The sequence below is a fragment of the Haloarchaeobius litoreus genome, from assembly GCF_024495425.1.
Classification (GTDB): domain Archaea; phylum Halobacteriota; class Halobacteria; order Halobacteriales; family Natrialbaceae; genus Haloarchaeobius; species Haloarchaeobius litoreus.
Window position 1 is genome coordinate 110,553 of the sequence record NZ_JANHJR010000001.1, and the last position, 53,849, is coordinate 164,401.

63 protein-coding genes, 1 tRNA gene and 1 pseudogene (2 of these 65 cut by a window edge) are annotated in these 53,849 nt (G+C 68.6%); 40 read left to right on the forward strand and 25 right to left on the reverse strand.

Translation table 11 applies throughout. From position 1 onward, the window contains the following. Both NOW55_RS00600 and NOW55_RS00605 read right to left on the reverse strand, forming a co-directional pair. Positions 1 to 1,869 carry the 5' portion of a S8 family serine peptidase gene (locus NOW55_RS00600; protein ID WP_303648625.1) on the reverse strand. 12 nt of this gene lie to the left of the window's left edge, so the window shows 1,869 of its 1,881 coding nt (coding positions 1-1,869); it begins with the start codon at positions 1,867 to 1,869; its stop codon lies off the left edge, out of view. 300 nt (positions 1,870 to 2,169) lie between these two features. Then, on the reverse strand, positions 2,170 to 3,744 hold the full coding sequence (locus NOW55_RS00605) for a S8 family peptidase (protein ID WP_256398110.1): 1,575 nt from the start codon (positions 3,742 to 3,744) through the stop codon (positions 2,170 to 2,172). 193 nt (positions 3,745 to 3,937) lie between these two features. Here NOW55_RS00605 and NOW55_RS00610 point away from each other — a divergent pair, with 193 nt between their 5' ends. The 4 genes from NOW55_RS00610 to hmgB all read left to right on the forward strand — a co-directional run bounded on the left by NOW55_RS00610 (position 3,938) and on the right by hmgB (position 10,020). After that, a complete protein-coding gene (locus NOW55_RS00610) occupies positions 3,938 to 4,777 on the forward strand; it encodes a TatD family hydrolase (protein ID WP_256398111.1) in 840 nt (279 codons plus the stop codon). Between the two features lie 135 nt (positions 4,778 to 4,912). Continuing rightward, a complete protein-coding gene (locus NOW55_RS00615; protein WP_256398112.1) occupies positions 4,913 to 5,500 on the forward strand; it encodes a DUF2150 family protein in 588 nt (195 codons plus the stop codon). Positions 5,501 to 5,567: 67 nt separating this feature from the next. Next, positions 5,568 to 8,612, forward strand: coding sequence for a hypothetical protein (locus NOW55_RS00620; RefSeq protein WP_256398113.1), 3,045 nt, complete (start codon positions 5,568 to 5,570; stop codon positions 8,610 to 8,612). A gap of 70 nt (positions 8,613 to 8,682) precedes the next feature. After that, positions 8,683 to 10,020 (forward strand): hydroxymethylglutaryl-CoA synthase, encoded by a 1,338-nt coding sequence (gene hmgB, locus NOW55_RS00625; RefSeq protein ID WP_256398114.1) that lies wholly within the window; start codon positions 8,683 to 8,685, stop codon positions 10,018 to 10,020. Between the two features lie 281 nt (positions 10,021 to 10,301). Here the strand turns inward: hmgB and NOW55_RS00630 are convergent, their stop codons facing one another. Continuing rightward, complete coding sequence (locus NOW55_RS00630) at positions 10,302 to 11,009, reverse strand: helix-turn-helix domain-containing protein (RefSeq protein WP_256398115.1); 708 nt, start codon at positions 11,007 to 11,009, stop codon at positions 10,302 to 10,304. 99 nt (positions 11,010 to 11,108) lie between these two features. On the opposite strand from NOW55_RS00630, the gene NOW55_RS00635 reads away from it, so the two are divergent. Together NOW55_RS00635 and NOW55_RS00640 are read left to right on the forward strand one after the other, a co-directional pair. Then, a complete protein-coding gene (locus NOW55_RS00635) occupies positions 11,109 to 11,756 on the forward strand; it encodes a metal-dependent hydrolase (RefSeq protein WP_256398116.1) in 648 nt (215 codons plus the stop codon). Between the two features lie 58 nt (positions 11,757 to 11,814). Further along, positions 11,815 to 12,315 (forward strand): GNAT family N-acetyltransferase, encoded by a 501-nt coding sequence (locus tag NOW55_RS00640; RefSeq protein ID WP_256398117.1) that lies wholly within the window; start codon positions 11,815 to 11,817, stop codon positions 12,313 to 12,315. Here NOW55_RS00640 and NOW55_RS00645 read toward each other — a convergent pair. The 5 genes from NOW55_RS00645 to NOW55_RS00665 form a co-directional block, all read right to left on the reverse strand. Then, a complete protein-coding gene (locus tag NOW55_RS00645; protein ID WP_256398118.1) occupies positions 12,312 to 12,953 on the reverse strand; it encodes a DUF7978 family protein in 642 nt (213 codons plus the stop codon). The genes NOW55_RS00640 and NOW55_RS00645 overlap by 4 nt on opposite strands. Before the next feature lie 223 nt (positions 12,954 to 13,176). Then, a complete protein-coding gene (locus NOW55_RS00650) occupies positions 13,177 to 13,866 on the reverse strand; it encodes a GNAT family N-acetyltransferase (RefSeq protein WP_256398119.1) in 690 nt (229 codons plus the stop codon). A 22-nt stretch (positions 13,867 to 13,888) separates the two neighbouring features. After that, a complete protein-coding gene (locus tag NOW55_RS00655; RefSeq protein ID WP_256398120.1) occupies positions 13,889 to 14,521 on the reverse strand; it encodes a GNAT family N-acetyltransferase in 633 nt (210 codons plus the stop codon). Beyond that, positions 14,514 to 15,128 carry a GNAT family N-acetyltransferase gene (locus NOW55_RS00660; protein WP_256398121.1) on the reverse strand — a complete coding sequence of 205 codons (615 nt, stop codon included), beginning with the start codon at positions 15,126 to 15,128 and terminating at the stop codon, positions 14,514 to 14,516. Before NOW55_RS00660 ends, NOW55_RS00655 begins: the two co-directional genes overlap by 8 nt. Before the next feature lie 74 nt (positions 15,129 to 15,202). After that, a complete protein-coding gene (locus NOW55_RS00665; RefSeq protein ID WP_256398122.1) occupies positions 15,203 to 16,663 on the reverse strand; it encodes a hypothetical protein in 1,461 nt (486 codons plus the stop codon). 95 nt (positions 16,664 to 16,758) lie between these two features. Here NOW55_RS00665 and NOW55_RS00670 point away from each other — a divergent pair, with 95 nt between their 5' ends. Continuing rightward, entirely contained in the window at positions 16,759 to 17,430 is a 672-nt protein-coding gene (locus NOW55_RS00670; protein WP_256398123.1) for an HAD family hydrolase, read from the forward strand. Positions 17,431 to 17,463: 33 nt separating this feature from the next. On the opposite strand, the gene NOW55_RS00675 is transcribed toward NOW55_RS00670, so the two are convergent. From NOW55_RS00675 to NOW55_RS00690, 4 genes are all read right to left on the reverse strand, one after another. Further along, on the reverse strand, positions 17,464 to 18,417 hold the full coding sequence (locus tag NOW55_RS00675; RefSeq protein WP_256398124.1) for a M48 family metallopeptidase: 954 nt from the start codon (positions 18,415 to 18,417) through the stop codon (positions 17,464 to 17,466). Positions 18,418 to 18,516: 99 nt separating this feature from the next. After that, on the reverse strand, positions 18,517 to 20,130 hold the full coding sequence (locus NOW55_RS00680) for a GTPBP1 family GTP-binding protein (protein ID WP_256398125.1): 1,614 nt from the start codon (positions 20,128 to 20,130) through the stop codon (positions 18,517 to 18,519). A gap of 80 nt (positions 20,131 to 20,210) precedes the next feature. Beyond that, a complete protein-coding gene (locus tag NOW55_RS00685; protein WP_256398126.1) occupies positions 20,211 to 20,582 on the reverse strand; it encodes a hypothetical protein in 372 nt (123 codons plus the stop codon). Between the two features lie 111 nt (positions 20,583 to 20,693). After that, positions 20,694 to 21,272: a J domain-containing protein gene (locus NOW55_RS00690; protein WP_256398127.1), complete on the reverse strand. Its 579-nt coding sequence runs from the start codon at positions 21,270 to 21,272 to the stop codon at positions 20,694 to 20,696. A gap of 91 nt (positions 21,273 to 21,363) precedes the next feature. Between NOW55_RS00690 and NOW55_RS00695 the strand changes: the two genes are divergently transcribed. Further along, positions 21,364 to 21,537 (forward strand): hypothetical protein, encoded by a 174-nt coding sequence (locus NOW55_RS00695; RefSeq protein WP_256398128.1) that lies wholly within the window; start codon positions 21,364 to 21,366, stop codon positions 21,535 to 21,537. A 1-nt stretch (position 21,538) separates the two neighbouring features. On the opposite strand, the gene pyrF is transcribed toward NOW55_RS00695, so the two are convergent. From pyrF to NOW55_RS00710, 3 genes are all read right to left on the reverse strand, one after another. Beyond that, complete coding sequence (pyrF, locus tag NOW55_RS00700) at positions 21,539 to 22,378, reverse strand: orotidine-5'-phosphate decarboxylase (RefSeq protein ID WP_256398129.1); 840 nt, start codon at positions 22,376 to 22,378, stop codon at positions 21,539 to 21,541. Positions 22,379 to 22,447: 69 nt separating this feature from the next. After that, positions 22,448 to 23,410, reverse strand: coding sequence for a beta-ribofuranosylaminobenzene 5'-phosphate synthase family protein (locus tag NOW55_RS00705; RefSeq protein WP_256398130.1), 963 nt, complete (start codon positions 23,408 to 23,410; stop codon positions 22,448 to 22,450). A 199-nt stretch (positions 23,411 to 23,609) separates the two neighbouring features. Continuing rightward, positions 23,610 to 24,566, reverse strand: coding sequence for a glycosyltransferase (locus NOW55_RS00710; protein ID WP_256398131.1), 957 nt, complete (start codon positions 24,564 to 24,566; stop codon positions 23,610 to 23,612). Positions 24,567 to 24,751: 185 nt separating this feature from the next. Between NOW55_RS00710 and NOW55_RS00715 the strand changes: the two genes are divergently transcribed. Then, complete coding sequence (locus NOW55_RS00715) at positions 24,752 to 25,474, forward strand: class I SAM-dependent methyltransferase (RefSeq protein WP_256398132.1); 723 nt, start codon at positions 24,752 to 24,754, stop codon at positions 25,472 to 25,474. 540 nt (positions 25,475 to 26,014) lie between these two features. Next, positions 26,015 to 27,742, forward strand: a complete 1,728-nt coding sequence (gene ilvD, locus NOW55_RS00720) for a dihydroxy-acid dehydratase (RefSeq protein ID WP_256398133.1) — start codon at positions 26,015 to 26,017, stop codon at positions 27,740 to 27,742. Positions 27,743 to 27,750: 8 nt separating this feature from the next. On the opposite strand, the gene NOW55_RS00725 is transcribed toward ilvD, so the two are convergent. After that, complete coding sequence (locus NOW55_RS00725; RefSeq protein WP_256398134.1) at positions 27,751 to 27,906, reverse strand: hypothetical protein; 156 nt, start codon at positions 27,904 to 27,906, stop codon at positions 27,751 to 27,753. A gap of 84 nt (positions 27,907 to 27,990) precedes the next feature. Next, positions 27,991 to 28,677: a DUF7504 family protein gene (locus tag NOW55_RS00730; protein ID WP_256398135.1), complete on the reverse strand. Its 687-nt coding sequence runs from the start codon at positions 28,675 to 28,677 to the stop codon at positions 27,991 to 27,993. 135 nt (positions 28,678 to 28,812) lie between these two features. Here NOW55_RS00730 and NOW55_RS00735 point away from each other — a divergent pair, with 135 nt between their 5' ends. The 5 genes from NOW55_RS00735 to NOW55_RS00755 all read left to right on the forward strand — a co-directional run bounded on the left by NOW55_RS00735 (position 28,813) and on the right by NOW55_RS00755 (position 35,112). Continuing rightward, on the forward strand, positions 28,813 to 29,829 hold the full coding sequence (locus tag NOW55_RS00735) for a Cdc6/Cdc18 family protein (protein ID WP_256398136.1): 1,017 nt from the start codon (positions 28,813 to 28,815) through the stop codon (positions 29,827 to 29,829). Between the two features lie 154 nt (positions 29,830 to 29,983). Continuing rightward, positions 29,984 to 30,643, forward strand: coding sequence for a P-loop NTPase family protein (locus NOW55_RS00740; RefSeq protein ID WP_256398137.1), 660 nt, complete (start codon positions 29,984 to 29,986; stop codon positions 30,641 to 30,643). Between the two features lies 1 nt (position 30,644). Next, positions 30,645 to 30,974, forward strand: coding sequence for a DUF8156 family protein (locus NOW55_RS00745; protein ID WP_256398138.1), 330 nt, complete (start codon positions 30,645 to 30,647; stop codon positions 30,972 to 30,974). Next, positions 30,974 to 33,100, forward strand: a complete 2,127-nt coding sequence (locus NOW55_RS00750; RefSeq protein WP_256398139.1) for a type B DNA-directed DNA polymerase — start codon at positions 30,974 to 30,976, stop codon at positions 33,098 to 33,100. The genes NOW55_RS00745 and NOW55_RS00750 overlap by 1 nt, the downstream gene beginning before the upstream one ends. Positions 33,101 to 33,678: 578 nt before the next feature. Beyond that, positions 33,679 to 35,112, forward strand: a complete 1,434-nt coding sequence (locus tag NOW55_RS00755; RefSeq protein WP_256398140.1) for a hypothetical protein — start codon at positions 33,679 to 33,681, stop codon at positions 35,110 to 35,112. A gap of 40 nt (positions 35,113 to 35,152) precedes the next feature. On the opposite strand, the gene NOW55_RS00760 is transcribed toward NOW55_RS00755, so the two are convergent. The 7 genes from NOW55_RS00760 to NOW55_RS00790 all read right to left on the reverse strand — a co-directional run bounded on the left by NOW55_RS00760 (position 35,153) and on the right by NOW55_RS00790 (position 38,691). Then, positions 35,153 to 35,644 carry a double winged helix-containing putative transcriptional regulator gene (locus NOW55_RS00760; protein ID WP_256398141.1) on the reverse strand — a complete coding sequence of 164 codons (492 nt, stop codon included), beginning with the start codon at positions 35,642 to 35,644 and terminating at the stop codon, positions 35,153 to 35,155. Further along, positions 35,641 to 36,573, reverse strand: a complete 933-nt coding sequence (gene mch, locus NOW55_RS00765) for a methenyltetrahydromethanopterin cyclohydrolase (RefSeq protein ID WP_256398142.1) — start codon at positions 36,571 to 36,573, stop codon at positions 35,641 to 35,643. The genes NOW55_RS00760 and mch overlap by 4 nt, the downstream gene beginning before the upstream one ends. 33 nt (positions 36,574 to 36,606) lie before the next feature. Next, positions 36,607 to 36,921, reverse strand: coding sequence for a thiamine-binding protein (locus tag NOW55_RS00770; RefSeq protein WP_256398143.1), 315 nt, complete (start codon positions 36,919 to 36,921; stop codon positions 36,607 to 36,609). Next, positions 36,918 to 37,370 carry a universal stress protein gene (locus NOW55_RS00775; protein WP_256398144.1) on the reverse strand — a complete coding sequence of 151 codons (453 nt, stop codon included), beginning with the start codon at positions 37,368 to 37,370 and terminating at the stop codon, positions 36,918 to 36,920. Before NOW55_RS00775 ends, NOW55_RS00770 begins: the two co-directional genes overlap by 4 nt. A 42-nt stretch (positions 37,371 to 37,412) precedes the next feature. Next, complete coding sequence (locus tag NOW55_RS00780) at positions 37,413 to 37,562, reverse strand: hypothetical protein (protein ID WP_256398145.1); 150 nt, start codon at positions 37,560 to 37,562, stop codon at positions 37,413 to 37,415. Positions 37,563 to 37,747: 185 nt separating this feature from the next. Further along, on the reverse strand, positions 37,748 to 38,299 hold the full coding sequence (locus tag NOW55_RS00785; protein ID WP_256398146.1) for a hypothetical protein: 552 nt from the start codon (positions 38,297 to 38,299) through the stop codon (positions 37,748 to 37,750). Between the two features lie 321 nt (positions 38,300 to 38,620). Continuing rightward, positions 38,621 to 38,691 (reverse strand) — tRNA-Gly (locus tag NOW55_RS00790). Between the two features lie 282 nt (positions 38,692 to 38,973). Between NOW55_RS00790 and NOW55_RS00795 the strand changes: the two genes are divergently transcribed. From NOW55_RS00795 to secY, 25 genes and pseudogenes are all read left to right on the forward strand, one after another. Then, positions 38,974 to 39,828 carry a putative RNA uridine N3 methyltransferase gene (locus NOW55_RS00795; protein WP_256398147.1) on the forward strand — a complete coding sequence of 285 codons (855 nt, stop codon included), beginning with the start codon at positions 38,974 to 38,976 and terminating at the stop codon, positions 39,826 to 39,828. A 4-nt stretch (positions 39,829 to 39,832) separates the two neighbouring features. After that, on the forward strand, positions 39,833 to 40,852 hold the full coding sequence (locus tag NOW55_RS00800) for a 50S ribosomal protein L3 (protein ID WP_256398148.1): 1,020 nt from the start codon (positions 39,833 to 39,835) through the stop codon (positions 40,850 to 40,852). Positions 40,853 to 40,855: 3 nt separating this feature from the next. Further along, a complete protein-coding gene (rpl4p, locus tag NOW55_RS00805) occupies positions 40,856 to 41,608 on the forward strand; it encodes a 50S ribosomal protein L4 (protein WP_256398149.1) in 753 nt (250 codons plus the stop codon). Next, positions 41,605 to 41,859 carry a 50S ribosomal protein L23 gene (locus tag NOW55_RS00810; protein ID WP_256398150.1) on the forward strand — a complete coding sequence of 85 codons (255 nt, stop codon included), beginning with the start codon at positions 41,605 to 41,607 and terminating at the stop codon, positions 41,857 to 41,859. The genes rpl4p and NOW55_RS00810 overlap by 4 nt, the downstream gene beginning before the upstream one ends. A gap of 3 nt (positions 41,860 to 41,862) precedes the next feature. Further along, positions 41,863 to 42,591, forward strand: a complete 729-nt coding sequence (locus NOW55_RS00815) for a 50S ribosomal protein L2 (protein ID WP_256398151.1) — start codon at positions 41,863 to 41,865, stop codon at positions 42,589 to 42,591. Beyond that, positions 42,588 to 43,013 carry a 30S ribosomal protein S19 gene (locus NOW55_RS00820; RefSeq protein ID WP_256398152.1) on the forward strand — a complete coding sequence of 142 codons (426 nt, stop codon included), beginning with the start codon at positions 42,588 to 42,590 and terminating at the stop codon, positions 43,011 to 43,013. Before NOW55_RS00815 ends, NOW55_RS00820 begins: the two co-directional genes overlap by 4 nt. Positions 43,014 to 43,023: 10 nt before the next feature. Next, on the forward strand, positions 43,024 to 43,485 hold the full coding sequence (locus tag NOW55_RS00825; protein WP_256398153.1) for a 50S ribosomal protein L22: 462 nt from the start codon (positions 43,024 to 43,026) through the stop codon (positions 43,483 to 43,485). Further along, entirely contained in the window at positions 43,485 to 44,405 is a 921-nt protein-coding gene (locus NOW55_RS00830; RefSeq protein ID WP_256398154.1) for a 30S ribosomal protein S3, read from the forward strand. The genes NOW55_RS00825 and NOW55_RS00830 overlap by 1 nt, the downstream gene beginning before the upstream one ends. Positions 44,406 to 44,408: 3 nt before the next feature. After that, on the forward strand, positions 44,409 to 44,624 hold the full coding sequence (gene rpmC, locus NOW55_RS00835; RefSeq protein ID WP_256398155.1) for a 50S ribosomal protein L29: 216 nt from the start codon (positions 44,409 to 44,411) through the stop codon (positions 44,622 to 44,624). Continuing rightward, positions 44,624 to 45,007, forward strand: a complete 384-nt coding sequence (locus NOW55_RS00840; RefSeq protein WP_303648627.1) for a ribonuclease P protein component 1 — start codon at positions 44,624 to 44,626, stop codon at positions 45,005 to 45,007. Before rpmC ends, NOW55_RS00840 begins: the two co-directional genes overlap by 1 nt. After that, positions 44,998 to 45,324: pseudogene (locus NOW55_RS00845) on the forward strand (30S ribosomal protein S17); the annotation flags it as partial. The gene NOW55_RS00840 and the pseudogene NOW55_RS00845, both read left to right, overlap by 10 nt. A 23-nt stretch (positions 45,325 to 45,347) precedes the next feature. After that, the gene (locus NOW55_RS00850; protein ID WP_256398157.1) at positions 45,348 to 45,746 is read left to right on the forward strand and encodes a 50S ribosomal protein L14; all 399 of its coding nucleotides are present in this window, start codon (positions 45,348 to 45,350) and stop codon (positions 45,744 to 45,746) included. Then, positions 45,743 to 46,099 (forward strand): 50S ribosomal protein L24, encoded by a 357-nt coding sequence (gene rplX, locus NOW55_RS00855; protein ID WP_256398158.1) that lies wholly within the window; start codon positions 45,743 to 45,745, stop codon positions 46,097 to 46,099. Before NOW55_RS00850 ends, rplX begins: the two co-directional genes overlap by 4 nt. Beyond that, a complete protein-coding gene (locus tag NOW55_RS00860) occupies positions 46,096 to 46,797 on the forward strand; it encodes a 30S ribosomal protein S4e (RefSeq protein ID WP_256398159.1) in 702 nt (233 codons plus the stop codon). The genes rplX and NOW55_RS00860 overlap by 4 nt, the downstream gene beginning before the upstream one ends. Then, the gene (locus NOW55_RS00865) at positions 46,797 to 47,315 is read left to right on the forward strand and encodes a 50S ribosomal protein L5 (protein WP_256398160.1); all 519 of its coding nucleotides are present in this window, start codon (positions 46,797 to 46,799) and stop codon (positions 47,313 to 47,315) included. Before NOW55_RS00860 ends, NOW55_RS00865 begins: the two co-directional genes overlap by 1 nt. Continuing rightward, on the forward strand, positions 47,312 to 47,488 hold the full coding sequence (locus NOW55_RS00870) for a 30S ribosomal protein S14 (RefSeq protein ID WP_256297180.1): 177 nt from the start codon (positions 47,312 to 47,314) through the stop codon (positions 47,486 to 47,488). The genes NOW55_RS00865 and NOW55_RS00870 overlap by 4 nt, the downstream gene beginning before the upstream one ends. A 2-nt stretch (positions 47,489 to 47,490) precedes the next feature. Then, a complete protein-coding gene (locus NOW55_RS00875; RefSeq protein WP_256398161.1) occupies positions 47,491 to 47,883 on the forward strand; it encodes a 30S ribosomal protein S8 in 393 nt (130 codons plus the stop codon). Between the two features lie 4 nt (positions 47,884 to 47,887). Continuing rightward, complete coding sequence (locus tag NOW55_RS00880; RefSeq protein ID WP_256398162.1) at positions 47,888 to 48,421, forward strand: 50S ribosomal protein L6; 534 nt, start codon at positions 47,888 to 47,890, stop codon at positions 48,419 to 48,421. Between the two features lie 3 nt (positions 48,422 to 48,424). After that, complete coding sequence (locus NOW55_RS00885; protein ID WP_256398163.1) at positions 48,425 to 49,129, forward strand: 50S ribosomal protein L32e; 705 nt, start codon at positions 48,425 to 48,427, stop codon at positions 49,127 to 49,129. Further along, entirely contained in the window at positions 49,122 to 49,571 is a 450-nt protein-coding gene (locus tag NOW55_RS00890) for a 50S ribosomal protein L19e (protein ID WP_256398164.1), read from the forward strand. The genes NOW55_RS00885 and NOW55_RS00890 overlap by 8 nt, the downstream gene beginning before the upstream one ends. Continuing rightward, on the forward strand, positions 49,571 to 50,122 hold the full coding sequence (locus NOW55_RS00895; RefSeq protein ID WP_089735857.1) for a 50S ribosomal protein L18: 552 nt from the start codon (positions 49,571 to 49,573) through the stop codon (positions 50,120 to 50,122). Before NOW55_RS00890 ends, NOW55_RS00895 begins: the two co-directional genes overlap by 1 nt. Position 50,123: 1 nt before the next feature. After that, a complete protein-coding gene (locus tag NOW55_RS00900; RefSeq protein ID WP_256398165.1) occupies positions 50,124 to 50,768 on the forward strand; it encodes a 30S ribosomal protein S5 in 645 nt (214 codons plus the stop codon). Further along, complete coding sequence (locus NOW55_RS00905; RefSeq protein WP_256398166.1) at positions 50,768 to 51,232, forward strand: 50S ribosomal protein L30; 465 nt, start codon at positions 50,768 to 50,770, stop codon at positions 51,230 to 51,232. The genes NOW55_RS00900 and NOW55_RS00905 overlap by 1 nt, the downstream gene beginning before the upstream one ends. A gap of 2 nt (positions 51,233 to 51,234) precedes the next feature. Then, complete coding sequence (locus tag NOW55_RS00910) at positions 51,235 to 51,723, forward strand: uL15m family ribosomal protein (RefSeq protein WP_256398167.1); 489 nt, start codon at positions 51,235 to 51,237, stop codon at positions 51,721 to 51,723. Between the two features lie 262 nt (positions 51,724 to 51,985). Continuing rightward, a complete protein-coding gene (gene secY, locus NOW55_RS00915; protein WP_256398168.1) occupies positions 51,986 to 53,470 on the forward strand; it encodes a preprotein translocase subunit SecY in 1,485 nt (494 codons plus the stop codon). Between the two features lie 60 nt (positions 53,471 to 53,530). On the opposite strand, the gene NOW55_RS00920 is transcribed toward secY, so the two are convergent. Next, positions 53,531 to 53,849 carry the final stretch of a hypothetical protein gene (locus tag NOW55_RS00920; protein ID WP_256398169.1) on the reverse strand. 398 nt of this gene lie beyond the right edge of the window, so 319 of the gene's 717 nt are visible here — the last part of the coding sequence; its start codon lies off the right edge, out of view — the gene reads right to left on this strand; its stop codon occupies positions 53,531 to 53,533.

The following is a 53,849-nucleotide window of genomic DNA, read 5'->3' on the forward strand; positions in this document are numbered from 1 at the left end:
CTCCTCGACATCCACGGTGAAGCTGCCGGAGCCGGAGTAGGAGTCGACGAGGATGCCGATGTCCTGACCCGCGCTCGGGCTGTCGATGATGACCTGCTCGTCGCTGTTCATCGAGATGGAGCGCTTGTCGTAGTCGTACGTGCTGGGCGTGCGCCCGTCGAGGGTCACGTACAGGTCGAAGTCGGCGCTGCTCGGCCCGGTCAGGGAGACAGTGACCTGACACGGGTTGTCCAGACTGTTCGTGTAGGTGTACGACGTCGAGTCGTAGTAGCCGTACAGGTAGCCGTCCGCCGAGCCACCCGCGGACGTGTCGCCACAGCTGCCGCCGCCACCGCCGTCGGACTCGACGGTGATGCTCACGGAGTCGGTGCTCGACGCGCCGTCGTCGTCGGTGACGGTGAGGCTGGCGGCGTAGTCGCCGGCCTCGCTGTAGGTGTGCGTGACGGTCTGACCGGTCGCCGAGCCACCGTCGCCGAAGCTCCACTCGTAGGAGCTGATGGAGCCGTCGGAGTCACTGGAGCCGGAGCCGTCGAAGGTGACCTCCTGGCCGACCGTGACCGTCGCCGAGGAGGCGTCGATGGACACCGTCGGTGCGCTGTTGTCGCCACCACCGCCGCCACCATCGCCGGCGGCGTCGACGATGTTGAGCGCGTCGACCCGGCCCGCGCCCTGCTCCTCCTCGGAGAGGCCGATGTCGACGGCCGTGTTCTTCAGTCGGCTGCGCAGCTCCGTCGGTGAGAGGGCGGAGTCGGCCGCCTTGCCCAGCGCCGCGACGCCGGAGGCCGCCGGACACGCCATCGACGTGCCGGAGATCTTGTTGTACTGACCGCCGAACTGGGAGACGTTCTCCGTCCAGGTCGACAGGATGTCGACGCCGGGTGCGGCGACGTCGAGGTTCGGGCCGTACTGCGAGAAGCTCGCGAGGTCCTCGTTGCTGTCGACGGCGGAGACCGCCACGCACTCGTCGTACGCGGCGGGGTACGACACCGAGCCCGAGCCGTCGTTCCCGGCCGCACAGATGGGGAGCGACCCGTTGCTGACGGCGTAGCTCACGGCGTTCTTCATGGTGTCCGTGTAGCCGCCGCCTCCGAGGCTCATGTTGATGATGTCCGCGCCCTGGTCGGCCGCCCACTCGACGGCGTCGGCGATGTCCGTCGTGGAGCCGCTGCCCTCCTCGGAGAGTGCACGACCCGACAGCAGCGTCGAGTCCGAGATACCGGAGATCCCGGTGCTGTTGTCGGTGGTCGCCGCCGCGATGCCGGCGACGTGGGTGCCGTGGTACTCGTCCGCCATCGAGTCCGGGTACGGGTCGCCGTCGCTGTCGACGAAGTCGTAGCCCTTGTTGGTCCCGAACCGGCTCTGCAGGTCGGGGTGGTCGTACTTCACGCCCTGGTCGACCACCGCGACGGTGACGTCGGAGCTGCCCTGCGTCGTGTCCCACGCCGAGGGAGCACGCACCTGCTGGGGTGCGTACTGCTCGTCGAACAGCGAGTCGTTCGGCGTCGCGAACGCGTGTACGGTCTTGTTCTCCTCGACGTAGCGGACGCCCGACTGCTCTCGGAGTCGGTCCGCCATCGCCGATTCGGCCTGTGCTGCGGCCGCGTCCGGGAGCTCGACCGTGAAGTAGCCGAGGTTCTCGTTCCGGTGCGAGACGTTGGCCTGACTCGGTAGCTCGTTCTGCACGCTCGACTCCGCAGTCGACATGCTCGTTGCGGCCGAGACGCCCACGATGAGTTCGTTCTCATGCGGCTGCGGGTCCCGTCCGGGGGTCGCCGAGGTGATGCCCGCGAGTGCCGCGGCCGAAGCCGCCGCGCCCGTCGCTTGCAGGAAGGTACGTCGTGCCCACGATTTCGTGTTATCGTCTGTCATGACACACAACGGCAGTCACGCCACCCGCACTTATATTTTTATGAACGCGTCATAAATTTATGCGAGTGTTATACAATTTGACCGGTAGTTCCTAGAAAGTTGTGTGTCGAACTGGTTAGAAACTAAAACAAACGCGCGCCTCGTTTCTACGCCGAACTATCGTGAACGTCTGAGGCTCTTAATACCACCGGTTATGGCGTTCGGAAACTCGAAGGGAGCCGGGACGGTGTTTGTCAGCAAAGTGATGAGTGCCGCCGTTCCGCCCCGAGCGCAGGGTTGTGAACCCCGGGTCGAGGTCGGTTACTGCCCGAGTTCCTCGACGCTCACCGTGTAGCTGCCCGACCCCGAGTAGGAGTCGACGAGGATGCCGATGTCCTGGCCGGAGCTCACCGCGTCCGCGATGACCTGCTCCTGGCTGTCCTGCGTGATGGAGCGCTTGTCGTAGTCGCTCGTCGTCGGCGTGCGCCCGTCGAGCGTGACGTACAGGTCGAAGTCGGCTCCGCTCGGTCCGTCGAGCGAGACGGTGACCTGACACGTGCTGTCGAGCGAGGTCGTGTACGTGTACGACTCGGAGTCCCAGTAGCCCGACAGCGAGCTGTCGGCGGAACCGCCGGTGGACGTGCTGCCGCAGTCGCCGCCGCCACCGCCGCCACCGCCGCCACCGTCACCGCCGACGATGTCGACGGCCGAGACGCGGCCGGCACCCTGCTCCTCCGCGGAGAGGCCGATGTCGACGGCCGTGTTCTTCAGCTTGCTCCGGAGCTCGGTCGCGCTGAGGCCGGGCTCGACCGCCTTACCGAGCGCCGCGACGCCGGAGGCCGCCGGACACGCCATCGACGTGCCGGAGATGCTGTTGTACGGCGAGTCGTTCCAGGTCGAGAGCACGTCGACGCCGGGTGCGGCGACGTCGAGGTTCGGGCCGTACTGCGAGAAGTCCGCGAGGTCCTCGTTCTCGTCGACCGCGGAGACCGCCACGCACTCGTCGTACGCGGCGGGGTACGACACCGAGCCGGTGCCGTCGTTCCCGGCCGCACAGATGGGGAGCGACCCGTTGTTGACGGCGTAGGAGACCGCGTTCTTCATCGTCTCCGTGTAGCCGCCGCCACCGAGGCTCATGTTGATGATGTCCGCGCCCTGGTCCGTCGCGTACTCCACGGCGTCGGCGATGTCCGCGGTCGAGCCGCTGCCGCCGCCGAGTGCGCGGCAGGCGAGCAGGGTCGAGTCGGACATCCCGGCGACGCCCGTTCCGTTGTCGGTGGTCGCCGAGGCGATTCCCGCGACGTGCGTGCCGTGGTTCTCGCCGCTGGGTGCCATCGGATCACCGTCGCCGCCGGCGAAGTCGCTGCCCTTGTTCGTCCCGAAGCGGCTCTGCAGGTCGGGGTGGGTGTAGTCGACACCCGTGTCGACGATGGCGACGGTCACGTCCTCGCTGCCGAACGTGGTGTCCCAGGCCGAGGGTGCGCCGACCTGCTGTGGCGCGTACTGCTGGTCGAACTTGGGGTCGTCTGGCTGCGCGAACGCGTAGTGCGTCGTGTTCCGCTCGACGTAGCGAACGCCCGACTGGCGCTCGATACGCGAGGAGACGGCGTCCATCGTCGAGGGTCCGTCGTCGCGGACCTCGACGGCGATGTAGCCGAGGTTGTCGTTCTCGTGTACGACGTTCGCGTCCGATGGTAGGTCTCGCGCTACCTGTCGCTGGACGGAAGCCATGCTTGTCGAGGACGAGATGCCGACGAGGAGCTCGTTCTCCTTCGCTCCCGGCTCTCGTCCCGGGGTGGCCTGGGTGAGTCCCGCGAAGGCGGCGGCACTCGCTGCGGCACCGGTCGTCTTCAGGAAGGTACGTCTGTTCGTACCGCGTTGGGTATCATCTGCCATGCCCACCAATAGAAATCACCGCTGGGCATTTATATCTTGGCAACGCGGAACTGAATTAACTAGCGTTCAACACGACCAGTTGCCAGCTTCGAGTGACAGGTCCGCGCCCTCCGTGTAGAACTACTGGTCGGTAGACCGATAGAATCGAACCCAAATGATTACTGTCGCGTCCACACACGCACGACACAAGGAGATGGATGCGCTCGACACCCCCGTCCTCGACAACCACATGCACCTCGACCCGGACCACGGCCGCGGGTTAGCGGCCGTCGACGACTTCGCACGGCTGGGTGGCACGCACCTGCTCGTCGTCAACAAGCCGTCCTGGCACCTCGGCGACCTGCCAACCGACCGCGAGTCGTTCCGGCACGTGTTCGAGACGACCGTCGACGTCGTCGCGGCCGCGACCGAGCGCCTCGACGGGCGCGCCTGGCCGGTGCTCGGCGTCCACCCCGGACTCGTCTCCCACCTCGTCGACGACGGATACACGCCCGAGGAGGCGCGCGACCTGATGCAGACCGGGCTCGACCTCGCGGCGGAGTACGTCGCCGACGGCCGCGCGCTCGCGCTCAAGTCCGGTCGCCCGCACTACGAGGTCGACGACGCCGTCTGGGACGCCTCCAACGCGGTGATGCGCCACGCGTTCTCGCTCGGGGCCGAGGTCGACTGCGCGGTCCAGCTCCACACCGAGGCGAGCGACGACCTCACCGAGGTGGCCGAGTGGGCAGAGGACGAGGGGCTGGACCGCACGCACGTCGTCAAGCACTACGCCGGCGGCGAGCTCGCGGGGCCGATCCCGAGCGTCATGAGCGAGACGGACCGCCTCCGGGTCGCCGCCGCTTCGGACGCCCCGTTCCTCATGGAGACGGACTTCGTCGACGACCCCGACCGACCCGGCGCGGTGCTCGGCCCGAAGACCGTCCCCCGGCGCGTCCGCTGGCTGCTGGAGGAGGGTCACGACGAGGCCGTCAGGCGGGCGCACGTCGAGACGCCCGAACTCGTCTACGACATCGACACCACCGCGGCGCTGTAACCGCAGGGCCACCTGCCACGGCGTGGCCCGTGTGTTCCGAGCCACCACGCCGTGTCGTGTCCACGGACGGGAGTCTCGACCTGGAACGGCTCACCGTAGAGAAAGGCATTTCACTACGCCGGGGTAGGTTGTGGTATGAGCACTCCCCCGACCGAATACTACTCGGCGGAACGCTGGCAGAACTGGATCGACCGAGTCGAAGCGGAGGACGTCGACGCCGAGGACGAGGACTCGATGCGCGTGTTCGACCTCATGCAGGACGACGCGGCCATCGCCGTCGCGAAGATCGTCTCCGCGACCGACGACGACGAGCTCGACGAGGAGGCGGCCTCCGAGAAGATCAACGAGATCGGCGACATCGTCTTCACCGAGCCCGAGTTCGACGACGAGGACAAGCTGTTCCTCGTCGGCAGCGTCCAGGAGAGCCTGAGCATCGTCCTCCACGCCGCGATGGAGTACATCCACGCCGGTGCCGCCGACGAAGCGTCCATCCCGGAGTACGTCTCGGCAGCCGCCGAGGCCGAGGCCGAGGAGGACATCGAGAGCGCCCGTGGCTACCTCGTGAAGGCGGGCACGCTCATCATCGACGGGGAGGAGCTCTCTCCCGAACTGGGCGAGGAGCTCGAGTACGGTCCGGTCGCGCAGTGGCTCAACGGCCTCGCCAGCCTCCAGTCCGCGATGGAGGACCCCGAGGTCGTCGAGGAGGACGAGGACGCCGAGTAGTCGGAGCTTACACCCCGGTAATTTGGTCATAAGGGTTTTACTCGCGCCAAGCTAATCAGCGCGTAACATGGGGTTTCTCGACGACGAGCGGGGGGTGAGCGTCCAGGTGGGCGCAGTGATACTGCTCGCGTTCGTCGTCATCGCGATCTCCGCGTACCAGGTGCAGGTGGTCCCCAGCCAGAACGAGGAGGTCGAGTACAACCACAATCAACGGCTGCAGAGCCAGCTGCAGGAGCTCGAGGGGACCATTGGTTCGATGTCGGCGACGGGCGACGGCCGGACGGTGACTGTCGACCTCGCGACGACGTACCCCGCTCGGACGCTGTTCGTCAACCCACCGCGACCGACAGGCCGGTTGGAGACGGTTGGCACCACACAGCCACGGGTCTCGTTCGAGGTGCGGAACGCGACCGCGGCGAACCCAGACGTGGACGACTTCTGGGACGGAACGACGCGCAACTACTCCACGGGCGCTATCGCGTACCGACCGAACTACAACGTCTACCAGGCGCCCCCGACGACCGTCGTCGCGAACTCGCTCGTGTACAACGAGTACTCCAGCACCACGCTCGTCGCGAACCAGCAGTCGATCTTCGACGGCGACAGCATCTCGCTCGTCGCACTTCGGGGGTCCCTCCGCAGGGAGGGTGGGACGGCATCGGTGAACGTCCGTCCCGTGAGTGCCTCGACGACGACGGTGCCCGTCAGCGCGACTGGCAGTGATAACGTGACAATCTCGCTTGTCTCCCGGCTCTCGCCAGACACCTGGCGCGAGCTCATCGACGAGACGGGCGAGTATTCGAACCAGAGCGGGCACGTCACGGCTGTCGTGGACAATGGGACGACAACAATGCCAAACGGTGAGCAGCTGTACCGGGTGGAGTTCGAGCTGGAGCGCGGGCAGACGTACCGACTCCAGCTCTCCCGCGTCGGCGTCGGCGAGCTCTCGGCGACCGAGCAGTCGACGAACGCCTCGTACGCCGTTGCGATGGCTGAGACCGTGACGACAGAGGAGGACGTGAACGCCACGGTGACGGTCGAGGTTCGGGACCAGTACAACAATCCGAAGTCCGGTGTCGAGGTGAATGCGACCGTCGTTGGGTCGGCCGGCGGGAGCATTGTCGATACCCCGCGGACGACGAACGAAGACGGTCGGGCGACTTTCACCTACAACACGTCACGGGAGATCAGCGGTACCTCCTCGAAGTCCGACACTGTTCAGGTGAGCTTCAGCGGCGATCCGTCCGGTGGCTTCGACGCGAACGCCCCCGAGAACGTCAGCACGACGGTGACGGTGCGGAACACCGACGGCAGCGGGACAGGGACCGGTGTCGGAGGCGGCGGTGGAGCGTACAGCATCGACTGGCAGGACCCGATTTCTTCTAACCCGTCGCCAGGAGTGAGTACGTCCACTTGCTCGGAGACGGACTGCACGTGGGACGTTGGGGTAGATGGCGACGGTTCGCTGGACCTCACCGCGGTGACCAGTCCGAACGATATCGATGGGCTGGAAGTTGAGTACGTGCTGAACAACAGTACCGTCGCCTCGATCCCGCCCTCTGAGAGGACCGATTCGACGGGACCGAACGGCGAGACAGGTACGACGTTGACCGCGAACGCGAACGGCACGGTTGCCGTGTATGTCGCGTCGAACGGCGACAGCGACGTCATCAACGTCACCGTCAGCAACGTTAGCGGCGGCGGCGGTGGCGGTGGAAACGGTCCGCCGATCGTGACGAGTGCGAGCATCACGAACGCCCCGATCAACTACTCCGACGCGAACACGGCACAGACCGTGACGGTGACGTTCAACGAGAGCATGGACACGAGCGTCGCGCCGACCGTCGAGATACAGGGGATGGCCCGATCCTATACCGTGAGTGGAAGCTACGCGAACCCCACGACGTGGACGGGGACGGCGAATTTCCAGCAGGACAGCGAGGAAACCACCGCAACGATTAGGGTTGCCGATGCGGAGGACCAGTCCGGGAACACGATGGCACCGGACACGTCGAACACCTTCCAGGTCGACACCGCGAGACCGCAGCAACCGTCGAGCACCGACTTCCAGACCGCACCGATCAGTGCATCGAACGCGAGCAATGTCGCTGTAGATGTTGAGTTCGGCAACCAACCCGAAAGCGGCACGGTCTACGTCAGAATCACTGGCCCCGACGGGAACACGGTCGTCGGAACCGCCCCGGCCGACACGGGTAGTACCACGACGACGGTGACCGGCATCGACATCTCCAGCCTCAGCGACGGCACCGTGACCGCCGAGTCCAGAATCGTCGACGACGTGGGGAACATCAACCAGGGCGGCTACAGGCAGGCCAGAGACGCGCTGAAGGACACCAAGGAACCACTCATCCAGACGTTCACGGTGAGCGACGAGACCACCGACTGGTACAACCCCGAATTCAGCGTCACCAATATCGTCTCTGATATGACGCTCAGCGATGTTACCATTGAACTCGTGAATTACAACGGTCAAGTCGTCGATACTGAAACGGGCGCTGCGAACTCCACTGTCACACTGAATGACAACACCTTCAACTGTTACCAGTGTACCTACACCATCCGTCTGACCGCAACCGACCAAGTCGGCCAGACGAACAGCAGCAACGTCACCGACGAAGCTGACGGGAGTGGAGGTGGTAGCGGCGGTGGATCTCCCTCGGCAGACATCGTCCAGCGTCAGAGCGGGAGCGGCTCTACGTTCGACGGTGGTACGGGGGCAGAGTTCGTGCTCGAGAACACCGGGTCGAAGGACGTCACCATCACTGACGTCGAGATCTCGGTGAGCGGTGGTAGCGCCTCACAAATTCGTGAGCAGAACGGTGGGTCTGGCCGTACTTCGAGCGAAGTCTACATTGACGCTGCTACTGTGGGCTACTACGAAGACAGTTCGGGCGGCGGTAATGGCCTCTCACTCGACACCAGGCAAGCACTTACCACCAATGCAATCATCGCCGCCGGCGACACCGCCACGATGAGTTTCTACCAGTTCCGCAACAATGGCGGACAGTCAGTTGATATTTCCGGCCGAACGCTGACCGTCACCGTCTACTTCTCCGATGGGTCAAGCGAGAGCTACACGTTCACTGCTTGAGGCGATATTTTCGACACCCGTCGAAACTTCCATCGACACGCACAAATAGCCAGTCCACCCACTCCCCCACATGACAGCAGTCGGTATCGACGCGGTCGAAGTCTGGACTGGCAACCTGAAACTCGACCTCGCCGAGACGTTCGCGGAGGAGAAGGGCAAGGACCCGGCGTACTTCACGAAGGGCCTGGGGCTGCGGGCGTCGTCGCTGCCGGATTCGTACGAGGACATCGTGACGATGGGCGCGAACGCGGCGAAGAAGCTGATGGACCGGAAGGGGCTCGAACCCGACGACATCGGCCGCATCGACGTGGGCACGGAGTCGAGCTTCGACAACTCCAAGCCGATCTCGACGTACATCGCTGGCTGCCTGGAGCAGGTGTACGACGGCGACTTCCACCACGCGAACAAGGGCGAGCGCAAGTTCGCCTGCATCGCGGGCACCCAGAGCATCGACGACGCCTACAACTGGATTCGCGCGGGCCGGAACCGCGGTCGTGCGGCGCTCGTCGTCGCCACGGACACGGCGCTGTACGCCCGGGACGACTCCGGCGAGGCGACACAGGGCGCGGGCGCGGTGGCGATGCTCATCGACGAGGACCCGAGCCTGGTCGATCTGTCGACGGACCAGGGCTACGGCAGCGCGGACGAGACGGACTTCCTGAAGCCGAACCAGCAGTTCCCGAGCGTCGACGGCAAGCGGTCGGTGCAGGTGTACCTCGCCCGGATGCGCGAGGCACTGGAGGACTACGAGAGCGTCGCCGGTGACGTCCGCCTCGATGACTTCATCTACGCACCGTTCCACACCCCGTACCCGGGCATGGTCCGGAAGGCGGCGGCGCTGGCGTACCGGCACGTCACCCGCGATACGGCCGTCGAGGACGAGCTCGCCGAGAGCATCGGTCGGCAGCCGCGACGGGAGAGCTTCGACGACGACGGCGAGTACGAGGAGGCCGTCCGCGAGTACATGGACGCGCTGAAGGAGACCGAGCAGTACCAGGACTGGTACGCGGCGACGGTCGACCCGACGCTGACGATCTCGCGCGACGTGGGCAACTGGTACACGGGCTCGGTCCACCTCGCTCGGGTCTCCGCGCTGAAGACGGCGCTGGAGGCGGGTCGTGACGTGGCCGGTGAGTCGATGCTCGTCGCGTCCTACGGCTCGGGCGCGCAGGCGGAGATCCACGGCGAAATCATCCAGGACGGCTGGGCCGACGAGATCGCCGCGCTCAACGTCGACGAGCAGATCGCCGAGCGCTACGACCTCTCGTGGTCGGAGTACGAACTGGTCCACGACCGGCACAACCATGAGATGGACTCCGAACTGGAGGAGTTCACGACGCCCGATGCGGAGTTCGTCTTCGACGGCTGGGGCCGGATGGGCGAGCGGAAGTACACGTACGTCGAGTGACGAGAAGGCGGGGGAGTCACGTCGACGGAACCGGGGCGACCGGTCGCGTCAGCGGGGCGAACTCAAGTGGACGGTGGTCCGACGAACCCAGGTGGGAACGGTGGTGGGCAGGCCGGGAACCGTGGGTCGGAGGCGGTTCCGGTCAGTGGGTGGGTAGGGTCGGCGACGGTGGATGGCGGGGCGGCCGTCGCCACCCTATCCTGCGACCGGGACCCATAAAAACCGGGTCGGCAGTTTTCTGACTCGGAAACAGTGCCGCCGGAGTGGACTGTGTCGAGCAGTTACGGCAGCGACGCGAGCGACTCCAGCATCTCCTCGGTCGAGGCGGTCGTCACGGCCAGCGAGAAGCCGTCGGCGCGGGCGAGCTTGGGTGCGTGCTCCCAGAGGTCGTCCTCGTCGATGCCGTGGAGGACGACGGCGTTCGGCGTCGGCGTGACGACGCGCATCGCGACCAGCGGCGACTCGCCCCTCGTTATCTCGGTGAACACGAGCGCCCGGGAGGTGGACTGCCCGTACAGTCGGTAGAACTCCTCGGAGGAGAGCCGCGTGATGGCCGCGATGGAGTCGATGACCGTGTGGCCGGAGACGCTGGTCGCGTGGCCGGACTGCACCTCGGTCGCGTCGATGGCGTCGTACAGCCGGGAGAGCGAGACGGTCGTCGGGTACTCGCGCAGGTCGCGGACGATGTCGCTCTCGAAGCCCGCCGAGAGCACGCGGGCGTACTGCCTGATGTGGTCGCCGCCGCGGGACTCGTCGATGGTCAGCAGCGACTCGACGACGCGGCTCACGACGCCGATGCCGGGGTTCTCCCGTCGGCCGCTCTCGTAGTCCGAGATGACCGACGACGAGACGTCGAGTTCGGCCGCGAGGTTCGTCTGGGAGATGTCGAAGTCGGTGCGCCACTTCCGCAGGGTCGAGCCGGGGTCCGCGGAGAGGGTCACCTCGCCGGCGATCTTCGTCGCCAGCTGTCGGCGTGGGCTGTCGCTCATCGTCCGTTGGTGGACGACGCGGCGCAAAAGCGTATCGAAACCTACCTTCGACAGGTGACGAACCCGAAGGGTTTTGCTCCGAGCGACGATGCCTCGTGTATGCCCTCGACAGTCGTTCACGTGGCACTCGCCGGCATCGTCGGGTGTGCCCTCCTCGGTCGCGCGTTCTCCTGGCGCGCGCTCGTCGCCGTACTCGGGCTGACGGTGCTGGTCGACCTCGACGTGTTCCTCGGGTTCGTCCTCGTCGGCGCGCACCGCGCGGCGTTCCACTCGCTGCTGTTCCTCGCCGCCATCGGCGTCGTGCTACTCTACGACCGCTCGCGCGGCGACGGCTCGGTCCTCCGCGGCAGGTTCGGTCCCACCGCCCACCGCGTCGGGTCCGTGGCCGTCGTCGCCGCCGTCTTCGGCGCTATCGGCCCGGACCTGATGACCAACGGCGCGAACCTGTTCTGGCCGGTCCACGACCAGTTCTACGCGCTCAACGGCGAGATGTACCTCTCCGACCGGAAGGGGTTCGTCCAGACGTTCGTCGAACTCGAGAGCGAGGAGCCCGCGCAGTCGGTCTCTCGTGGCTCCACGCAGGAGACCCAGTACCACACCGGCGTCGACACGAACCCGGACCGCTCCGGCGAGGCCGAGGTGCAAGAGCGCGTGTTCCCGCTGGCCGACAGCGGCGAACAGCTCCTGCTCGTCGGCACCGGCGCGTTCGTGATGACGAGCCGGCTGTACGACGAGTACACGGCCTGAGCTCGCCATGCCGGACCGGACCCGCACGACTGAAGCCACCGCACGACGAAGCCCGGGCATGGTCAGACCGTACGACTCCAACACCGACGCCGAGGCGCTCTGGGAGGCGAAGCGGGCGTTCGAGCTCGGCCTCGGCTCGGGCACGGGTGGTGACGACAAGCGGGCGAAGTACGAGGGCAAACTCACCGACGACTACCGTGAATCCTGGTTCACGTGGGTCGACCGCTGTGTCACCGACGACGAGCGCTGCGTGCTCGTCGAACCCGACGACGGTGAGGGCCCCGGGGACGGACTCGCCGGCTACGTGTTCGTCCTGCCCCAGCGACTCGCCCACGTCTGGGATGCAGCGGTGCTGAACGAGCTCTACGTCGCCCCCGCTCACCGCGGCACGGACGTTGCGGACGACCTCATGGACGGGGCCGTCGCGTTCGCGCGGTCGATGGACCTGCCGCTCGACCGGCTGGTGTTGGACGTGGACCGGGAGAACGAGCGGGCGAAGGCGTTCTACGAGCGACACGGTTTCGCGCACTGGGGCGAGATGGTCGCCCGCGAGCTCTAATCCTTCAGCAGGTACGCACCGGCGCCGCCGAGGCCGCCGAACACGACGGGGTAGACGACGCCGAGGAAGACGACCGTCCAGAGCAGGGGGACACTCAGGGTGTACTGTCCGGAGAAGCCGAAGAACTCGACGGACTCGGTGTGGCCGAACAGGAAGGCACCGACGAGGGCGAACAGGAGGTAGCCGACGAGGACGAGCGCACCCGCGGCCACCGCGTTCGGCAGGTCGACCGTCGCGTCGGTAGTGTACACCGACACGAACCCGGCGACCAGCAGGACCAGCGGCGGCACGAACATGGCGAAGGCCACGAGACCGCCGCCCGCGGCGTCGATGAGGTTCACCGAACTGGAGCCCGACGGTGTGCTGTAGGTGAGGTCGACGAAGTGCGCGTTGTACAGCGTCATCCCGGCGGCCTTCCACGACGGCACGGTGTCGCGGACCGACTGGACGAACGCCTGGTCGATGGCCTGGTCGAACGTCTCGGGGTCCGGGAGCGTGGTCTGGGTCCACAGCAGGAACGTCACGAGGTAGCTCACCACGAAGGCGACCGCGCCGGCCCCTGCACTGACGGCGGCTGCACGTGCGTCGACGCCGGTTCCACTCGACCGCGAGCTGCCGCGCATCGTGTTGGGTGGCATGACAAGAACCGGTTCCGTCGCGTTCGGTATATATCTTCGGCAAACTGCCCATTCGTTGCTCTGGTTGCGTTAACCGTATCACATTTCAATCAAATAGTGTAGGGGTCGCTTTCAAGTGGCCGCTCGGTGAACTGATCCGGGCACTCGTCGCGAACGAGGGTGGTGCCGGCCCGTCACACGGTCCCCGCCCGAGACCCGCAGGTCGGTCCCGTCAGGCTCACGGTCATGGCATCCCGGTCACATCGAGGTCGGCATCGCTCTCTTCGTACTCCTCGCGGGTGATGCTGTAGCGGTGCTGGGTGACCGGTGCACCCGCTTTCAGCGCCCAGTTCCGGAGTACGCCCTCCTTCTGGCCGCCGAAGCGCTCGACGTACCGCTCGATGGCCCGGTGGGAGTTCTCGTTGCCCGCGACGTGCTCGACGGCGACGACCTCGAGGTCGAGGCACTCGAACGCGAGCGCGACGAACGCGGCGGCCCGCTCGCCGGAGTAGCCCCGCCCCCAGAACGGCTTGCGCAGCCACGTCCCGAGCGTGCCGGTCCGCCGGTCCCAGTCGATACCCATGCCCGCGCCGCCGGCGAGCACGAGGTCGCTGTCGGCGTACGGGCCGCGTGGCGACGGGCCGTCGATGTCTTCGGGCGCGTCGGCCGGGTCGACGTACAGCTGATAGCTGGCGTCCTCGCCGGCGTCGAGGCCGTCGCGGGTCGTCTCGAGGAACTCCAGCGTCTCCTTCGGAGTCGCGTGTGGTTCCCAGGTGAGGTGCTCGGTCACCTCGTCGATGTCGGCCCCGGCCGAGCAGACCCGGTAGTAGTCCAGCGGGTCCATCACCTCGGGGGTCGAGGGCAGCATGGTCAGGCGGTCGGTGTCGATGCGTCTCGGGAGCAGTCCCGCCCAGTCGGTGAATGCGATGGACATGGTTCGCTATCTCGTGTGGTGGTCAGTCGTCACCGTCGTGGAACGTGTGCTCGCGGTCGGGGTCGCTCGCCTCGTACTCCCCGCGGCTGATGCTGTAGCGGACGGTGTCGACGGGCTCGTCGTCGAGCGTGATCTGGTTCCGGATGGTCCCCTCGCGGCGGCCGCCGAAACGCTCGACGTACTTCTCGACGGCGTGCCGCGAGTTCTCGTTCTCGACGAGGTGGGTGACGGTGACGGCCGCGAGGTCGAGCCGGTCGAACGCCAGCGAGACGAGCGCGTCAGCGCGCTCGCCGGAGTAGCCCCGCCCCCAGAACCGCTTCCGGAGGCCGAACGCGAAGTACGCGCTCCGGGCCTCCCAGTCGGCGAGCAGCTCGGCCTCTCCCGCGGGCAGCCCCGCACCGTCCTCGCCCGCCTTCGGTCGGACGACGTAGGTCGCGCCGACGCCGTCCGCCCAGCGCTCATGTCGATGGCTCAGCATCTCCGCGGTGTCCTGGGGATGCTCGTGGGGCGAGACCGGGATGTATTCGAACGCCGCCGGGTCGACCGCGTCCGTCGAGAGATGACGGTAGCGCTCGAAGAGGTCCGCGTCGGCGGCCGACTCGTGTTCGAGGACGAGCCGCTCGGTCTCGATGCGGTCGGGGAACAGCTCACTCATCGACGGTCAGCCCCGGCGCGACGTCGCTCGCCTCGTACTCCGCGCGGCTGATGCTGAAGCGGTGGAGGTCCCGTGGCTCGTCGTCGAGGGTGATCCAGTTCCGCAGCAGGCCCTCGTACGTGCCGCCCCAGCGCTCGACGTACTTCTCGATGGCGCGCTTCGAGTTCTCGTTCCCGGCGACACAGCCCGCGCCGACGAGTTCGAGGTCGAGTCGGTCGAACGCCAGCGAGATAAGGGCGTCCGCGCGCTCACCGGAGTACCCCCGACCCCAGAACGGCTTGCGGAGCCAGACGCCCAGCCGGGCGGTCCGGCGGTCCCACAGCGGAATGAGGCTCGCGACGCCGGCGAACTCGCCGGTGCCATCCTCTCCCGCCGTCGGGTACATCGCCCAGTTCGCACGGCTGCCGTCGTTCCAGCGCTGGGCGGAGTCGGCCAGGTAGTCCGCCGTCTCCTTCGGCGTGTGGTGCTGCCCCTTCGAGATGAACCGGCCGACCTCGGCGAACTCGTCGCTGCTCGTGTACTCGTACAGCTCGAACGCGTCCACGGACTCGTCGAGCCGTTCGTACCGCAGTCGTTCGGTCTCGAACGTGGCGGGGAACAGGTCCATGGGCCTGCATCGTCCAGCCGGCTAAAAACGGTTCGCCAGGGTTGCGAACCTGTCGCACGCCTTGCCGGCCGCCCTCAGACCCGCTCTCGGAGGTCTCTCGCCGCCCGCTCCGCCGCGTTCGCGACGCGGGGCGAGCCTGCGCAGTCGCGGACCCACGAGAGGTAGTCGCGGTCGGCGTCGATGCCGACCGCGCCGAGGGCCAGCGCGGCCTCCCGGACCGTGCGGTCGGGTTCGCGCGAGGGGTCAGCGAGGTCGCGCACCGCCCGCCGAAGCTCACCACGGTCTTTCCCGACGTCCAGGCCGGCCGCCAGACAGTACGCGAGCGCGACCGTCGCCGCGTCGGCGTCCGGTCCGTCGCCGCCGGCGAACTGGCGGAGTCTGCCGAGTGCATCGCCGACCAGGTCGGGGTCGTGCCGGGCAAGCACGCCGGTGGCGACGATGGCCCGGAACCGCGCGTCGGGGTCGTCGTCGCCGAGATGCTCGCGGATGCGTCCGGCGACCGGTGCGACGGCGTCGGGCTCGTCCCGGGCGAGCTCGGTCAGCGCGAACAGCGCCCGCGCCCGGTTCTCGGGCGACTCCTCGTCGAGGATCGCCGTCAGCCGCTCGATGGCCGGCGGCGGTCCACTCCCGCCGACGACCCGGTCGAGCAGTCCGCCGTCGTCGTCGTCGTCCGCGCTCGCCACGAGGGCGGCCGCAGTCGGTGGGTCCTCGGCCGCCACGCCGACCGCGGTCGCGGCACAGCGCCGGACGCCGGCGTGGTCGTCGTCGAGCAGCTCGACGAGTCGCGTCCGCGTCTCGGTGTCGACCGTCGCCAGCCCGGCCAGCGCGGTGACGGCGGCCGTCGCGGGACCCTCGTCGGCGAACGGGTCCGCCCGCAGCCGGTCGAGCACGTCGAACAGCGCGCCGCGGGCCGGTCCCACACGCTCGGGGTCCTCGCGGGCGACCCGGGCGAGTGCGGCCGCTGCCGCCGTCGGGTCGTCGTCGGTCTCCAGCCGGTCCACGCAGTCGGCCACGTCGACGGCGTCGAGGTCCGGCTCCCCGTCGTCCGCGGCCTCGACGGCCCGCCGGTACAGTGCTCTGCGGTGCGGGTTGCAGATCTCGTAGTACGTCGCGCCGACCTGGTCGACGGCCGCTGACGTGCAGCTGTCACAGCCCGCTGCGGTCCGCCGCGCGGTCGCCCGCAGTCCGTCGTCGTCGAGGTACGTGGTCGTGCCGTCGGCGGGTTCGAGGCTCGCTCCGGCCGCGCCGTAGGCCAGGAACAGCCGCGTCAGGTCCGCGAGCTCGTCGGCGTCGGCCGGATGTGGCACCGTCGTCGCCTCCGCGTCCGCCCACGAGAGCGTCGAGAGCAGGTCGCCGAGCGAGCGCACGTCCGAGGCGTCCGCCTCGCGGATGTCGACGCCGTACCGCCGGAAGAACGCCGCGAAGTCGGCGGCGTCGATGGCGTGGCGCGCACCGCGTCTGTCCGCGACGGCGGGCTCCTCGTCGAACGCGACGAAGACGCTGTCCGGGAGGGCGAAGACGAGTGGGTCGTCCATACGTCCGGGTCCGTGCGCGTCGCCATAAGTCCGGTCCACGAGGCCGTCACGCCGGTCCCTCAATTTATAATCCAGCACGACCCACACCCGGATAGATGACCGAACCTGTCGACACGGTGCTGTTCGACCTCGACGACACGCTCTGTCGGTACCGGCGGAGCGTCGGCGAGGTGCTCTCCATCGCGTTCGAGGAGGCGGGCGTCGAGCCGATGTTCGACGAACGCGACTACGTCGCAAACTACGACGACTACGCCGAGCAGGCCGCGGACATCGACGAGCTGCGCCGGCTCTGCTTCGCCGACCTCGCCAGCGACCGCGGCCTCGACCCCGCGGCCGGCCACGCGGTCGCCGACGCCTACACCGCGACGCGCGACCAGACGGCGGTCGAGCCGCTGCCGGGGGCGGTCGACGCGGTCGACGCACTCGCAGATGACCACCGACTCGCCATCGTCACGAACGGTGCGCCGGGAATGCAGCGGGCGAAGCTGAGCGCGCTCCCGTTCGCCGACCGGTTCGAGCACGTCGTCCACGCGGGCTACGACACCGCGGCGAAGCCGGCCCCGGAGCCGTTCCACCACGTGCTGGACCTGCTCGACGCCGACGCCGACCGCGCGGTCCACGTCGGGAACTCGCTCAGCTCCGACGTGCAGGGTGCCCACGCGGCCGGGCTGCGCTCGGTGTGGCTCGGCGACGGCTCGACGCCGGAGCCGACGCCCACGTACGCGGTCGACCGGCTGGACGAACTGCTCGTGCCGCCATGGCGGTAGCGTCGGCCGCTCGACGGGCCCTCGACGCACCGGCTACTGGATCTCGATGGGCGCCCAGGCCTCGTCCGCGCGGTCGAGCAGGCGCTCGACGCGCTCGCGCATCGGCGGGTGCGTCGCGAGCAGGCGCGTGATCCCGCCCTCGTCCTCGCCGTGGATGTACAGCGAGGAGAGCAACCCCCGGTCGGGGGTCGAGGCGCGCTCGATGCGGGCCAGCGCGCGGGCGAGGTCGGCTGGCCGTCCGGTCACGTCCGCCGCGCGGTCGTCGGCGACGAGCTCGCGCCGCCGGGAGTGCGCCCGGAGCAGCAGCGTCGCGACGACGGTGGAGGCGACGACGACACCGGCGACGACGGCGTACGCGCGTCCGACGTGCTGGTCGAGCGGTTCGATCGGACGGCCGAGCACCAGCCGGACCGCGCGTCGCACCCCGACGACGAGCAGCCCGACGGGCAGGAGCAGGAGGAACAGCAGCCCGCTGAACGTCTCGACGACGCTGTAGCCGAGCGTCTGGACGAGACTGTCGCGGCTCTCGATGTGGGCGAGCTCGTGGGCGACGATGGTCTCGATTTCGTCCAGCGTGAGCAGGCGGAACAGCCCGGCGTCGAGGACGACCGCGCTACTCCTGGCGCGGCCACCGATCGCGAGCGCGTTGGGGGTGGGCATCCGGCCGACGAGCAGGGTGGGCTCGCCGATGTCCATCCGTTCTGCGAGACGGTCGACGCGGGCGTGGAGCTCCGGGGCGCGGTCCCGGGGGAGCTCGGTCGCCTCCAGCGACGAGAGGATGCGGGCGGTGCCGCCGCGGTAGCTCGCGTAGCCGAACAACAGGGCCGAGGCGAGCAACGCGACGGCGAGCCAGACGGGGTCGGGGCTGCCGGCCCAGAGGACGGCGAACACGCCGGCGAAGAGGCCACCGAGCAGCAGGTACAGGACGAGGAGGACGAGCCCGGTGGCGACGGTGAGGAGACGAGTGGCCAGGGCGTCTGAATCCATCGGGGTAGGGGTACGGTGGGTTGTCTGAAACCGTTATCGGGGACTGGTGCCTGCGTGGTCAGGGCGGTCGGGAGAACGGGTACTCGGCGGCAGCCCGGATCAGTGCCGGTGGACTCCGGTGACGGTGCCGACCCCCTTGGACTGGCCCTCGCGGAAGACGAACCGCTGGCCCTCCTCGACGAGGTAGGGCTGGAACTTGAAGCGGACCGTCGCGTGGCCGGTGTCGCCGGGGAGCAGCTGGCCGTCCGCCGGGTGGAAGATGGCGGCCTCGCTGATGGTCTCGAGGTGGACGACCGGTTCGTAGCCGTCGTCGATGCGCGTCGGGTGGTTCAGCACCATGACGTCGGCCTCGAACTCCCGCACGGTGGCGGGGCCGGTATCGCCGGGGACGAGTGCCATCCCACGCGATATCTCGGACTCGCTGACGCCCTTGAGTGCGATGCCGACGATGCGGCCCGCCCGTGCCTCGTCGACGCGGTGGTAGTGCATCTCGATGGAGCGCACCTCGACCTCGCGCCAGTCGCCGCCCGGCATCGGCCCGAGCAGGAGTTCGTCGCCGGCCTCGACCTCGCCGGCCATGATGGTGCCGGAGGCGACCGCGCCGACGCCGGTGACGGAGTAGGTCCGGTCGACGTACATCCGGAACTCGCCGTCGTCGCCGGCGGTCTTGGGCAGGCGCTCGAACAGCTCGTCCAGCGTGTCGAGGCCGTCCATCGTCACCGCGCTGGTCGTGACGATGGGGACGACCGTCTCGCTGATCTCCTCGACGGCCGCGTCGACGCCGTGGCGCTCGACACGCAGGGGCGTCTTGTCGACCTCGCGGAGCAGGCGTTCGACCTCGCGTTCGACCTCGCGCAGGCGCTCGTCGTCGACGAGGTCGGCCTTCGTGATGGCGACCATCGTCGGCAGTTCGGTCGCGAGCAGCACGCCGAGGTGTTCGCGTGTCGTCTTCGTCGGGCCGTCGTCGGCCGCGACCGTCAGCAGACCGTAGTCGAGCTTCTGCCCCACGAGGCCGCGAATCGTGGTGCGGAGCCACGGCTCGTGGCCGACCGTGTCGACGAAGGAGACGAGGCGGTCGGCCTCCTCGACGACGCGGGCGCGGTCCTGTTTCCGGTGCGGGTTGTCCATGTGGACCGGCCCGTCGTCGTCGTCGAAGCCGTAGACGGCGTAGGAGAGGTCCGCGGAGAGCCCGCGCTCGACCTCGTGCGGCTTCACGTCGAGGTAGCCCCGCGTGGAGCCGTCGCCGTCGTCGGACTGCCCGGTGACCAGCGAGCCGACCAGCGTCGACTTGCCGTGGTCGACGTGCCCCGCCGTACCGACCACGATGTGTGTATCGTCCGTCTCGAGGACGGCTCCCTCGCGGACCACCGCGACGCCGACGATGCCGCGCTCGTCGTCCTCGCCGACGCCCCACGTCTGGACGTCATCGAGGTGTGCGCCGGCCTCCTCGGCCAGCAGGCTCAACACGTCCATGGACTCGGAGAAGGTGCCGGGCTCGATACCCGCGAGGCCGCCGTCGTCCGTGACGCCGACGACGTACAGCGCCTCCCCGTCGCCGGAGAGCACGCGATGACGGAGCTGCGCCGCCAGGCTCTCGCGCCGGCCGTCCGCCAGGTGGACGTCCTTGTTGAGCCGTTCCTTGAATTCGACGTTGCCGCCTTCCTGCTCGCCGCGTTCGAGGGCCCGTTCCAGCACGGCCCTGTCGGGGCTCATAGGTTCGCGTTAGCATACAGTACGGAAAAGCCTTCCCGTGTTTTGGGTGTCGTTCTCACGGGAGCGCACGGGAGACCGGCTCAGTCCCGCTTCCCGTAGTACAGCACGAGCCGGCCGACGGCCGTCGTCCAGAACCAGGCGAGCATCCCCAGCTCCGCGGCGACCGGCAGCCCCCGCGGGAACAGCAGGAAGGCGACGACGAGGGCGGCACCGAGCAGCAGCAGGAACGCCAGCGTGTTGTCAAGCACCGTCGGTGGCTCCAGGACGTCCTCGAGCGCCAGCTGGAGCACCGCCGCGGCGATACCGACGCCGATCGCGAGCACGAGCGTCCCCGCCCCCGGCAGCGGCGGCACGGTCCCGTCCCAGAACTCGACGTAGACGATACCGGTGAGCACGATGGCAAGCACCACGGCGGTCCGACTCCGCCGCCGATCGACCGTCTCGGGGACCATACGTCCTCCATCGACTCCCGGCATGAAAAGACCACACCCCGGCGTCACGATTCGGGCGGTCGACCGCGGCGACACGCGTCCGTCGGTTCGGGCCGCCGACGTGCCGGTCGATCACTCCTCGGACAGCCGGTCGTACGCCGCCGTCACCCGCTTGAACGCCTCCTCGTCGCCACCGGTCGTGTCCGGGTGGACCTCCTTGACCTTCGACCGGTACGCCTCCCGCACGTCGGCCTGGTCCGCGTCGGCGTCGAGGTCCAGCCGGTCCAGCGCCTCGCCCCGGGTCGGTCCCTCGGTCGACCGCGGTGCGCGCCGCCGGCGCTCGCCCTGGCTTCGCTGCCTGCGACCGCCCGCCGTCGCGCCCGCTGCCGTCGCACGGGCCCGGCGGCGACGCTCCTCGGCCGCCCGACGGGCCTCCCGGCCGAACCGGCTCCGCGGCCCGCGTGGGCCCTCCGCCGCCTTCCGCTCGGCCGCCCGTCGCCGCTGCCCGAACGCGTCGCGGTACGTGCCCGCGTCGACGCGCTCGCGCAGCTTCCCGCTCGCCTGGAACCAGAACAGGTACGTGGTCACGGCTAACGGGGCCGCGATCCCGAGGACGAACAGCTCGCGGGTGACGATGGCGACGACCAACAGCACCGTCGTCAGGCCCGCGAACACCGCCGCCAGACCGAACAACAGCGGTGAGTCTCGCACGAATCGGGGGTAGGGACTAGCCGACCTAATATCTCTCGGTGGGGTTCGAAGCCGGCACACACTCAAGGCCCGTGGCGTGCTACGTTCTCGCATGAGCGTCGAGACCCTCTGCCAGATCTGCGAGGACGCCCGTGCGACCCAGCAGTGCAACCACTGTGGCGCGATGGTCTGCGACCGGCACTACGAGCGCGAGGACGGGATGTGCCTCGACTGTTCGTCACGCGCTGGTCCGACCGACACCGACGGCGACACGTACCAGTTCTGAGTCAGCGATACTGGTTCAGCCGGCGCTTGAGCCGTCGGGCTGCGTCGCCGGCGGCGGCGAAGAACTCGCCCTCGCCGCGTGCGTTCTCGCCGGCGAAGATGATGCCGCGCGAGGAGTTCACGAGCCCGACATCGACGCCGCGGGCCGCGGACTCGGTGCCCTCGGGGAGTTCGGTGAGGCCGTGTTCGACGGCGGCCTCTGCGTCGCCGCCCTGTGCGCCGACGCCGGGGACGAGGAACGGGAGGTGGGGGACGCGCTCGCGGACGTCTTCCAGTTCGTCCGACGTGGTCGCGCCGACGACGAGCCCGACGTTGCCGTGCTCGTTCCACTCCGAGGCGCGGGTCGCGACGCGCTCGTACAGCGGCTCGCCGGTGGCGAGTTCGAGGTCCTGGAAGTCCGTCCCGCCCGGGTTCGACGTGCGGGCGAGCACGAACACGCCGGCGTCCTCGCGCGAGAGGAACGGCGCGAGCGAGTCACGGCCCATGTAGGGGTTCACGGTGATGCCGTCGACGACGTCGAGCAGCTTCGCGTACTGGCGCGTCGTGTTGCCGATGTCGGCGCGCTTGGCGTCGAGCAGCACGGGCACGTCCTTCCCGTGGGCGTAGGCGACGGTCTCGCGCAGGGCGCGCCAGCCGTCGGCATCCTCGTAGAACGCCGCGTTGGGCTTGAAGCAGGCGGCGTGCTCGTGGGTTGCGTCGATGATGCGGCGGTTGAACGCCCACCGCGGCAGGTCGTGGTCCGCGAGGAACTCGGGGATGCGGTCCGTGTCGGGGTCCAGCCCCACCGAGACGACCGTGTTCCGGTCGTCGATGCGGGCCGCGAGTCGGTCGAAGAAGCGCATTGAATCGGTGTGTGCGGGGGGTGGTCTTGGACCTGTCGAAGCTGTGTCGTCCCCGGGCCCTCGACCGGCTCACTCCACCCGTGCGCCGCGGCTCGCGGGCGCGACGACGCGCACCTCGCCGTCCACGTCGGCCGCCCGGAGCGCCTCGCGCGCGGCGGCCGCGGCGGCGTCCTCGCGGGCCGTATCGGTCACCCCGTACACCGTCGGCCCCCACGAGGACTGCCCGACGCCGGTGACCGCCGGGTCGCTGGCGAGCTCGTCGACGACGGTCCCCACCGGCGGCCGGAACACCCCGCCCTGCTCGTCGGCGTACCACGCGCCGTTGAGGCGGCCGACGGCGGCGACGGCGTCCCCGAAGTCGTCGAGCCGGCCCTCCGCGGCGGCGGGCAGGAGCCGGCGGTTCACGACGCCCGCGACCTCGTCGGCGATGCCGGGCTCCGCGCGTTCGACGACGGCGCGCATGCTCTCCTCCTCGCGGTCGCCGTTGCGTCCCCGGGACGCGTCGGGGATCGCGAGCACGAACCGCCAGTCCGCGGGCAGCTCGTGCCGGGCGACCACCGGCGGGACGGTCCACTCGCCCTCCGCGGGCGGGTCGGTCGTGAACCGCGCGGTCGGGTGCCCGCCGTCGACGACGAACCCGCCGTCCTCGAACGCCGCGACGCCGACCCCCGAACGCCCGCCGCGGCCGAGGTCGGGTGCCCGTTCGCGGACTCGCGGCTCTCGGTCGTAGGTGTGTGCGACCGCGGCCAGCGTCGCCAGCGCGAGCTGCGTGCCGCTCCCGAGTCCGACGTGCCGCGGGAGCGACTCCTCGACCGAGACGGCCACTCCCGGGACGCCCAGGAGCCCGGTCGCGCGCTCGGCGAAGCCCCGGACCGTCTCGTCCGCACAGTCAACACGGTCGGCCCGCGTCGCCGTGACCCGCACCCGCGGCTCCGCGAGCGCCACCCCCAGTCCGCCGTAGAGCCGGGTGTGCGCCAGCGAGAGGTTCCCGAAGCCGAAGTGCAGGCGCGCGCCGACGCCGACCGTTGCCATTGTTCGTCTGTCGTGACGTGGGTGGGAACCGGTTACGGCGGTGGCAACCGTGTCCGGTGTCGTTCGAGAGAACGGGCTGTTCCGGTTCGGCCGTCAGAAAACCCCTGTCACCACTTCGGACGCCCCCGGCACGCTCGCCAGCCGCGCGCCGGGTGGTTGGTTCGGGGAGACGTCGTCACCGGCTACCTGGTCAACCGAGCTACAGCCCGTCGACGATGGCGTCGGCTGCGACCTCGGCCCCGTTCTCGAAGCTCGGTGGGTCCGGCGGGTTCGCGACGGCGCGGCGGATGTGCGGCACGGAGTGCTCGATCTGGAAGCCGGTGACACCGGCCTCCTGGATGACCCGGCCGACGCCGCGTTGCTCGTCGGTGAACGGCCAGATGATGCAGGGGGTGCCGGCGACGGCGGCCTCCATCACCGTCGAGTAGCCCGAGCAGACGACGACGTCGGCGGCTACGAGGTGCGGGAGCATCGCCGGCACCGTCTCCCAGTCCTCGCCGCCGACGCGGGTGACGCTGTGGCCGTCCTCGCGGAGGCCCGCGACGAGTTCGTCGAGCGAATCCGAGTAGTGGCTCGGGACGACGAGCACGTCGAACGGCTCGACCGTGCGGTCGTCGTCGCACTCCAGCGCGACGGGCGGGACGTGCGTGACGCCGTCGGGGTCGTCGTCGCAGGGCGGCCACACCGCCGGGTAGAGGAACTGCTCGCACTCGTAGAGCTGGTGCTTCGTCAGCAGCCAGGTGAACCACTCCTCGACGGCCGCGTCGTAGAAGTGCGGCGAGTTGTGCGTGAGTACGTGCAGCGGCGTCCCGGTCAGCGTGGCGGCCATCGCGGCGAACATGTCGTCGGTGACGAGCGCGTCGGGCTCGGTCCGGCGGAGCCACTGCGCGTAGTCGTAGACGCGCTTGCCGCTCATCGGGACGCTGTGGGTGATGACGCGGAGGAGGTTCCCGCCGTCCTGGTAGTCGCCGATGTAGTCCACGACCGCGGGGACGTACTCCTGGTAGCCGTTGAGTTCGACGAACCGCTTCCCCGGGCCGCCGCCGGCGAGGCGGATGGTCGCGCCGCGGTCTTCGAGCGCCTTCGCCACGGCGAGCATCCGCGTGGCGTGACCGGCACCTTCCGGATAGTGGGCGACGGCGACCTCGGGGTCCATGTCGTCTCGTCTGCCCCGTCCGCGCAAGAAGCTTTTGAAAGGCTCACAGGGCGCTCGTGACGAAGTACGGTGGCCGTACTGTCCCAAGCTGCGATTACCTCCACGAGGACGCCCGAGTTGACCGTTCTCGCGGTGCGGACGGGTAACTGCCACAATACAAACTCTCCGCGCCTGCTCTCCGTGCTATGGACCAGCTGGCGTACTACGAGGACGACGCGGCCGTCGAGAAGTACGCCGAGGTCGGTCGCGAGGGACTGCGACCCAACGAACGTCGCCTGCTCGACGAGTACGTCGACGGCGACGGCGGCCGCGTCCTCGACCTGGGCTGTGGCTCCGGTCGGGTGACGGCACCGCTCGCCGAGCGCGGGTTCGACGTGGTCGGCATCGACGTGAGCGAGACGATGGTCGAGGTCGCACGGGAGCTCCACCCCGGCGTCGAGTTCCGCGTGGACGACGCCACCGATCTCTCGTTCCCGGACGCCTCGTTCGACTACGTGCTGTTCGCGGGCCGTGGCATCGACGACGTCCGCCCGGCGGCCAGTCGGATGCGGGCGATACTCGAGGCGTGGCGCGTCCTGAAGCCCGGCGGGGTGTTCGCCTTCGACGCGAACAACCAGCTCTCCCGGTTCGTCGTCGACCCGACCGACCGCTCGGCCGTGGCCGAGGCCTGGCGGTTCGTGCGGCGGAACCGTCGAGCGGGGACGCTCCGGTCCCGCTACGCGCTCGTCGAGTACTCGAACGGCATCGACCTGACGTACGCCATCGTCCCGCCGGCACAGCGTCGCCAGCTGCACGACGTCGGCTTCGACGTGGCCGGGCTCGTCCCGAGCACCGACGACGGCCGACCCACGCTGCTCGACCCGCGGCCGTACTACGTCGCCCGGAAGCCACCGAGAGCAGCGGGTTGAGCCGGCTTCGCGGCCCCCGTTTTAGGTGTACACAGACATCGCCAACCGACCGGTTGGCGCGCGGCTGGCGAGCGTGGCGAAGCCCGCGAGCCATCCGCGCGAGGGATGACCACCGCAGGGAGCCTGCGACCGAGGAGCGGTCACGAGACGCGAGCGTCTCGTGAGCCCACCGGAAATCGAAGATTTCCGGGGACGCAAGAGGCTGGGGAGGAGGGAGGTGCGGTGCTGTTGCGGCAGGTGGGACTGAAAGGGGCGAGCGTCTCGACGAACCCCGACGAAGTAAGCACCGCAACGGAGTGAGGAGCGCAGCGAGTCGCGGGAGTCGAGACGCTCGGGGCTTTCTGGCTGTTCACGGTGCCCGCTATTCTCATCGATGACGTGGCTTTCTGGCTGGTATTGGCGCTGGCAGGGCCGACGACTCTGACAGCGACCGACTCGCGATCGACACGGCCGAGACCCAGACAGCACCACACGTTCGGGTTCGGCAGCAACATCTGTCCCAGCGACGGGACTTAAGCCGTCGCGTCGCTACCACCGACCATGCACGACCGACCCGAGAAGCCCGAGGGGCTCCGCAGTCGCGAGGTCACCGAGGGCCCGGAGCGGGCTCCACACCGGGCGATGTTCCGCGCGATGGGCTACGACGACACCGACCTCTCCTCGCCGATGGTCGGGGTCGCGAACCCCGCCGCGGACGTGACGCCCTGCAACGTCCACCTCGACGACGTGGCCGCGTCGGCCATCGAGGGCGTCGAAGCCGCCGAGGGGATGCCCATCGAGTTCGGCACCATCACCATCTCCGACGCCATCTCGATGGGGACCGAGGGGATGCGCGCGTCGCTCATCTCGCGCGAGGTCATCGCGGACTCGGTGGAACTCGTCGCGTTCGGCGAGCGCGTCGACGCGCTCGTCACCGTCGCCGGCTGCGACAAGAACCTCCCCGGGATGCTGATGGCGTCCATCCGCACCGACCTCCCGAGCGTCTTCCTCTACGGCGGCTCCATCATGCCCGGCGAGCACGGGGGCCGCGAGGTCACCGTCCAGAACGTGTTCGAGGGCGTCGGTGCGGTCGCCTCGGGCGACATGACCGAGGACGAACTCGACGACCTCGAACGGCACGCCTGTCCCGGCGCGGGCTCCTGCGGCGGGATGTTCACCGCGAACACGATGGCATCCATCTCCGAGGCGCTGGGGATGGCACCGCTGGGCAGCGCCAGCCCGCCCGCCGAGGAGGAGTCGCGCTACGAGGTCGCCCACCGCGCCGGCGAGCTGGCGCTGGAGGCCGTCGAGGAGGACCGTAGACCGTCGGACATCCTCACGAAGGAGAGCTTCGAGAACGCCATCGCGCTCCAGGTCGCCATCGGCGGCTCCACGAACGCGGTGCTGCACCTGCTCGCGCTGGCCGCCGAGGCCGGCATCGACCTCGACATCGAGGAGTTCGACGAGATCAGCCACCGGACCCCGAAGATCGCCGACCTCCAGCCCGGCGGCACCCGCGTCATGAACGACCTGCACGAGCTCGGCGGCGTGCCCGTCGTCCTCCGGCGGCTGCTCGAGGGCGGCTACCTCCACGGCGACGCCGCGACCATCACGGGCCGGACGATGGCCGAGGAGCTGGCACACCTCGAGGCGGAGGGCGAGCTGCCCTCCGACGACGACATCGAGGCGGACTTCCTCTACACGACCGACGAGCCGCTCCACGAGGAGGGTGCCATCAAGATCCTCACCGGCAACCTCGCGCCCGACGGCGCGGTTCTCAAGGTCACCGGCGAGGACAACTTCCACCACGAGGGCCCGGTCCGCGTCTTCGAGAGCGAGGAGGCCGCGATGAAGTACGTGCAGGAGGACCGCATCGAGAGCGGCGACGTGCTCGCCATCCGGAACGAGGGGCCACGCGGCGGCCCGGGGATGCGCGAGATGCTCGGCGTCACCGCGGCTGTCGTCGGCGCGGGCCACGAGGACGACGTCGCGCTCCTCACCGACGGCCGCTTCTCCGGTGCGACGCGGGGACCGATGGTCGGCCACGTCGCCCCCGAGTCCTACGTCGGCGGCCCCATCGGCGCGCTGGAGGACGGCGACGTGGTGACGGTGGACATCCCGAACCGCGAGCTGTCGGTGGACCTGGGCGACGAGGAGATCGAGTCCCGGCTCGAATCGCGCGAGGAACCGGAGCCGGCGTACACCTCGGGCGTCCTCGCCAAGTACGGCCGTGACTTCGGCTCGGCGGCCAACGGCGCGGTGTCGAACCCCGGCGCGAAGCAGGAGTAGTCGGGAGCCTACGTCGGGCCGGGACCCTGTCCCTCTTCCCACGCTTCGACGACGAACTCCGCGAGTTCCGTCTTCGAGTGCGCCTCGACGAGGTGCGTGTCGAGGTCCTCCGATCCGTCCAGCATCTCGTCACAGAGCGGACACTGGACCGGGTTGATGGACATCCGGCCATCCCGTCGAGCCGGACGCACAATAGTACCGACGCGTTACCCGGCCTGGTCGCCCGGCGATTCGTCGAGGGTGCGGGCTCACCGACTCCCGGCGTCGGTCGGTGACACGTCCGTTTCGAGCCGGACCCAGCCCGCCGGCGTGCCTCGAATCCCGACGAACCGGACCTCGCGGCCGCCGTCCTGCCGACGCACCCGGACCATCCCGTCGAACAGGTGCTTCAGGCGCTCGAAGTCCGTGCCGTCGGTGACGTTCGTGTACACCGGGAAGAGCGACAGCCCGGTCGCACCACCCGAGAGGAGCACCTGGTGGGCGTAGCGGAACACGGTCTCGGCGTCGGTCGAGAGCAGCAGCGTCGACAGCGAGTCGAACAGGAGGTGGCGACGGTCGACGCCGGCCTCTCGCAGCGTCTCCAGACACTCGTTGATGGCCATGCTCGCGCCGGTCAGGTCCGTCGGCGACGGGACGCTCCAGTGGCGTTCCCGCGGATTCGCCCGGACGACGTCGTGTGTCGGCGTGCAGTCGACGACGCCGATGCGGTCTCGGTCGAGGGTGGGAACCTCCATCGTGACGCGGTCGAGGAGCGTGCGGGCGGCGTCCCGGGTCGTCACCAGCGCCGCGCCGTCGCCCGGCTGGGCTGCCCACGCGAGGATGCGGGTCGGGACCGGTCGGACCGTCTCGCGGCTCGGGCCCGCGACCAGCAGGTCCCGGTGGTGCGAGAGCACGGTGTCGGTGAGGACCTCCTCGAAGCGGTGCGCCTGCGTCATGACTACCCGTCGAAGCTACCGAAAGACGACGGCTCAGTGACTTATCCTTGTCGGTCACCCCGGTTTGGGCGGCACGGGACCACTTCCACTCCGGTCTCCGTCGACTTACGGTCCCCCCGCACGAACCCTCCGGCGATGATCACGGACCCGCGGGTGCTTCGGGACGAGTGGGTCCCCTCGGAGGTTCGCCACCGGAACGCCGAGTGCAACCAGCTCTCGACCGCGCTCGCCCCCGTCGCCGACGACGACCGACCGGGCAACGTCTTCCTGCACGGCCCCCCGGGCACGGGCAAGACCTGCTGTGCGCAGTACATCGTCTCGCAGTTCTGCCGCGAGGTGCGCGACGTGGCCCACGAGTACGTCAACTGCTGGACCGACTCGACGCGCTTCGCCGTGCTCGAACGGCTGCTCGCGAACGTCGGCGCTGCGACGGACGTCCACCGGTCGTCGACGCCCGTCGACGAGCTGGTCCGCCGGCTGCGCGACCACGGCGAGCCCTACATCGCCATCCTCGACGAGGTCGACGTGCTGCGGGACACGGCCGTGCTCTACGACCTCTACCAGATCCCCCACGTCGCGGTCGTCCTCGTCGCCAACCGGGAGGAGGCGTTCCTCGCGGACCTCGACCCGCGCCTCCAGAGCCGGCTGCGGACCTGTGCCTCCATCCGGATGCAGCCGTACACGACCGACCAGCTGGCCGCCATCCTCGCCGACCGGGTGCGCATGGGGTTCGAGCCCGGCACCGTCGACGACGCCCAGCTCGAGCGCATCGCCGACGCCGCCGCCGGCGACGCGCGACTGGCCATCAACGTCCTCCGGGCGGCCGCCCGGAACGCCGAGGACGCCGGTGCGGCACGCCTCGACCCCGAGCACGTCACCGCGGCCATCCCCGAGGCCGAACACGACGTGCGCCGGAAGACGCTCTCGAAACTCACCGCCCACCAGCGCGTGCTGTACGAGGTCGTCCGCGACGCCGGCGAGGTCGACGCGGCGACGCTCCACGAGCGGTACGAGGGTCGCGTCGACGACCCGAACGTCAGGCGCACGCGCCGGAAGCACCTGAACAAGCTCTGCGAGTACGACCTGCTGACGAAGGAGGGCGAGACGAGCTCGCGTGTCTACCGGGTCGTCGAGCCGACACCGACGTCCTGAGCCCGGGGCAGCCGGAACTTCGGCATGGCTTCGGCATACCCCCGTTCCGACGGTAGCACTCCTCTGAAACCAGATACCGGCGACGGAGCCGAACTTCGGAACGTTCGGCACGACCACTCTGTCGCTTTAGTAACACGTGTCCGTCCTCTCCCGTATGGAGCACGAACCGACACTCGACCCCGGACTGACGCTGCTCGCAACGCCCGACGACCGCTCGACCGCGCTGCACCGGCTCGTCGCCCGGACGCTGACCGACGGCCGGCCCGCGTACTGGGTCGACGCCCGGAACACGGCGACGACGTACGCGCTCGCCGAGGTCGCCAGGACGGACCGGCTGCTCGACCGGGTGCACGTCGCCCGCGCGTTCACCGCCTACCAGCACCACGCGCTCGTCCGCGAGCTGGTCCGGCGCGTCGACGCCCGGACCGGCCTCGTCGTCTGCCCGAACCTCGGCTCGCTCTACCGCGACGGCGACGTGCCCGAGCGGGAGGCCGCCGACCTGCGGGCGTCGACCGTCGCCGTGCTGGCGGACCTCGCCGACGCCTGCGACGTGCCGGTGCTCGTGACCGCTCGCGGCGAGGCCCGCGAGGCGGTCGCCGCCGTGGCGGACCGCGAGCTCGACTGCACACGCACGAGCTTCGGCCTGCGCTACGAGGGTGAGTCGTTCGAGACGACGGTGTACCCCGTCGACGGCGGCTGGCAGACTACGGTGCCGTACTGGGTCGACCGCTGCGGCGCGGTCGCCGACCAACTCACCGACGCCGTCGCACCGGACGCCACCGACGCGGCCCTCGCCGCCTTCGGAGGTGTCTGAGATGGGCCGGACGAACCCCACCTACCGCGACCGGCTCCGCGAGTTCGAGGAGCGCTATCAGCCGTTCCGGCGCGCGCTCCGCTACGAGCACCAGCTCGACTTCGACCGGCTGTTCGAGCGCGCCGACGCCACCGCCCACGCCGCCAGCTACCGGAACGCGACCGACCCCGCGGTCGCCACGCTGCTGTCGATGCTGCTCGCCCACGAGGCCGAGATTCGCGAGCTGCACGAGCGGCTGGCGGCCGCGGAGGGCCACGACGGGGTTGCGGACGTCGACCGCTCGGACGACGGCGACGGGTCCGAAGCCCCCGACGTCGAGACCACCGACTGATGTTCGCGCTCGACTTCCACGACGACCGCGTCGTCGAGTGGCACCGCGACGGCGACGAGGCGGTCGCCGTCGAGAACACCGACTACCACCCGACGCTGTACGTCGCCGCCCCCGACGACGCCCGGGCGGAGCTGGCGGCCGCCCTCGAAGCCGACCCGAAGGTCGTCGCGACCGCGACCGAGGAGTGGCGGCTCGACCTCCACGCCGACGCGCCCGAGCCGGTGCTCCGGGTGGACTGCGAGCGCGTCTCCGAGGTCCGCACGCTCGCGAACGAGGTCCGCCACCACCACGAACGCGGCAGCCACGCGCCGGGGACGTTCCGGCTGTTCGACGTGGACTTCGCCCCCGGCTTCCGCTACTGCGTCGAGACGGACAGCTCGCCGGTGCCGACCGAGCCGCTCCGCACGCTCAGCATCGACATCGACGAGGCGGCGCTGGCCCACGACCGCGTCGGGGAACTCCGGGTCGGGGGCGAGCCCGCCGGCGGGACGCCGGGTGCAGCCCTCAGGACCCTCGCCCGCCGACTCGACCGCGTGGACCCCGACGTGCTGTTGCTCTCGCACGCCGACCTCGTGCCGACGCTGGCCGACGCCGCCGACGAGCACGGCGTCGACCTCGACCTCGGCCGGCGGCCGGGGTGGACCCAGCTGGCCGGCGAGAACACCTACGAGAGCTACGGCCGGGTGGGCCACTCGCCGGCGCGCTACGCCGTCCCGGGCCGGGCCATCGTCGTCACCGGCTCCAGCTTCCTCTGGAACGAGTCCAGCCTCGCGGGCCTGCACTACATGGTCGAGCGCTCGTGGCGGCCGCTGCAGGAGACCGCGTGGGCGAGCATCGGCACCGTCCTCACTGCGATGCAGAGCCGCGAGGCCCTCTCGCGGGGCGTGCTCGTCCCGTGGAACAAGTGGGAGCCGGAGTCGTTCAAGCCCGCGCGGACCCTCCACGCGGCCGACCGCGGCGGCGTCACCCTCTCGCCCGAGGTCGGGCTCCACGAGGACGTCCACGAGCTCGACTTCGCGTCGCTGTACCCGAACGTCATCCGCGAGCACAACGTCACCCCCGAGACGGTCGGCTGTGACTGCCACGCCGACCGCGCGGACGTGCCGGGGCTCGGCTACGCCGTCTGCGACGAGCCGGGGTTCCTCCCGGACGTGCTCGCGCCGCTGCTCGACGACCGCGCCGAGTTCAAGGCCCGGCTCGCCGACCTGCCCGACGGCGACGACGCCGGCGACGTGGACGACGAGGGCCTCGCCGCCAGATCGGCCGCCATCAAGTGGGTGCTCGTCTCCTGCTTCGGCTACCAGGGCTACCGGAACGCGAAGTTCGGCCGCATCGAGTGCCACGAGACCATCAACGCGTTCGCCCGTGAGGTGCTGCTCGACGCCAAGGAGGCCCTGGAGCGGGCGGGCTGGCACGTCGTCCACGCCATCGTCGACTCGCTGTGGGTGACGCCGCGGGAGGGTGTCGAGCAGGAACCGCTGGACGCCGTCGCGGCTCGCGTCACCGACGACGCGGGCATCCGGCTCGAACACGAGGCCGACTACGACTGGGTGGCGTTCGTCCCTCGCCGGGGCACCGAGGCGGGCGCGCTCACCCGCTACGTCGGCCGGGCCGACGACGGCTCGTTCAAGCTCAGGGGCATCGAGGCCCGGCAGCGGTCGACCCCCGAGTGGGTCGCGGACTGCCAGCGCGACCTGCTCGACACCCTCGACGCCGAGCGCGCCCCGGAGCCGGTCGTCGACCGCCTCCGGACGCACCTCCTCGACCTGCACGCGGGCCGGGTCGACCCCGCCGACCTCGTCGTCACCAAGCGGGTGGGCAAGCGCCCCGGCGCGTACACCCAGGAGACCCGCACTGTCGGGGCGCTCCGGCGGTACGAACACCACGGCGTCGACCGCCATCCCGGCCAGCCCGTCCGGTTCGTCGTGGTCGACGACGACGCGAGCCGGACCGCCGAGCGCGTCCGCCTCGCGTTCGAGGACCCCGACGGCTACGATGCCGACTTCTACGCCGACCTCGCGACCCGGGCGGCCGTGAGCGTCGTCTCACCGCTGGGCTGGGACCGCGAGCGCGTCGACCGGTACCTCCGCGAGCGCCGGGACGCCGCGCTGTCGGCGTACCTGTGAGCACGCGAAAGTTTACATATACTGTAAACTTTCAGCTCGTCATTCACCATCGGCGCGCGGCTCGCGAGCGTGTCGAGCGAAGCGAGATCTCCACGAACGCAGTGAGTGGAGGGCAGCGAGACGACGAAGGAGTCTCGCCAGACCGCGAGCAGACACTCGTGCGAGGGATGAGAAGCGCAGCGCTAGCGAGCATCGCAATCGGCTGGGGAGGGTGAGGTAGCGGTGTGGTCGCTGGGGACGGGACTGAAAGGGGCAGTCGTCTCGACGACGGCGGCTGACGCAAGCACCGGAACGAAGTGAGGAGCGTGGTTCGAGAGAGCGAAGCTCTCTCGTCATCACGAAAGACGCCTCCGGCGTCTTTCGAACGACAGCGAAGCCCCCGAGTCGAGACGGGCGGTGCTTTCTGATTGTCTGTAGTCTCAGCGACTTCAACAGTCGGTGGGGCTTCCTGGCTGGTCGTGGTTCTAGCGATCCCCAGAACTGATGCGACGTACGAACGACTCAGAACCGGACTCACAACAACGTCACGCGCGACCGTCTGACGCAGATATTAAGCGCTGGCGGGCGAAACGGGGCGCATGGCTTTCGACACCGGCTGGGACCTCCCTGCGACCGTGGCCGTGGCGTTCGACCCGCCGGTCGAGGCGGCCGGCGTCGCCAGCGCCGACGCGTTCCGCGCGGCGTACGGGCCGTTCCTGCGCGGCGTCCTCGGGACGAACGTCGACCGCGAGCTCGACGAGAGCGCGCTGACGGGCCTGGCGAACCGGCTCGGCGGCGTCACCTGGCGGCCCTCCTACGCGCGGTTCGAGCGGCCCGCGGACGCCGACGAGCTGGCCGACCTCACGCGGGTCGTGCAGGCGTACGCTCGCGCCGGCGGCGCGATGCGGCCGACCCGGCGGCCCGGCTACTGGCGACACGAGGGGTCCCGCGAGCGCGCCGTGGCCCTCGTCGACGAGTGCGAGGCGTGCGAGGCGCGGGAGCTGACGGTCACGACCGGGACGGCGACGTGCTACCGGCTCTGCGAGGAGCACCACCGCGAGGTGTACCGGGAGTACGTCGACGCGACCCGTCGTGACCCGGCCCCGCCCGAGCACGAGGAGGCGTTCGACCTCGCGGACCGGCTGCGTGAGGAGGCGTTGCCGACCGACGCGGCGAGCCGGCTGGCCGAGATCGGCGCGCACGACCCGCACCGACTCCGGCCCGTCTCGGGCGTGCTCGTCGACGCGTTCGAGGCCCAGCGCGGCGCACACATCGTCAGCGTGGACTTCTTGCGGGCTGTGACGACGGCGCTGACCCACCTCGGGACCATCGACTCGACGGTGCGCCAGCACCTCGTCGCGGGGCTGGGCGACGACGACGAGAGCATCCGGGGTGCGAGCGCGGCCGCCATCGCCGCCCTCGCGTGGGAGCGCCCGGAGGCGCTGCTGGACGTGGACGAGGAGAGCCTCGGCGGGTCGGTCGCCGAGCGCCGCCCGCCCGTCATCAGGCGGCTCGGGTCGATGCTCGGGACCGATTCGGTGCGCTGTCGCACGCAGGCGCTGTCGGCGCTGCGGGAGTTCGCGCGCACCGACCCCGCACAGGTCGACCCCTACGCCGACTCCGTCCGTGCCGCCACCGAGGACGAGCACCCGCGCATCCGGTTCCTCGCCGGTGTCACCCTCGCCAATCTCGCGCTCGCGGACCCCGAACGCGGTGCGGACTGGCTCCCCGACTTCGCCCGGCTCGCCGACGAGGAGAGCCACGTCGCCGCCGCCGGGGTCATCGGCCTCGGGTTCCTCGCCGATGCGGGGCAGGACGTGGGCTCCGAGCTGGCCGACCTCACCGCGCTGGTGCGGACGTTCGCCGACCCGACGCGGCGGCCCCACCGGGTCGTCCGCGAGGCGACGTTCGCGCTCGGTCACCTCGGCGGCCCCGGCGACGCCGAACACGTCGCCTGGGTCGAGGACTGCGCGCTGACCGACGCGCTCCGTGATGCGTGCGAACGGGCGAAGGACGAGCTGTTCGTGACGTGAGCGGCGGTGTTCGTGACGCGAGAACGTGGTCGTCTGCGGTTCAGTCGGCGGCGACGTAGCCGCCGTCGCGTTCCGCTGCGAGCCCGAGCAGGACGAGCCAGTCGAGCTCGTTCTCGACTGTCTCGGTCCAGATGTCCGTCCAGGTGTTCGGGTTCTTGTGGCGCTCCCACTCCGGGATGGCGTCGCGGACGCGCTCGAAGGTGGCCGCGGCGGTGAGCGGTTCGTCGGCGTCGCGGAGGACGCCCAGCACGTCCTCGGTACCGAAGACACCGGTCAGGAACGCCTCGCGGAGGAACTCCGGGTCGGGCTCGCGCCGGACGCGGCTGTAGCCGGACTGCCCGCGCTCGACGAGGCCCAGTCCGCGGAGGAACGTGAGCCAGGTGGCGGCCTCGTCGCGGGCGACGAGGTCGGTGCGGTCGAGGATGCGGGCACAGCAGTCGTCCTGGCTGTCCGGGACCAGCGGGACCGCGCGCTGTGCGTCCTCGACGAACGCGAGGTCGTCGGGCGCGGCCGGGACGTGTTTGACCTTCACAGTCCGAACGACGCCGCCAGTATCTCCTCGTCCGTCTCGCCGTACACCGCGGTCGGGCCGCCGACCACGTCGACGGTGACCTGCGCCGGCGCGAACACGCTCTCGTCGATGTCGTAGAAGTCCCAGCCGGCGTCGTCGAACACCTGCTCGAAGGGCTCGCCGTACTCCTCGCGCGCCGAGGACGGAACCTCGTCGAACCGGTCGAACTCCTCGCGCACGGTGAGGTGGACCCGTCCGCCGTAGGCCAGCGCGTCGTTCGTCCGGGCCATGGCGGCCTCCTCCGAGCCGGCGACCGGTGCCACGGGGGCGGTCCCCGATGCCGAGATCACGTCGCGTGGGTCGTAGCCGAGCTCCGACAGCCGGAAGACGGCGAGCTCCGCCGCGCGGGCGGCGATGCTGACGCTGCCGGCGAGGCTGGCGGTCCGGAAGCCGACGAGGTACACCGAGGAGGGGTTGGTCTCGGTCATCTCGGCGACGTGCTCGGCGACGGCCTCGCCGGGGAGCGCGTCGGACTCGACGGTGAGGACGGTCAGGTCGAAGGCGTCGTGGTAGCCGATCTTCCGGAACACGTCCTCGGTGCCGACGAGGGCGCGGGCGGGGCCGCTGCCCAGGCCCTCGAAGTCCTCGACGCCGACCTCCCAGCCGGCCTTCTGCGAGCACAGCAGCGCGAGGTCCGGGTGGTCGGTGAGGAGGTCGACGTACCGGAGCGGCGCGCCGGCGACCTCGTCCATGCGTGTCTGGACGGTCGCCATACCGGCCGTCTGTATCTCGGTGAGCAGCGTCCCGGCCTCGATGCCGCCGTCGAAGTCGACGCCGAAGTCGAGCACCGTCGCCTCGTTCTCCAGTTCGTACGCGCCGACGTCGAGTACCTCCGCGAAGTCGATGGCCTCGTCCACGAGCTCGATGGCCATCCGGTTGAGACTGTCCATGTGCGGGGGTTGTGCGGCTCCGCGTAAAGGGTTTCAGTTCTCGCCGGAGCGCGCCTCCCGCCCGAGGTGCACCTCGACGGCGTCGACCTTCGCGTCGGCGGTCGTCTCGACGCTTCGCTTGTCGTCGATCTTGAGGAACGTCGAGACGCGGTCGCCGTCGACGGCCTCGTGGGCGGCCTGCGCGGCGGCGAAGACGGTCGCGGCGTCGTCGGCCTCGATGGTCGTCCCCATCGGGGTCGTCTCGTAGGAGACGTCGAACCCGTCGAGCGCGGCGACGGCCTTCGCCACCTCCGCGGCCATGCTCCCCTCGACGACGGGCGCGACCGAGAGGAAGGCGACGGTCGTCATCTCTCGTCGGTGAGGTGGACGGTGACCATGCCGTCGAAGTTCAGCAGGAGGCGCTGGGTGAGGTCGCCGAACAGCGCCTTCCCGCTGGGCGAGCGCCGACGGCCGGCGACGAACAGGTGGTCGCACTCCTGATCGGCCGCGACATCGAGGATGGTCTCCTCCTCGTGGCCGACCGCGGCGATGACGTCGTAGTCCACGTCGACGTCGGAGAGGGCACGGCGACCGACCTCCGCGGCGAGCCGTTTCGCCTCCCCCTCGGCCTCGTCGAGCGAGTAGCCGCCCGTCTTGCTCTCCAGTCGCGAGGACATCCGCTCGTCGTACTCCTCGTCGGGCATCACGTGCAGCAGGCGTAGCTCCGCTCCTGTGCCGGCCGCGACCACACCTGCTTCGTGTACCAGCTCTCGGGTCGTCTCTGACTTGTTCCGGATGACAACGAGTATTCGTTCCATATCTGACCCGTTCACGAGGCAGTTTAAAAATGGTTGTCGGTGTCAGTCGACCACACCCACGTCAGTGGTACGCACGCTCGCCGTCCGATTCGAGCTACCGACGGAGGAGCCACTCCGCGCCCAGCCGGCGACCATGACCCCGCCAGCAACGTAGACGGAGTCCACGGCGACCTCGACGTAGACGTAGTCCACGACGACCGCCGCGACTACGTCCGCGGGGGGATGACCGGTCCGATCAGGGACGCCAGCGTCGCCAGTACGAGCAGCGGAAACACGAGCCAGCACAGGGACACCGGGTCCGAGGCGAAGCTCCACGTCGACGACAGCCAGTATCGTATAATTAAAAATATGCTTCCCGGCGTGGACAACCCCAGCCCTCAGAGCCGTCGCTCGACCGCGCGGTACGTCGCCGCGAACGTCGTCGGTCCACGGATGACCTCGCCGGCCAGCTGGAACGCGTTCAGCGTCACGTCCGTCTCGTCGCCGACGAGCACGACCGCCCAGGTGCCGCCCTCCGGCTTCGTCCACTCGCCGTCGTGAGCGGCCAGCAGCGTCTCGCCGAAGTAGCTCCCCAGCGCGAGCACCGCCGTCTCGTCTGCGTCGCTCGTCTCGGCCACGGCGTCGGCCGCCGCGAGCGAGTCGAGCGACCGGTCGAGATCTGGGTGCTCGGCCGCCAGCGTCGACGCCTGCTCGGCGAACGCCGCGGTCGGGTCGGGTGCCGGCTCGTCGTCCCCGACCCGCCCGTCGTCGGCGTCACTCGCAGTCTCCGCCGATGTCTCGCCCCCCGGCGACTGCGACGCTGTCTCCTGTGGTCCCACGGCAGTCGCGCCCGCGCTCGCGCTCGGTCCCGTGTCACCTGTCGCCGCCCCGTCCGGTGTCTCCGTCCCGCCGCGGTCGAACAGTCCCGAGAGTCGCTCGATGAAACCCATTGCTTTGATTCGGCGGTCCGAGGGGTAAAAACTTGGACCACGGAGTGAATGTGGAATCGGCCGGTAACGCCGCTCTCCGTCGATTCCTTAGTCGTTTGTAATGTTCGCGGCAGTCGGGATTCGGATCGGACCGTGGCTGCGTCGACGATAGACTCCTCGCTACGCTCGTCGTCGTGAAATTCCAAAAATGCGCTGGCTGGGATTTGAACCACGGTCGGACATGCTCGCTTCGCTGCGCGTGTCCTCCCTGATTCAAACCCCATTGCGACTTCGCCGACCGCAGACTCCTCGCTGCGCTCGTCGTGTTGCGGTCGGCAGAAGTGCGCTGGCTGGGATTTGAACCCAGGTTGTGACCATGGCAAGGTCACGTGATACCACTACACTACCAGCGCCCGTTCGCATTCTGAACAACTGCAGGAATAAATAAAAGGCTTCCGAATCGGTCGGCCTTCGGCACAGAGAACCACACGACGGAGGGGGGATATTCTATATTACTTTACCGCCTGCACGCGTGGGGTAGCGGGGCTGTACGTAGTCGAGCGTCGTGTCAACGCGAAACATCCATATCCGGGCGTGTGGGGCCGTCACAACCGGGAAAACAATCCGGCACCCTTTTAACCGTTTGTGGAATAACATCGGCACAGTCTAGTGACGAGGCGTCGAAGCGTCACGGCATGACAGTCAGCGTACTCGTGCCGTCGTCCCTCGTCCGGGAAGCCGAGGACAAACGCGAGGCCACTCGCAAACTCGGTTACGTCGCCCGCGCGGCGACGGTGTTCCGGGCCGATCGACTCGTCGTCTTCGACGACGAAGACGGCGAACGGCGATGGGGCGGCGGGTTCGTAAGCACGGTACTCGCCTACGCGGCGACGCCCCCCTACCTCCGAAAGGAGGCGTGGGGGCAGCGAGGCGAACTGGAGTACGCGGGCATCCTGCCGCCGCTCCGCGCCACGTCACAGACCGGCTCCGAATCGAACGGTTCGGGGTCGTTAAGACAGGGAATCGTGACCGAGGTCGGACCTGACAGGCGCGTACGGGTCAATTGCGGCTTGCAACACCCGATCTCCCTCGTGACGCCCCCAGAAATGGGCGAACTCACGGAGGGGGAGCGCGTGACCGTCAGGGTCTCTTCGCGACGTCCGGTCCGTGCACGGCTGGTCGACGAACCCCTCCCGGGGTTCTCGGTCGAACGCATGGACCTGCAGGCGGCGCTCGCCCGTGAGGATGCCGGGCTCCGTATCGCGACCTCGCGCCACGGTGAACCGCTCACCGTGGGGCGACTCGCGGGCCTGGCCGGACGGGTCGAGGGCGATGGTGCGACCATCGCCTTCGGTTCGCCCGAGAGAGGGCTGCCTGCGATACTCGGATTCCCCGAGGCCGATGTACCGGCCGGCGGGGACGAGGACGCCACCGAACCCATCGGCGGGTTCGACCTTTGGCTCAACTCGATTCCGAACCAGGGCAGCGAGGTCGTTCGCACCGAAGAAGCGGTGTTCGCGACGCTCGGACTGCTCACGCTCACAGAGTGATACGATGCCACAACCAAGCAGACCACGCAAAGGTTCGCTCGGGTTCGGCCCGCGCAAGCGCGCCTCTTCGGAGGTTCCGCGCTTCTCGAGCTGGCCGGACGACGACGGACAGCCGACGCTGCAGGGATTCGCCGGCTACAAGGCCGGCATGACCCACGTGGTGATGATCAACGACGAGTCCAACTCCCCCCGCGAAGGGATGGAGGAGACCGTCCCAGTCACCATCGTGGAGACACCGCCCATGCGGGCGGTTGCCCTGCGAGCGTACGAGGACACGCCGTACGGAAAGCGTCCGCTCACGGAGGTCTGGACCGACGAGTTCCACGACGAACTCGACCGCGTCCTGGACCTGCCGGAGGACGCAGACGACAACACCGACGAGCTCCACGAGGCGCTCGAAGCCGGTGACGTCGACGAGGTTCGGGCCATCACGCACACGGTCCCCTCCGACGTCTCCGGTGTGCCGAAGAAGAAGCCCGACGTGATGGAGACCCGCATCGGCGGGGGCTCCATCCAGGAACGGGTCGACTTCGGCCTCGAACTCGTCGAGGACGGCGGCGTCCACGAGATGAACGACACCTTCCGCGCCGGTGAGTACACCGACGTCTCCGGCGTCACGAAGGGCAAGGGCACCCAGGGCCCCGTCAAGCGCTGGGGCGTCCAGAAACGCAAGGGCAAACACGCCCGCCAGGGATGGCGCCGACGCATCGGTAACCTCGGCCCGTGGAACCCGAGCCGCGTTCGCTCGACGGTTCCCCAGCAGGGTCAGACCGGGTACCACCAGCGTACGGAGCTGAACAAGCGCCTCATCGACATCGGCGACGCGGAGGATGTCGACGACGTGAACGTCGACGGCGGCTTCGTCAACTACGGCGAGGTCAGCGGTCCGTTCACGCTCGTGAAGGGCTCGCTCCCGGGTCCGGACCAGCGCGTCCTGCGCTTCCGCCCGGCCATCCGACCGAACGACCAGCCGCGCCTCGACCCAGAGGTCCGGTTCGTCTCCACAGCATCGAACCAGGGATAATCCATGCAGGCAACCATCTACGACCTGGACGGCGAGGAGACAGGCACGCTCGACCTGCCGGAGGTCTTCGAGAGCCGGTACCGACCGGACCTCATCCGACGTGCCGTCCGCGCCGCACAGGCCAACCGGAAACAGGAGTACGGTGCCGACGAGTACGCCGGCATGCGTACCTCCGCTGAATCGTTCGGCTCCGGCCGCGGCATGGCACACGTGCCGCGGTCGAACGGTCGGGGTGCCCGCGTCCCCCAGGCGGTCGGGGGTCGCAAGGCACACCCGCCGAAGGCCGAGAAGAAGCAGGGCGAGGACGTCAACACCAAGGAGCGCAAGCAGGCGTTCCGGAGTGCGCTGGCCGCGACCGTCGACGCAGAGCGCGTCGCCGAGCGCGGACACGCGTTCGACGACGACCTCGCGCTGCCCGTCGTCGTCGCCGACGACTTCGAGGACCTGCTGAAGACCCAGGAGGTCGTCAGCTTCCTCGAGGGTATCGGCGCCCACGACGACGTCGAGCGCGCCGACGAGGGGCGCTCCATCCGTGCTGGCCGTGGGACCACCCGTGGCCGCAAGTACAAGCAGCCGAAGTCGCTGCTGTTCGTCACCTCCAGCGAGGCCGGCCCGTCGAAGGCCGCACGCAACCTCGCCGGTGTCGACGTGGCGACCGCGTCGAACGTCAACGTGGAGGACCTCGCGCCCGGCGCACACCCGGGCCGACTGACCGTGTTCACCGAGTCCGCCGTCGCGGAGGTGGCCGACCGATGAGCTCGATCATCAAGTTCCCCCTCGTGACGGAGAAGGCGATGAACGACATGGACTTCGAGAACAAGCTCCAGTTCGTCGTCTACATGGACGCGACCAAGCCCGAGATCCGCGACGCCGTCGAGGAGCGCTTCGACGTCGGCGTGGAGAAGGTCAACACGCAGAACACGATGAACGGCAACAAGAAGGCCGTCGTCCGCCTCTCCGAGGACGACGACGCCCAGGAAGTCGCCTCGCGGATCGGGGTGTTCTGACACATGGGACGCAGAATCCAGGGTCAGCGTCGTGGCCGCGGTGGGCCGACGTTCCGTGCCCCCAGCCACCGGTACAAGGCTGACCTCCAGCACAAGCAGACGGAAGATTCGGACGTCGTCAGCGGCACCGTCGTCGACATCGAGCACGACCCCGCCCGGTCCGCACCGGTCGTGGCGGTCGAGTTCGATGACGGCGACCGACGCCTCGTGCTCGCGCCCGAGGGCGTCGCCGTCGGCGACGAACTGCAGGTCGGTGTCTCCGCCGAAATCGCACCCGGCAACACGCTCCCGCTCGCCGAGATCCCTGAGGGGGTCCCGGTGTGCAACATCGAGCGCCAGCCCGGTGACGGCGGCAAGTTCGCCCGCGCGTCGGGCACCAGCGCCGACCTCATCACCCACGACCGCAAAGCGACGGTCGTCCAGCTGCCCAGCGGCGAGATGAAGCGCCTCGACCCGCAGTGCCGCGCCACCGTCGGCGTGGTCGCTGGCGGTGGGCGCACGGAGAAGCCGTTCGTGAAGGCAGGCAAGAAGTACCACAAGATGAAAGCGCGCGGCACCAAGTGGCCGAACGTTCGTGGCGTGGCGATGAACGCCGTCGACCACCCGTTCGGTGGCGGTGGCCGCCAGCACCCCGGCCGACCGAAGTCCGTCTCGCGGGACGCTCCGCCGGGACGCAAGGTCGGTGACATCGCCTCCCGGAAGACCGGTCGAGGCGGAGGTGGCAAAGAATGAGTTCCGAGTACCGAACCGGCCGTGAGGGTGAGGAGTTCACCTACCGCGGTCACACGGTCGACGAGTTGCAGGAGATGAGCATCGAGGACGTCGCAGAACTGCTCCCCGCTCGCCAGCGGCGAAGCATCGAGCGCGGTCTCTCCGTGGAGAAGGAGAAGCTCCTCGAGAAGGCCAGCGAAAAGACCGAGGAGGAGACGGCCAACAACCCGATCCGGACGCACCTGCGCGACGTGCCGGTGCTCCCGGAGTTCGTCGGCCTGACGTTCGCCGTCTACACCGGCCAGGAGTTCAAGCGCGTCAAGGTAGAGCCCGAGATGATCGGGCACTATCTCGGCGAGTTCCAGCTCACCCGCACGTCCGTCGAGCACGGACAGGCCGGCATCGGCGCGACACGCTCCTCGAAGTTCGTGCCACTGAAGTGAGGTGAACGGAATGGGAATCAACTACAGCGTCGACGCGGACCCGGACACGACGGCCAAGGCCATGCTCCGGGAGCGTCACATGAGCCACAAGCACAGCAAGGCCGTCGCTCGCGCCATCAAGGGCGAGACCGTCGGCGACGCCCGGGAGTATCTCGAGGCGGTCGTCGAGGGCGAGCGTTCGGTCCCGTTCAAACAGCACAACAGCGGCGTCGGCCACCGCAGCGACATCGACGGCTGGGACGCGGGTCGCTACCCCGAGAAGGTCTCCAAGGCCTTCATCGAGCTGCTCGGTAACGTCGTGAACAACGCGGACCAGCAGGGCTTCGACGGAGAGACGATGGAGATCGTCCACGTCGCCGCCCACAAGGTCGGCGAGTCACCCGGCCGCAAGCCCCGAGCGATGGGGCGCGCCTCGGCGTGGAACACGCCGCAGGTCGACGTCGAACTCATCGTAGAGGAGGTCGATAACTAATGGCAGACGAACACCAGTTCATCGAAGACGGACTGCAGAAGTCCCAGATCGACGAGTTCTTCGCCGACGAGCTCGGCCGTGCGGGCTACGGCGGCATGGAGGTCGCGAAGACCCCGATGGGCACGCAGATCGTGCTCAAGGCCGAGAAGCCCGGCATGGTCATCGGCAAGGGCGGCGAGAACATCCGGAAGGTAACGACGGCGCTCGAAGAGCGCTTCGACCTGGACGACCCGCAGATAGACGTACAGGAGGTCGACGAACCCGACCTCAACGCACGCATCGTCGCGGATCGCCTCGCGAACGCTCTCGAACGCGGCTGGTACTTCCGCAAGGCTGGTCACACCACGCTCGAGCGCATCATGGACTCCGGTGCCCTCGGCGCCGAGATCGTCCTCTCGGGCAAGGTCACGGGCGCCCGCTCGCGCGTCGAGAAGTTCAACGACGGCTACATCAAGCACAACGGCGAGCCCGCCGAGACCATCGTCGACGAGGGTCAGGGCGTCGCCGTGATGAAGCTCGGCACCATCGGCGTGACGGTGAAGATCATTCCGCCGGAGGCCGAGCTGCCGGACGACTTCGAGATCTACGACGACGCGGACGTCGAGGAGCTCACACCGGAGGCCGTCGAGGCCAACGAGTCCGTCGAGGAGCTGCTCGAGGAGCCCGAGGAGGGCGAGCTCGAGCAGCTCCAGGAGGAGGCCGCCGAGGCCGACTCCGAGGACGAGGACAGCGAGGTCGAGGCGGAAGTCGTCGAGGAGGTCGTCGAGGAGACGGCCGAGGAGTTCGACGACGAAGAGGTCGAGGTTCCCAGCGACGACGACGTCGCCGAGGAGCTCGACGAGCTCGACGAGGCTGTCGAGGAAGAGGCCGCCGCGATGGTCGAGGAGATGGACGCCGCGGACGACGAGGAGGAGGAGTAATCCATGGCGATTCTTCGAACCAGCGAGATTCGAGACCTCACCGCGCGCGAGCGCGAGGAGGAGCTCGACGAACTCGAGACGGAACTGCTGAACGCGAAGGCCGTGCAGGCCGCCGGTGGGGCCCCGGAGAACCCGGGACGCATCGGTGAGCTGCGCAAGACCATCGCGCGCATCAAGACGATCCAGCAGGAAGAAGGCGACTCCGAGGACGACGAATAATGGCGCTGACACCCGAGACACTGCCCCGGCACGAACTCAACGGCCACTGGGTGACCGTGGTCGACGCGGCGAACCCCGACCTCGTCGGGATAGCCGGGCGTGTCGTCGTCGAGACGACGAACACGCTCCACGTCGACCCGGCAGCCGGTCGCGCCGGTTCGGCCGAGGGAGACACTCGGGTGCGCCAGGTGCCCAAACGCGGCACGACGTTCGAGTTTCGGCTCACAGATGAAACCGCCGACCCCGCGAAGGGATCGGGGACCGCTTCCGAACCGGACCACCCTACCGGCGAGGACGCGGCCCACGTTACGGTGGATGGAGCCAGACTGCTCTCACGACCCGCACTGCGCACCGAAACAACAGGTGATTCGAAATGGCGATAGGACTTGACGTAACAGAACCTCCGGAACCCGAAGACCCGGAGACATACGACTACGAGAAGTGTCCGTTCTACGGCGACCTCTCCGTTCGAGGGCAGACCCTCGAAGGCGAGGTCGTCTCGACGGACATGGCAAAGACCGTGGTCGTCGAGCGGGAGTACGACGTTCACGTACCGAAATACGATCGGTACATGAAGCGTCGCTCGCGCGTCCCGGCACACGTGCCGGGCGTGCTGGAGCCCGAAGTCGGCGATACGGTCCGAATAGCAGAGTGCCGACCACTGTCGAAGACGAAATCGCACGTGGTCGTCGAGATAACCGATTCCGACGGAGGTGACGCCTGATGGAGGCACTGAAGGCCGACGTCACGCAGGGCCTCGAGAAGGGGTCGCTGATTCACTGTTCCGACAACAGTGGTGCCCGACAGCTGAAGATCATCTCGGTCTCCGGCTACCACGGCACCAAGAACCGGCACCCCAAGGCTGGCATCGGCGACAAGGTGACCGTCTCGGTGACCAAGGGGACGCCCGAAGAGCGTCGCCAGGTCAAGGAGGCAGTCATCATCCGCCAGCGCAAGCCGATCCGCCGTCCCGACGGCACGCGCGTGAAGTTCGAAGACAACGCGGCCGTCCTCATCAACGAGAACGAGGAACCGCAGGGCTCGGAGATCAAGGGCCCCATCGCGCGTGAGGTCGCAGAGCGCTTCGGAAGCGTCGCATCCACGGCTACGATGATAGTATGACACGACAACCACGCAAACAGCGCAACCAGAGCGAGCACGCGCCCCTGCACCAGAAGGGCAAGCAGCTCAACGCGACGCTGGCCGAGGACCTCCGCGAGGAGTACGGAAAGCGTCGTGCCCGCATCAACGCGGGCGACACGGTCGAGGTCATGCGCGGCGACTTCGCGGGCGACGAGGGCGAGGTCCTCGACGTCGACGTGAAGGCCGGCACGATCTCCGTGGAGGAGGTCACGCTCGAGACCGCCGACGGCGAGGAAGTGCCGCGGCGTCTGGAGCCGTCGAACGTCCGCATCACGGAGCTGGACCTCGAGGACGAGGTGCGGGAGGCGCGGCTGGAAGGTGATGACGAATGACCAAGCACCAGAAGCGACTCTCCGTTCCGAACTCCTGGCCGGTCGAGCGAAAGACGAACACGTTCACGGTGAAGGCCGACTCCGGCCCGCACGGCGAGGCCGGCGTCCCGCTGGTCATCCTCCTGCGGGACGTGCTCGGCTACGTCGACTCGAAGAAGGAGGCCCGCTACGCCCTCAACCAGGGCACCATCCTGGTCAACGGCGACGCGGTCGCCGACGAACAGCGCCCCATCGGCATGTTCGACATCGTCGCGTTCACCGAGCGTGACGAGTACTACCGCGTCTTCCCCGACGAGGGCGGTCGGCTCTCGCTGACCCCCATCGACGAGGCCGACGCGGACTCGAAGCTGGGCAAGATCGTCGGCAAGCGCCAGGTCACTGGCGGCGACACGCAGCTCACGCTGCACGACGGCCAGACGCTCCAGCTCGAGGACGCCGCCGACTACGGCGGGAACGACTCGCTCGTCGTCTCCAACGAGGGGACCGAGGTCGTCGCGCACTTCCCGTACGAGGAGGGCGCGCTCGTCACGGCCGTCGCCGGCAGCCACGCTGGCGAGGTCGGCGAGATCGAGGACATCGACGTCACGCCCGGCTCGGGCTCGAACACGGTCACCGTCACGCAGGACGACGGCCAGTTCGAGACCATCGAGGAGTACGTCGTCGTCATCGACGAGAACTTCGTCGGAGGTGAGGACTGATGTCGGAAGCCGAGTTCCACGAGATGCGCGAGCCCACCATCGAGAAGGTCGTCGTCCACATGGGCGTCGGCGAGGGTGGCCGCGAACTCGCGAACGCGGAGGACATCATCGAGGCGGTCACGGGTCAGGAGTCCGTCCGGACCCAGGCCAAGTCGACGATGCCGGACTTCGGCATCCGTCAGGGCGACCCCATCGGCACGAAGGTCACACTTCGCGGTGAGGACGCCCACGAGTTCCTCGAGATCGCACTCGCGCTCGCGGACGTTTCCGCGACGCAGTTCGACGAGACCGGAAACTTCAGCTTCGGCATCGAGGAGCACACGGACTTCCCGTCCCAGGAGTACGACCCGAACGTCGGGATCTTCGGGCTGGACGTCACGGTCAACCTCGTCCGGCCGGGCTACCGCGTCGCCAAGCGCGACAAGCGGTCCCAGCAGATCCCGTCGAACCACCGCCTCGACGCGGAGGACGCGATCACCTTCGTCGAGGCCAACTTCGACGTCGAGGTGACACGATGAGCGAAAGCGAAGAACTAGACACCGGCGAGCACGCCGCAAAGCGGACGGGTCAGATGGAGGAGTGCCAGCGCTGTGGCCGCAAGCAGGGCCTCGTTGGCAAGTACGACATCTGGCTCTGTCGGCAGTGCTTCCGAGAGATTGCCCGCGACATGGGCTTCAAGAAGTATCGATAACAATGACAGGCAACGACCCATTCAGCAACGCGCTCTCCGGCATCGACAACGCCGAGAGCGTCGGGCATCTCACCCACACGGTATCGCCCGCCTCGAACGAGATCGGGAGCGTGCTCGAGGTCTTCTACGACCGCGGGTACATCGACGGCTTCGAGTTCGTCGACGACGGCAAGTCCGGTCACTTCGAGGTCGAACTGAAAGGTGCGATAAACGAATGCGGCCCCGTCAAACCGCGCTACTCCGTCGCGTCCGACGAGTTCGAGACGTGGGAGAAGCGGTTCCTGCCGGCACGCGACTACGGTGCGCTCATCGTGACGACCAGCCAGGGCGTCATGAGCCACTACGAGGCGCGCGAGCAGGGAGTCGGTGGCCAGGTTATCGCATACGTGTACTAAGACAATGCGAGTAGAACTGGACATTCCGGACGACGTAACAGCCGAGATGGACCACCTCGACCTCACGGTCGACGGTCCGAACGGGTCGGTCACACGCCGACTCTGGTTCCCCGACATCAGCGTGAGCGTCGAGGGCGACCAGGTCATCGTGGAGTCCGACGCATCCGACGCGAAGACGAACGCAACCGTCGGCACCTTCGAGAGTCACATCACCAACATGATCCACGGTGTGACCGACGGATGGGAGTACGAGATGGAAGTCTTCTACTCTCACTTCCCGATGAAGGTGCAGGTCGACGGCGGCGAAGTCGTCATCGAGAACTTCCTCGGCGAGAAGGCACCGCGACGAACGAACATCCACGGCGACACCGACGTGCAGGTCGACGGCGAGGAGCTGACCCTCTCCGGCCCTGACAAGGAAGCCGTCGGACAGACCGCCGCCGACATCGAGCAGTTGACCCGCGTCAGCGGGAAGGACACTCGCGTGTTCCAGGACGGCGTCTACATCACGAAAAAGCCCGCGAAGGGAGGTGCCTAACGCATGGCAGACGACCCACAGGAACTCGAAGACATCAGCGGTGTCGGCGAGTCCAAGGCCGAGGCGCTCCGCGCCGCCGGCTACGAGACCGTCGAGGACGTGAAGGCCGCGTCGCAGTCCGAGCTCTCGGACGTCGAGGGCATCGGGAACGCGCTCGCCGCCCGTATCAAGGCCGACGTCGGTGACCTCGAAGTCAGCGAGGACACCGAGGCCGAGATCGAGGGCGACGAGGACGAGGACGAGCCCGAGGAGGACGTGGAGACCGAACTCCAGCCTCGGGGCCTCGCAGACAAGACGCCCGAGCTCTCCGAGGAGCACCAGCGGCTGCTCGACCAGCGTCGGACGGTCGGCAAGCCCGCGTTCAGACGGCAGGACTATCACAAGAAAAAGCGCACGCCCGAGGCGTGGCGGCGCCCCACCGGGGGCCTCTCGAAGCAGCGACGCGGTATCAAGGGCAAGGGCCCGAAGGTCGAGGCCGGCTTCCGGACCCCGACGGCGGTGCGCGGCAAGCACCCCTCGGGCTTCGAGGAGGTCTACGTGCACAACGTGGACGACCTCGAGGGCGTCGACGGCGACACGGAAGCGGTCCGCATCGCCTCCAAGGTCGGCGCTCGCAAGCGCGAGCGCATCGAGGAGCGTGCGGAGGAGAACGGGATTCGCGTGCTGAACCCGACCTACGTCGAAGTCGAGGTGGATTCGGATGACTGATCTGTCCGCCCAGCGGCGACTGGCCGCCGACGTCCTCGACGTCGGGAAGAACCGCGTCTGGTTCGACCCGGACGCACAGTCCGACATCTCGGAGGCGATCACCCGAGAGGACATCCGCGAGCTGGTCGACGGTGGGACGATTCGAGCCGAAGAGAAGCGCGGCAACTCCAAGGGTCGCTCCCGCGAGCGGAAGGCCAAGCGCGCCTACGGGCACCAGAAGGGGCCCGGCAAGCGCCGCGGCAAGAAGGGCGGGCGCTCCGACCCGAAGAAGGAGTGGCAGAACCGCATCAGAGCGCAGCGAAAGAAGCTCCACGAACTCCGTGCCGAGGGCGAGATCGATCGCACCCAGTACCGCGAGCTCTACAACAAGGCCCGCGGTGGCGAGTTCCGGAGCGTCCAGTACCTGCTGAACTACATCGACAACAACTACGGTGACCAATAATGGCGACAGGACCACGATACAAGGTTCCGATGCGTCGTCGCCGCGAGGTCCGGACGGACTACCATCAGAGGTTGCGCCTGCTGAAATCCGGCAAGCCACGGCTCGTCGCTCGAAAGAGCAACAAGCACGCCACGGCGCAGCTGATAGTCCCCGGTACCCAGGGCGACGAGACACTCGCGAGTGCGACCTCCGAGGACCTGGCCGACTTCGGCTGGGAGGCACCCACGGGCAACCTGCCCGCGGCGTACCTGACCGGACTCCTCGCAGGCAAGCGCGCACTCGATGCAGGCGTCGAGGAAGCGGTACTCGACATCGGCCTCAACACGGCGACACCCGGTTCGAAGGTGTTCGCGGTGCAGGAGGGCGCGATCGACGCCGGTCTCGACATCCCGCACAACGACGACGTACTGGCCGAGTGGCCACGGAACCGCGGCGAGCACATCGCCGAGTACGCTGAGCAACTCGACGAGCCGCTCTACAGCGGTGACTTCGACGCAACAGACCTTCCCGAGCACTTCGACGAAGTGCGCGAGACCCTGATGGAGCGATAACATGAGCGGCAACAACTACAACGACGGCTGGGAACCCGTCACACGGCTCGGTAAGAAGGTACAGGAGGGCGAGATCGACACGATGGAAGCCGCCCTCAACTCCGGTCTCCCGCTGAAGGAGCCGGAGGTAACTGACCAGCTCCTGCCGGGGCTGGAGGACGAGGTGCTGGACATCAACATGGTCCAGCGGATGACCGACTCCGGTCGGCGGGTGAAGTTCCGCTGTGTCGTCGCCATCGGCAACCGCGACGGCTACGTCGGCTACGCCGAGGGGCGTGACGACCAGGTCGGGGCCGCCATCCAGAAGGCGATCGGCATCGCCAAGCTGAACATCATCGACGTGCCCCGCGGCTCGGGCTCCTGGGAGGACCGGAGCACGAAGCCGCACTCGCTGACCCACCGGACGACCGGGAAGGCGGGCTCCGTCGAGGTCGAACTCATCCCCGCCCCGCTCGGGCTGGGGCTCGCGGCATCCGACACCGTCCGCAAGGTGCTGGAGCTCGCGGGTGTCGAGGACGCCTGGACCAAGAGCTACGGCAACACGCGCACGACGGTCAACTTCGCGAAGGCGACGTTCAACGCACTGGAGAACGCCTCGCAGTCCCGCCGTGCGCGGCTCCAGTCGCCCGAGGAGGTGGCCGAGTGATGCAGGCAGTCGTCCAGCTCCGCGGCGAGGTCGACCGCTCCGGCGCCGTCGACGACACGCTCTCGATGCTCAACATCGAGCGCGTGAACCACGCGACGCTGGTGCCGGAGACCGACAGCTACCGCGGCATGCTCACGAAGGTCAACGACTACGTCGCGATGGGCGAGCCCAGCCAGGACGTGCTGGCGACCGTGCTCGCAAAGCGTGGCGAGGTCGAGGCTACCGGCGAGGCACTCACCGACGAGTGGGTCGCCGAGGAGACAGACTACGGCAGCATCGACGAGCTCGCCGAGGCGCTGCTGGCCGAGGAGACGACCCTCGCGGACGAGGGTCTCTCGCCGGTCCTGCGTCTGCACCCCCCGCGGAAGGGCCACGACGGCATCAAGCACCCGACCAAGGAGGGTGGCGAGCTCGGCAAGCACACGACCGAGGAGATCGACAAGCTCCTCGAGGCAATGCGATAACAATGACGAGCAAGAAACGACGCCAGCGCGGGTCGCGCACGCACGGTGGCGGCACCCACAAGAACCGTCGTGGGGCCGGCAACCGTGGCGGCCGTGGCCGTGCTGGCCGCGACAAGCACGAGTTCCACAACTACGAACCGCTCGGCAAGCACGGGTTCAAGCGCCCGCAGGACATCCAGGACGACGTCGTCGAGATCAACGTCCAGAAGCTCGACGAGGACGCGGTCCTCTACGCGGCCGAGGACCTCGCCGAGCAGGACGGTGACACGTACGTCATCGACGCCCGCGACGTGGTCGACGGTGGCCACGACGCCGACGTCGTGAAGGTGCTGGGCGGCGGGCAGGTCCGCAACGAGCTGGCCGTCACCGCCGACGCCTTCAGTGCGAGCGCCCGCGGCCTCATCGAGGAGGCCGGTGGCGAGGCCGTCCTCTCGGAGCGCGCGGAGCGCGCCGAAGAGGACGACGCCGACGAAGACGCGGCCGAGGAGTAATCCGTCGACGCCGTCTGACGTCTTTCTGCGGTTCTCTCGACATCTGGGGCGAGCAGCCGGCAGGCCGTCCGGTGGGACGGCCGCGGGTCGCTGCTCACCCGGAACGACACGGCACCGGCACCCCCCGGAAGTCGTGCTTCGTCACGAACAGCATCCTCCGCAGCTCCTCGTTCTGTCCGTCGATTTCGCCGCGTACGCGCTCGCGCGTCCGGCGCGGGCAAAGCGAAGTACATACAAGCATCCGTCCGGTTTGTCCCCGTATATGGGTTGGAAAGAAGCCGCCGAACCGGTCCTTACCAGGATGCCCTCGGTCCAGCGACCGGACGGTCACGTCCCGTTCAAGCGGAAGCTGGGCTGGACCGGCGGCATACTGGTACTGTACTTCTTCCTCACGACGATTACTGTCTACGGAACAGCTGAGGTCGGAGCAGCCGGCGGAGGCGACGCGTTCGGGCAGTTCCGGTCGATCCTGGCCGGTGCCAATCGTTCGATACTGCACCTCGGCATCGGGCCGATCGTCACCGCGAGCATTGTCCTGCAGCTGCTCGGCGGCGCGAACCTCCTCGGGCTCGACACGGACGACCCCCGTGACCAGATCCTCTACCAGGGCCTCCAGAAGGTGCTGGTGCTGGTGATGACCGCGATGACCGCCATCCCGATGGTGTTCCTCTCCGCTGGCATCCTCCCGATCGCACCGGGTGCACAGGAGACCATGGCTGGCTTCGTCGGCGTCGGTAACGCCTCGATGGCTACCCGATGGCTCATCTTCGCCCAGATCTTCACCGGCGGCGTCCTCATCCTGTTCATGGACGAGATCGTGAGCAAGTGGGGCGTCGGCTCCGGTATCGGGCTGTTCATCATCGCGGGCGTGAGCCAGCGGCTGGTCACCGGGTTCATCGCGGTGTTCCGCGACTGGTTCAGCATCGTGACCGGCAGCACGAGCGTCAACGTCTTCACGCAATCTGGCCTCGCCGACCTGCTGCTCAACCAGGGTCACATCGTCGCGCTGGTGACGACGCTCCTCATCTTCGCCATCGTCGTCTACGCGGAGAGCGTGCGCGTCGAGATCCCCCTGAGTCACGCACGGGTCAAGGGCGCACGTGGTCGCTTCCCGGTGAAGCTCATCTACGCGAGCGTCCTGCCGATGATCCTCGTCCGCGCGCTGCAGGCGAACATCCAGTTCCTCGGCCGCGGTCTCAGCAGCCTCGGGAGCGCGCCCGCCTGGCTCGTCGAGTACAACGGCAGCGGTCAGGCCATCGGCGGCCTGTTCTACTACCTCGCACCCATCCAGCGTCCCGGCGACTGGATGTGGTGGGGGACGGGCACCGCGAGCTCCGTCGCCACCAGTGATGGCGTCTTCCACGTCATCGCCCGCGTCGGGGTGGACCTCACGTTCATGATCGCCGGTGGTGCCATCTTCGCCATCTTCTGGGTGGAGACGACCGACATGGGGCCGAAGTCGACCGCGAAACAGATCCAGAACTCCGGGATGCAGATCCCCGGCTTCCGCCAGAACGTCGGCGTCATCGAGAAGGTCATGGAGCGGTACATCCCGCAGGTGACCGTCATCGGCGGCGCGCTCGTCGGGCTGCTCGCCGTCATGGCGAACATGCTCGGCACCGTCGGGAGCGTCACCGGGACGGGCCTGCTGCTCACGGTCTCCATCACGTACAAGCTGTACGAGGAGATCGCCGAGGAGCAGCTCATGGAGATGCACCCGATGATGCGCCAGATGTTCGGGAACTAACCACTCCGGTACTTCGTTTCGATTCTCGTCTCGTGTCGACCGACACCGCCGAGCAGCTGCTCAGTCGTCGAACGACCGCGCGAGCTGGAACAGCGGTTCGATGTCGGCTCTCGTGTAGTCCGTGAGCAGGCGCTGGAGCTCCGCGAACTCGGGGGTGCCGGTGCGTCCCTCGACGACCTGGGCGACGTACGCCTCGCCCAGTACCTTCCCGATGTGGACGTTCGTCACCGTCGGGCCGTCGATGGCCGGGTGCGTCCCGACCGGACCGATGTCGTACTCGGCGTAGTGGGTCGGCTCGACGTGGATTCCCTCCCAGCGACAGACCTCCTCGAGCGCGACCGTGGTGCGCCACGATTCGAGCCGTTCGGCGTAGGTCTCC

Coding starts and splice junctions, on each gene's coding strand:
- NOW55_RS00635 (WP_256398116.1), top strand. CDS start 11,109: ATGCCCTCGACAGTCGTTCACGTGGCACTCGCCGGCATCGTCGGGTGT.
- rpl4p (WP_256398149.1), top strand. CDS start 40,856: ATGCAGGCAACCATCTACGACCTGGACGGCGAGGAGACAGGCACGCTC.
- NOW55_RS00860 (WP_256398159.1), top strand. CDS start 46,096: ATGACCAAGCACCAGAAGCGACTCTCCGTTCCGAACTCCTGGCCGGTC.
- NOW55_RS00850 (WP_256398157.1), top strand. CDS start 45,348: ATGGAGGCACTGAAGGCCGACGTCACGCAGGGCCTCGAGAAGGGGTCG.
- NOW55_RS00640 (WP_256398117.1), top strand. CDS start 11,815: ATGGTCAGACCGTACGACTCCAACACCGACGCCGAGGCGCTCTGGGAG.
- NOW55_RS00815 (WP_256398151.1), top strand. CDS start 41,863: ATGGGACGCAGAATCCAGGGTCAGCGTCGTGGCCGCGGTGGGCCGACG.
- NOW55_RS00645 (WP_256398118.1), bottom strand. CDS start 12,953: ATGCCACCCAACACGATGCGCGGCAGCTCGCGGTCGAGTGGAACCGGC.
- ilvD (WP_256398133.1), top strand. CDS start 26,015: ATGCACGACCGACCCGAGAAGCCCGAGGGGCTCCGCAGTCGCGAGGTC.
- NOW55_RS00830 (WP_256398154.1), top strand. CDS start 43,485: ATGGCAGACGAACACCAGTTCATCGAAGACGGACTGCAGAAGTCCCAG.
- NOW55_RS00620 (WP_256398113.1), top strand. CDS start 5,568: ATGGGGTTTCTCGACGACGAGCGGGGGGTGAGCGTCCAGGTGGGCGCA.
- NOW55_RS00905 (WP_256398166.1), top strand. CDS start 50,768: ATGCAGGCAGTCGTCCAGCTCCGCGGCGAGGTCGACCGCTCCGGCGCC.
- NOW55_RS00680 (WP_256398125.1), bottom strand. CDS start 20,130: ATGAGCCCCGACAGGGCCGTGCTGGAACGGGCCCTCGAACGCGGCGAG.
- NOW55_RS00755 (WP_256398140.1), top strand. CDS start 33,679: ATGGCTTTCGACACCGGCTGGGACCTCCCTGCGACCGTGGCCGTGGCG.
- NOW55_RS00735 (WP_256398136.1), top strand. CDS start 28,813: ATGATCACGGACCCGCGGGTGCTTCGGGACGAGTGGGTCCCCTCGGAG.
- NOW55_RS00910 (WP_256398167.1), top strand. CDS start 51,235: ATGACGAGCAAGAAACGACGCCAGCGCGGGTCGCGCACGCACGGTGGC.
- NOW55_RS00715 (WP_256398132.1), top strand. CDS start 24,752: ATGGACCAGCTGGCGTACTACGAGGACGACGCGGCCGTCGAGAAGTAC.
- NOW55_RS00810 (WP_256398150.1), top strand. CDS start 41,605: ATGAGCTCGATCATCAAGTTCCCCCTCGTGACGGAGAAGGCGATGAAC.
- NOW55_RS00795 (WP_256398147.1), top strand. CDS start 38,974: ATGACAGTCAGCGTACTCGTGCCGTCGTCCCTCGTCCGGGAAGCCGAG.
- NOW55_RS00685 (WP_256398126.1), bottom strand. CDS start 20,582: ATGGTCCCCGAGACGGTCGATCGGCGGCGGAGTCGGACCGCCGTGGTG.
- NOW55_RS00650 (WP_256398119.1), bottom strand. CDS start 13,866: ATGTCCATCGCATTCACCGACTGGGCGGGACTGCTCCCGAGACGCATC.
- hmgB (WP_256398114.1), top strand. CDS start 8,683: ATGACAGCAGTCGGTATCGACGCGGTCGAAGTCTGGACTGGCAACCTG.
- NOW55_RS00745 (WP_256398138.1), top strand. CDS start 30,645: ATGGGCCGGACGAACCCCACCTACCGCGACCGGCTCCGCGAGTTCGAG.
- NOW55_RS00775 (WP_256398144.1), bottom strand. CDS start 37,370: ATGGAACGAATACTCGTTGTCATCCGGAACAAGTCAGAGACGACCCGA.
- NOW55_RS00820 (WP_256398152.1), top strand. CDS start 42,588: ATGAGTTCCGAGTACCGAACCGGCCGTGAGGGTGAGGAGTTCACCTAC.
- secY (WP_256398168.1), top strand. CDS start 51,986: ATGGGTTGGAAAGAAGCCGCCGAACCGGTCCTTACCAGGATGCCCTCG.
- mch (WP_256398142.1), bottom strand. CDS start 36,573: ATGGACAGTCTCAACCGGATGGCCATCGAGCTCGTGGACGAGGCCATC.
- NOW55_RS00870 (WP_256297180.1), top strand. CDS start 47,312: ATGAGCGAAAGCGAAGAACTAGACACCGGCGAGCACGCCGCAAAGCGG.
- NOW55_RS00605 (WP_256398110.1), bottom strand. CDS start 3,744: ATGGCAGATGATACCCAACGCGGTACGAACAGACGTACCTTCCTGAAG.
- NOW55_RS00655 (WP_256398120.1), bottom strand. CDS start 14,521: ATGAGTGAGCTGTTCCCCGACCGCATCGAGACCGAGCGGCTCGTCCTC.
- NOW55_RS00730 (WP_256398135.1), bottom strand. CDS start 28,677: ATGACGCAGGCGCACCGCTTCGAGGAGGTCCTCACCGACACCGTGCTC.
- NOW55_RS00750 (WP_256398139.1), top strand. CDS start 30,974: ATGTTCGCGCTCGACTTCCACGACGACCGCGTCGTCGAGTGGCACCGC.
- NOW55_RS00615 (WP_256398112.1), top strand. CDS start 4,913: ATGAGCACTCCCCCGACCGAATACTACTCGGCGGAACGCTGGCAGAAC.
- NOW55_RS00880 (WP_256398162.1), top strand. CDS start 47,888: ATGCGAGTAGAACTGGACATTCCGGACGACGTAACAGCCGAGATGGAC.
- NOW55_RS00610 (WP_256398111.1), top strand. CDS start 3,938: ATGGATGCGCTCGACACCCCCGTCCTCGACAACCACATGCACCTCGAC.
- NOW55_RS00675 (WP_256398124.1), bottom strand. CDS start 18,417: ATGGATTCAGACGCCCTGGCCACTCGTCTCCTCACCGTCGCCACCGGG.
- NOW55_RS00670 (WP_256398123.1), top strand. CDS start 16,759: ATGACCGAACCTGTCGACACGGTGCTGTTCGACCTCGACGACACGCTC.
- NOW55_RS00825 (WP_256398153.1), top strand. CDS start 43,024: ATGGGAATCAACTACAGCGTCGACGCGGACCCGGACACGACGGCCAAG.
- NOW55_RS00665 (WP_256398122.1), bottom strand. CDS start 16,663: ATGGACGACCCACTCGTCTTCGCCCTCCCGGACAGCGTCTTCGTCGCG.
- NOW55_RS00865 (WP_256398160.1), top strand. CDS start 46,797: ATGTCGGAAGCCGAGTTCCACGAGATGCGCGAGCCCACCATCGAGAAG.
- NOW55_RS00660 (WP_256398121.1), bottom strand. CDS start 15,128: ATGGACCTGTTCCCCGCCACGTTCGAGACCGAACGACTGCGGTACGAA.
- NOW55_RS00630 (WP_256398115.1), bottom strand. CDS start 11,009: ATGAGCGACAGCCCACGCCGACAGCTGGCGACGAAGATCGCCGGCGAG.
- NOW55_RS00695 (WP_256398128.1), top strand. CDS start 21,364: ATGAGCGTCGAGACCCTCTGCCAGATCTGCGAGGACGCCCGTGCGACC.
- NOW55_RS00770 (WP_256398143.1), bottom strand. CDS start 36,921: ATGACGACCGTCGCCTTCCTCTCGGTCGCGCCCGTCGTCGAGGGGAGC.
- NOW55_RS00710 (WP_256398131.1), bottom strand. CDS start 24,566: ATGGACCCCGAGGTCGCCGTCGCCCACTATCCGGAAGGTGCCGGTCAC.
- NOW55_RS00800 (WP_256398148.1), top strand. CDS start 39,833: ATGCCACAACCAAGCAGACCACGCAAAGGTTCGCTCGGGTTCGGCCCG.
- rplX (WP_256398158.1), top strand. CDS start 45,743: ATGACACGACAACCACGCAAACAGCGCAACCAGAGCGAGCACGCGCCC.
- pyrF (WP_256398129.1), bottom strand. CDS start 22,378: ATGCGCTTCTTCGACCGACTCGCGGCCCGCATCGACGACCGGAACACG.
- NOW55_RS00725 (WP_256398134.1), bottom strand. CDS start 27,906: ATGTCCATCAACCCGGTCCAGTGTCCGCTCTGTGACGAGATGCTGGAC.
- NOW55_RS00875 (WP_256398161.1), top strand. CDS start 47,491: ATGACAGGCAACGACCCATTCAGCAACGCGCTCTCCGGCATCGACAAC.
- NOW55_RS00840 (WP_303648627.1), top strand. CDS start 44,624: ATGGCGCTGACACCCGAGACACTGCCCCGGCACGAACTCAACGGCCAC.
- NOW55_RS00705 (WP_256398130.1), bottom strand. CDS start 23,410: ATGGCAACGGTCGGCGTCGGCGCGCGCCTGCACTTCGGCTTCGGGAAC.
- NOW55_RS00785 (WP_256398146.1), bottom strand. CDS start 38,299: ATGGGTTTCATCGAGCGACTCTCGGGACTGTTCGACCGCGGCGGGACG.
- NOW55_RS00900 (WP_256398165.1), top strand. CDS start 50,124: ATGAGCGGCAACAACTACAACGACGGCTGGGAACCCGTCACACGGCTC.
- NOW55_RS00885 (WP_256398163.1), top strand. CDS start 48,425: ATGGCAGACGACCCACAGGAACTCGAAGACATCAGCGGTGTCGGCGAG.
- rpmC (WP_256398155.1), top strand. CDS start 44,409: ATGGCGATTCTTCGAACCAGCGAGATTCGAGACCTCACCGCGCGCGAG.
- NOW55_RS00895 (WP_089735857.1), top strand. CDS start 49,571: ATGGCGACAGGACCACGATACAAGGTTCCGATGCGTCGTCGCCGCGAG.
- NOW55_RS00890 (WP_256398164.1), top strand. CDS start 49,122: ATGACTGATCTGTCCGCCCAGCGGCGACTGGCCGCCGACGTCCTCGAC.
- NOW55_RS00740 (WP_256398137.1), top strand. CDS start 29,984: ATGGAGCACGAACCGACACTCGACCCCGGACTGACGCTGCTCGCAACG.